The organism is Occultella gossypii, assembly GCF_019947135.1.
GTDB classification, from domain to species: Bacteria; Actinomycetota; Actinomycetes; order Actinomycetales; family Beutenbergiaceae; genus Occultella; species Occultella gossypii.
In genome coordinates this window covers 1-57,671 of the sequence record NZ_JAGSHT010000030.1, presented here as the reverse complement: position 1 = coordinate 57,671, position 57,671 = coordinate 1, and the positions used below count along the sequence as shown (strand labels likewise).

Here is a 57,671-nt window from a genome sequence, read left to right as displayed (position 1 = left end):
AGGCACAGCTCGGCGATCGTGAACAGGAACAGGATCAGCACCAGCCACAGCAGCGGGGTGCTGTTCGGGCCGCCACCCGCGAACGGGATGAACAGCAGGAACGCGATCCCCATCACGACCGTGCCGATGGCGAACTTCCAGGGCGAGGACGGCTGCCGTGGTCCCATCCGCTGCCACATCGCCGCGAACACACCCGCGAAGATGACGATGAAGATCGGGTTGATCGACTGGATCCAGCTCGGCGGCATCACCCAGCCGAAGACCTCGCGGTTCAGCCGCTCGTCGGAGTACACGGCCACCACGGTGAACTGCTGCTGGAACAGCGACCAGAACGCCGCGCTCGCGACGAACATCGGGATGAAGGAGATCACCCGGCTGCGTTCGACGTCGCTGAGCCGCGACGAGCCCAGGATGATGACGAACAGCGCGATCGTGGCGGTCAGCGTCACCACGACCACGATCGTGGACAGGTTGCCAGCCGTGATCGCACCGACCAGGGCGAGGATCGCGATGACGACGACCGCACCGATCGCGATGCCGAGGTACCGGATCCGGCCCCCGGCGGTCCAGCGGGTTCGTCACCTCCTTGCCCGCATCACCGATCGTGGACCGGCGCAGCAGCAGGTACTGGATCAGCCCGGCCGCCATGCCGAGGGCGGCGAGCCCGAAGCCCCAGTGGAAGCCCTTCGCGCCCCAGACCAGCCCGGTCAGCAGCGGCCCGACCAGCGCGCCCAGGTTCACGCCCATGTAGTAGATGGAGAACCCGGCGTCGCGGCGCGGGTCGTCCTTGGCGTACATGTCGCCGAGCACCGAGCTGGTGGTCGCCTTCAGCGTGCCGGAGCCGAGGGCGATGCAGACCAGGCCGATGCCGACGCCCGCGAAGCTCGGCACCACCGCCAGCGCGATGTGCCCGCACATGATCAGCACGGCGGCGCTGAGCAGAGTGCGTTCGGCGCCGAGGAGCCGGTCCGCGACCCACGCGCCGAGGATCGAGGAGAGGTAGACCAGGCCGCCGTACGCACCCACGATCGAGGTCGCCTCGGCCTTGGTGAGCCCGAGGCCGCCCTCGGTCGCCGAGTAGTACAGGTAGTAGACGAGGATGCCCTGCATCCCGTAGAAGCTGAAGCGCTCCCACATCTCGACGCCGGCCGGGTTCGCCAGCCCCCAAGGGTGTCCGAAGAACGTGCGCGTCGGTGCGATTGCCGGCTCCGTGGCGGTGTCCCCGTCGGTCATCCGACGAGCGTGGCACCGATGCAGAAGGGTCGCACTCCGGGAAATCTCCATCGAAGGGCTGAGGCCACGGACCTGCCTTTGCCCGATGTGGCTGCGGCGGGCGGGCGCCACGATGCTGCCCATGTCCCTCTCCCTGTTCGGCCCGCTCGCGGTCCTCGCGCTGATCGACTCCACGAGTTTCGGCACCCTGCTCATCCCGATCTGGCTGATGCTCGCGCCCGGCCGGCTGCGTGCGCAGCGGGTGCTCGTGTTCCTCGCGACGGTCGCGGTGTTCTACTTCGGCGTCGGCCTGGCGCTGCTCGCCGGCGCGACCGGACTCGCCTCGATCATGGAGTCGGACTCGCCGGTGCTGCTGTGGGTGCAGCTGGCCGTTGGCGTCGCACTGTTCGCGGGCTCGTTCTTCGTGGGGCGCAAGAAGAAGGCGCCCGACGGCGGAGGGTCGGCTCGGGCGGGCGACGTAGCCGTGGGCGGTCGGTCGGCTGGAGCAGGCGCCGCCGGGGGCGGCGCCGGTGCGAGCGGGTTCGATGGGGGTGCTGCTGCCGATAGCGCGGAAGCCGGCTCGGACGGCAGCGCCTGGGCCGCCGCTGCCGCCGGTGCGGCTCCGGGTGGCGGCGCCAACCAGTCGGCCCCGGCTCTGACCGGCCGGCTGGCCCGCTGGCGCGAACGCACCGTGGCCACCGAGGGCCGCGGCGGTTACCTGGCCCTGATCGGGCTCGCGCTCGGCGCCGCGGTGCTCGAGGTCGCGACGATGCTGCCCTACCTCGGCGCCATCGGCCTGATCACCGGGGCCGACCTGGCCGGACCCGAGCGGGTCCTGGTGCTCGCGGGCTACTGCCTCGTGATGATCGTGCCGGCCCTGGTGCTCCTCGCCGGGCGGGTCCTGGCCCGGCGCGCGGTCGAGCCGGTGCTGCAGCGGATCTCGGACTGGATGGCGCGGTCGGCGGGGGAGACCATGGCGTGGATCATGGGCATCCTTGGCTTCCTGATCGCCCGGGACGCCGCCTTCCAGCTCGGCCTGTTCGACCTGTTCCGCTGATGGCCGCCGGACATCCCCGGGCGCCGGAGATGCCCGCCCTCCGTCGCGCGGCGGAGTCGCTCCTGGACGACGTCGAGCCTGCACCGTAGTCCAGGAGCGGCCCTGCGGTCGGTCAGCGGAGCGCGGCGTATGTGTCGTGACCGGACGGGTTCGGCCGGGGCCCGTCGGACTGCCCGGCGGCCTGCCGGGCAAGCTGCGTAAGGACCCGGACGCGTTCGCTGCGACGGAACGGAACCAGGCGTCCCCGACGGTGCGCCACCAGCAGGAAGACCGCTGTCGCCAGGGCGCAGAAGATCAGGGTGAAGATGCTGCCCTCCGGGCCGAACTTTCCCCCTGTGATCAGTTCGGGGCCGAACGTGGCGGAGTCCAGGAGCCCCGGCCGGGACGTGTTGCCGCCGACGTCGGTGCTGAAGATGCCACCCAGGGCGAAGTTCCAGCTGAAGTGCAGCCCGATCGACAGCCAGAGGTTGCGGGTCGCGATGAACGCGGAGGTGACCAACGGGCCGCCGGTGAGCGCGATGAGGAGGGCGCCCCACAGGGTGGCGTGCGGGTTGATGAGGTGCACGGCGCCGAACAGGAGGCTGGTCCCCGCGATCGAGATCCAGGTGCCGGTCCATTCCTCGACCTTGCGGAACAGCACGCCGCGGAACAACAGGTCCTCGGTCGTGGCTGCCACGGCCATGACGCCGGCCAGCCCCACTGCGCCGGTCCAGGAGTCGAACCCGCCGATCCGGTAGTACCCGAGCGCAGCGATGGCTGCGATGACAACGCCGCACAGTCCGAAGCCGATCAGGGAACCGAGAGCCAGTCGGCGCCCGACCTTCACGCCGCCCAGTTCCGTGACGGACCGGTGCTCGGTCCGCCCCACCACGAATCGGTAGACCAGCACGGCGAGGGTGCACGCCACCATCCCGCCGACCAGTTCGAGCCACGGCATCCCTGCCGCCAGCGACATGATGCCCTGACATCCGATGAAGACGGCCACGAGGGCCAGTACCTGCCAAACGAACTTCATGCCAGACTCCTTCGCACTATGCGCGGCAGGCTTGCCGCGACCAGATATGACGCTATGGACCGCGGCCCGCCACGTCGTCACCCCCCGGAGCACACCTGTCTGTAGCCCTCCCGGGGGACTCCGACGTGCACACCCTGTCCGCATGGTGAGATGTCGACTAGCCTTGGGGTCGGCGTCGAGACGAGGGAGCGGGCGTGCCGGACGTAGCCACCTGGGAACTGCGGGCGGCGTTCGCGCGCAGCCTCTCCGACATGTACGGCCGCGAGGTTCCCGCCTACACAACCCTGCTCGACGTCGCCCACGAGGTGAACTCCGACGTGATGGCGGCCGATCCCGCCGCGGCGCAGCGCCTGGGCAGCATCGACCGGGTCACCGCGGAGCGGCACGGCGCGATCCGGCTCGGCACGCCGCAGGAACTGAGCCAGGTGGCGCGGGTGTTCGGCGCCATCGGGATGTATCCGGTCGGGTTCTACGACCTGCGCGATGCCGGCTCCAGCGCCATCCCGGTGGTGTCGACGGCATTCCGTCCCGTCGCCGCCGACGAGCTCGCCCGCAACCCTTTCCGGGTGTTCACCTCCGTGCTGACCCCGGGCGACCGGCGGTTCTTCTCGGCCGACCTGCAGGCCCGGCTCGAGGAGTTCCTGGGCCGCCGGCGCATCTTCTCGCCGGAACTGCTCGCGCTCTCCGGCCGCGCCGAGGCCGACGGCGGACTCGGCTCCGCGGACGCCGAGCAGTTCCTGAGCCTGGCCACGGCGACGTTCGAGCTCTCGCCCGAACCGGTGGACCGGGCCTGGTACACCGAGCTGGAACGGGTCTCGGCCGTCGCCGCGGACATCGGTGGCGTCGCCAGCACCCACATCAACCATCTCACCCCGCGGGTGCTCGACATCGACGCCCTGTACGAGCGGATGTCCGCCCGCGGCATCACGATGATCGAAGACATCCAGGGGCCGCCGCGGTGGGACGGCCCGGACGTGCTGCTGCGCCAGACCTCCTTCCGCGCGCTCGCGGAGCCGCGCGCCTTCCGCACGCCCGACGGCGAGATCGTCACCGACTCGCTGCGGGTCCGGTTCGGGGAGGTCGAGGCGCGCGGCATCGCGCTCACCCGCGCGGGGCGGGCGCGCTACGACGCCGCGATCGTCGAGGCCCGCGAACGGGCCGAGGCGAGCAATGAACCGGACGCGGTGGCCGGGGCGCCGAGCGGTGGCATGGCTGGTGCGGCGGGTGGCAGCCGTGACAGCACCGGTCGCCGGAGCGTCGCGGCGGGCGGCACCGGTGGCCGGTCCGCGGAGGCGGGCGGCCCAGTGGGGGCCGCCGGGAGCGCCGCGGCCGTCCGACGCCAGGAGATCCTCCGCGAGATCTGGGCGCGCGACTTCCCCCGCACCGAGGCCGAACTCGACGCCGAGGGCCTGGCCTACTTCAGCTACGACGCGTCCGACGCCCGCACCCCGATCGTCTACGAGGACTTCCTGCCCGCCTCGGCCGCGGGCATCTTCGCCTCCAACCTCACCGACCGGGGCGCGAAGGACAGCACCCAGGAGGCTGCGACACTCGACGCGGACTGGTTGGCCGGAGCGCTCGGCCGCGACCTCTTAGACCCGTTCGACCTGTACGCCGCACAGAGTGAGGCCTCCCGCGCCCGCCCCACCGAAGGACCACGATGACAACGAACGCCACCCCCGCCGTCGGGCCGCTCGAAGACGCCCGGCGCGCCCTGCCGGACCCGCGCGATCAGGCCCTCGAGGCGCTGCGCCGGCTCGGCGCGCAGCTGCCGTCGACGCCCGACGGCGCTGCCTCCTTCACGCCGACGTCACCGGTGTCCGGGCAGGCCCTGTTCCCTCTCCCGGTGACGTCCCCCGCGCAGGTGGACGCCGCCGTCGAGGTCGCGCACGAGGCGTTCACGACCTGGCGGATGGTGCCCGCCCCGGCCCGCGGTGCGCTGGTGCGCCGCTTCGGTGACCTGCTCCGCGAGCACAAGGCGGATCTCGCCACGCTCGTCACGCTCGAGGCGGGCAAGATCACCGCCGAGGCGCTCGGCGAGGTGCAGGAGATGATCGATATCTGCGACCTCGCCGTCGGGCTGTCCCGGCAGCTCGAGGGCCGCACCATGCCGTCCGAGCGGCCCGGGCACCGGCTCATGGAGACCTGGCACCCGCTCGGCGTGGTCGGCATCATCAGCGCGTTCAACTTCCCGGCGGCCGTGTGGGCGTGGAACACGGCCGTGGCACTCGTGTGCGGGGACCCGGTGGTGTGGAAGCCGTCCGAGACCGCGCCGCTGACCGCGCTCGGTGCGACCGCCCTGCTGCGCCGGGCCGCCGCCGAGCACGGCGCCCCGGAGGACCTCGCCACGGTGATCCTCGGCGGGCGCGAGACCGGTGCGGCGCTGGTCGCGCACCCGCGGGTGGCGCTGCTCTCGGCGACCGGGTCGGAGCGGATGGGCACCGAGGTGGCGCCGGTCGTCGCGGCCCGGATGGGACGCACGCTGCTGGAACTCGGCGGCAACAACGCGGCGATCGTGACGCCGTCGGCGGACCTGGACCTGACCGTGCGCGCGGTGGTGTTCTCCGCCGTCGGGACCGCGGGGCAGCGGTGCACGTCGCTGCGGCGGCTGATCGTGCACGAAAGCGTTGTGGACGAGGTGCTCGAGCGGCTCGCGAGCGCCTACCGCGGCCTGCCGATCGGGGACCCGCGCGAGAGCGGCACGCTCGTCGGGCCGCTGATCTCGGCGGCCGCGCGGGACCGCATGCTCGCGGCCCTGGAGCAGGCCCGGGCCGAGGGCGGCACCGTCGTCACCGGCGGCGACGCCCACGACGTCGCGTCCGCACCCGACGCCGCCTTCGCCACCCCGGCCCTGGTGCGGATGCCCGCTCAGTCGGCGATCGTGCACACCGAGACCTTCGCGCCGATCCTGTACGTGCTCACCTACACGGACCTGGACGAGGCCATCGCGATGCACAACGCGGTGCCGCAGGGGCTCTCGTCGTCGATCTTCACCCTGGATCAGCGCGAGGCCGAGCGGTTCCTCGGGCCCGACGGTTCGGACTGCGGCATCGCGAACGTCAACATCGGCACCTCCGGCGCGGAGATCGGTGGCGCCTTCGGCGGCGAGAAGAGCACCGGCGGCGGGCGTGAGTCCGGGTCCGACGCCTGGCGGGCCTACATGCGCCGCGCCACGAACACGATCAACTACTCCACCGAGCTGCCGCTCGCCCAGGGCATCGACTTCGGGTGACCGGGTCCGACGAACCGCGCGAACGCGTGGAGGTCATCGCGGTCGTCGCCGTGATCTCGATAATCGCCGTCCTCATCGCGGCCGTGCCGCTGCTCCTGCTCGACCCGCAGGCAGCCGACGGCGTCGGGCCGATCGGTGCGATCTTCGGCGTCCCGATGGTGGCGTCGGCCCTCATCATCGAGGTCGTGATGCGGGCGCATCAGCGCAGCCGGCCGCTGAACCGGCGGATGCTCTGGTGGGTGCTCGGCGTGATGCCGGTGGCCATCGTGGTCTGCGCCATCCCGGCGGTCCTGGACGATCCGGAGTACTTCGCCTGCCAGACTCCGCTGGGAGCGGTCGGGACGCTCGCCGGGATGCTCGTGCTGGCCTACGTCGGGATCCTCATGGGTGCCCTGCTGTGGTTCTTCGTGGTGTTCCCGTTCGCGCACCTCGTGATGGCCCTCATCGCCCGGGCACGCGGCGACAAGGAGGCTGGCAGGATCGGGGTCGGGTCCCTCTTCCTGCTGGCGTTGGCCGCGGTGATCATCATCGGGGCGCTCTCGTTGGACGGCCTGGCGGCCGGACGCGCGGCCTGGGGCCAGATCATCGCGGCCCTGCTCGGCATCCCGGGGTCGTACGAGGTGGTCTGGCCGGCGGGACTGTGGATCGTCCGGGGGATCGTCGTGTGGCTCGTCGCGATGTTCGGCGTGTGGCCGGCGATCATGCGGCGCGTGCGCAAGCCCCGCTAGCCACTCTTCGCCCGGCGCCTCCGGAGGTTCACGGGATGGTCAGGCGCCCACTCTTGGCGTCCTCGCTCCACACCCCGAACGCCTGCATCATGGTGCGGGCCATCGCGCGGTGGCCGTAGGCGTTCGGGTGGCAGCCGTGCCCGAGCCAGTGGTACCAGGTGTTCGCATCGGTGGCCTGCCACTGCGCGTAGTGGTCCACCACCGGCGCCTCCAGGTCCCGAGCGACGCCGCGGATCTCCGCGACGTAGGCGTCCAGGTGGGCCAGCACGTGCTCCGGCCCGGTGGGCAGGGTGCCGTTCGGGGTCTGCAGGACCACGACGGCGTCACTCGCCTCGCGGATCCGCGTCACCAGCTCGCGGTAGGTGCGTCCGAAGGCGTCGACGCCGTCGGCCAGGCCCTTGGTGTCGTTCAGCCCGACGCCGATCGTGACGACGTCGGGCCGGTAACGCAGGCAGATGGCGTCCAGGTTCTCGGCGAGGTCGGTGACCCGCCAGCCGGACACGGCCGTGTTCACCACGCCGTCCCTGGTGCGGCCGAGCTCGCGCAGACGCTCGTGGAAGAGCTCGACGAAGCCGCGCCCACCCCAGGTGTGCCAGCTCGCCGCCGTCACCGAGTCACCGATGAACGACCACACCTGGGGCGTGCTCGCCGCGAGCACCGGCGCCAGCACCCCGGCCGGCCCGGTCGGCACCGACTGCCCGGTCGGCACCGTCTGCCCGGTCGGCACCGTCTGCCCTGTCGGCACCGTCGGATCGGCCGGGCCCAGGCTCATCGCGGCTTGACCGGCTCGCCCGTGCGCATCGACGTGTAGGCGGCCTCGATGAACGCGACGGCCGCGCGCGCCTCGACGGAGGTGACCAGCGGCCGGGTGCCGGCCTGCACGGCCGTGACGAAGTCGTTCAGCTGACCGAGCTGCTGGTCGACCGCACCGAACTCCTCCGGCGCCGCCCCGGTACGGGACTCATAGTGCGTGAACTTCTCCGACAGCGTGACGGCACTGCCGCCGTCGCCCATGATCGCCACCCGCAGAGGGAGGTTGTCGTAGGCGGTGGTGGTGGCGAGGAAGGTGAGCAGGGCGCCGCTGGCGAACCGGGCCGTGATCGTGATCGTGTCCTCGACCTCGATGCGTTCGTGCGCGAGCAGCCCACCGTGGGCGTACACCTCCTCGACGTCACCGAGCAGCCACAGGATCAGGTCCACCAGGTGCACGCCCTGGTTCATCAGCGCGCCACCGCCGTCGAGTGTCCAGGTACCGCGCCAGGCGCCGGAGTCGTAGTACTCCTGCGTGCGCCAGAGCGCGATCTCGATGTTCGCGGCGGTGACCTTGCCCAGGTGCCCCGCGGCGATCGCATCCCGCAGGAACTGGTTCTCCGCCGCGAACCGGCGCTGGCTCACCACCGAGAGGGTCTTCCCGGAACGCTCCTCGGCCGCGATGATCCGGTCCGCGGCATCGACCGTGACGTCGATCGGCTTCTCGAGCAGCACATGCTTGCCGGCATCGAGGGCAGCGATGGTCGTGTCCGCGTGCAGACCGGACGGGATCGCGACGATCACGGCGTCCACGTCCGCCCGGGCGAGCAGGGACTCCAGCGTCTCCGCCGTCGTGCCGAACTCCTGCGCCGCGGCGGCGGCCGCCTCGGCCGAGACGTCCGCGAGGGCGACCAGCTCGCCCGGGGACTGCGCCGAACGGAGCCGCTTGAGGTGGGCACGGCCGATGGTGCCGACGCCGATGACGCCGAACCGCAGGGGCGTGGTCATGATTCGTCCTTTCCGAGGGGCAGGGCCTCGGCGATGGCGCTGAGCACCACCACCGGGCTGAGCAGGTGTTCGTCGGTAACGGGGGAGCGGCCGGTCTCGACCGCGTCGATGAACGCGGCCAGGGCGGGCGCGTTGTAGTCGCGGTCCAGCACCAGCTCGCGCGCCATGACGCCGTTGGTCCGCACGGCGGTGGCGTGGAACGGCACCCGGGTCGCATCGCCGGGAACCACGAACGTGAACGTCACCTCGGTCTCGCCGAGGCGTACGACGGCGGTGGTCGTGTCGCCGTGCCGGCGCACCACGGGAGTGACCTCGCCGGGCACGAGGACCGGGTTGCCGAGGATCTCCAGTGCGGCCTCCACGTGGTGGATCCCGTAGAAGGCCAGGCCCGAGTACGGGCTGTCGGGATCGGCCGGACCCACCACGTGCAGGTGACGCAACGGCCCGAGCTCGGCTCCGCCGTCGCGCAGTTCCGAGATCTGCGGCACGAACCGCAGCGCGGAACCGGAGAACACCGGCGCCCCGCCCGCGTGGGCTGCGGCCAGGATGGCAGCGGCGTCGGGGACGGTGGTGGCGAGCGGCTTGTCCACCAGCACCGGGATGCCGGCCGCCAGGAGCGGCTCCGCCTGCCGGCGGTGCAGTGCGCCGTCGCGGCTGGAGATGATCGCGGCGTCGACCTGCCCGATCAGGTCCTCCGGTGCCTCGACGACGAGGTCGATCCCGCCGCTCGCGGCCAGCGCGGAGTTGCGGTCGTTCGCTCCGCCGACCAGCGCTGCTGCGCGATGGCCGGGGTGGCGTTCCTCGGCGTTGAGGAAGCGGATGAAGTGGTCGGTGTGGGAGTTCTCGGTGCCTATGAATCCGATTCTTTTCACGCGACGCATCCTGGCGTGCAATCGGTTGCAAGTCAAGGGTTCGACACCGTAGGGTGGCGGGACACTCTCCGTCGTGGAAGGGACCCAGGTGAGCTCGCCCGAACTCGGTATCGGCATCATCGGGCTGGGCGCGATCGGGGTCACGCACGCGCGGGCCCTGCGTGCGCTGCCCGGCGTGAATCTGGTGGCGTTCAGTGGCGGAAGTCCTCGGCTGGCGGCCGAGAGCGGCTGGCCGGGGGCGGTCCGGCTCGACCCGGACGCGGTGATCGCGCACCCGGAGGTGGCTGCCGTCGCGGTCTGCACTCCCACCCAGTGGCACGCACCGCTGGCCATCGCCGCCGCGGAGGCGGGCCGGCACGTCCTTGTGGAGAAGCCCATGGCCACCTCGGTCGCCGACGCGGAGCGGCTCGCCGCGCTGCAGGCCGAGCGGGGCGTGGTGATCGCCATGGTCGCGCAGCGGCGGTTCGAGGCCGAGTTCGCCTACGTCAGGACCCTGCTCGACGACGGCCGCCTCGGCCGGGTGCGCCTGGCCACCACCCACGTGCACTGGCACCGCGACGACGACTACTACGCGGCCGCCGGATGGCGCTCCTCGATGGCCGCCGGTGGCGGTTCGCTGATGAACCAGGGCGTGCACAACGTGGACCTGTTGCGCTGGCTGTGCGGCCCGGTGGCCGACGTGACCGCGCAGTACGGCACGCTCGGGCACGAGATGGACGCCGAGGACACCACGGTGGCCACGCTGCGGTTCGCCTCGGGTGCGCTCGGCATGATCAGCACCTCCACGGCCACCCCGCCCGGCTCGCCCGCGACGCTCACCCTGCACACGTCCCGGGGCGTCGTCGAGCTGGGCCAGGGTGAGGTGATCCGCTGGGACGTGCCCGGTGTGCCGCCGCCGCCCGCGGACGACTCGGTGATCAGTGGGGCATCGGATCCGGCGGCGATCGGGATCGCGGGGCACGTCGCGATGTGGCGGGAGGTCCTGGCGGCGATCGCAGGCGGACGCCGGTCCGCGGCCGATGCCACCGACGCCGTGGGGACCGTCCGGCTGCTCTGCGGGATCTACGAGGCGGCCCGGACCGGGCGCCAGGTGCGACTGGAGGACCTCTCATGACCCGCGTGGCCATCCTCGGTGCGGCGCACCCGCACGTGAGTTACGCCCTGGACGAGGTTGCCCAGCGGCCCTCGTGCGAGCTGGTCGCGATCGCGGAGCCGGATCCCGCGATGCGCGCCGCCCACCTTGCCGGTGCGCCGGACGTGCCGACCTACGCCGACCCCGGCGAGCTGCTCGCCGCGCACGACGTGGACGTGGCCCTCGTGGCCGGTGTGTACGGCGAGCGGGCGTCGGCCGTGCTCGCCGCTCTCGAGGCAGGTGCGCACGTGCTCGCGGACAAGCCACTGTGCACGTCGCTGACCCAGCTCGACGAGATCGAGCATGCGGCCGAGCGGGCGGACCGGCACGTCTCGGTGGTGTTCGAGAAGCGGTTCTACCCGCCCACGCTGGCCGTCCGCCGGCTGCTCGCCGACGGCGTGCTGGGGGACCTCGCCCTGGTCGCGAGCACCGGCCCGCACAAGCTCAACCTGCCCACCCGGCCGGCCTGGTTCCTGAGCCGCGCCGGCTACGGCGGGATCGCTGCGGATCTGCCGATCCACGATATCGACCTCGTGCTGACCCTGACCGGCGCGACCTCGGGCTCGGTGAGCGCCCTGACCGGGAACGCGCGGGCCGCCGACCACCCGGAGTTCGACGACCATGTGGCAGTGCTGCTCCGGGCCGGGCCGGTGACCGCGACGATCGAGGCGAACTGGCTCTCCCCCCAGGCCGCGGACGTGCACGGGCACTACCGGATGCGCCTGACCGGTTCGGAGGGCACGGCCGAGCTGGACTGGGCGTACAACACGCTCACGGTCGCCACCCACGACCGCGCCCCATGGGTCGAGACGCTGCCGCCGCCACGGCGCCCGGCCGCGTACTTCTTCGACGCGGTCGACGCCGGCCGGGAACCCGAGATCACCACGGCCGCCAGCCTGCTCGCGACTCGTGTCGCGCTGCTCGCGCAGGAGAGCGCGGACGGCGACGGCGGTGCCCGGAGCTTCGCGGTCTGACGAGGGTCTGCGGCTCGAGGAGGTTGCGGTCTGACGAGGGCTTGCGGCCCGACGAGTTCTGGCTCTCGCGCGGTTCCCGGCCCGGCGAGCTTCGCGACGGACACAGTGACGCCGCCCGGGCTGGACCCGGGGCGGCGTCACCGCTCGACTACCGAGGCGGGCTCACCGCCTCGGCATCACCCCGCCTCAGAGGTCGGCGCACTGACCCGACCGGGATCCGGACACCGTGTTCGGCACACCGGCGTTGGTCGGCTCCGGGGTGTTGCCCGAGCACGCCAGCGGACCGACGATCTCGTTTCCGGCGATCGTCGTCTCCACGGTGGAGCCGGTGATCATGACCGGCCCGGTGATCGAGGAGTCGGTGATCGCGATGGTCGCCGCCGAGGTGCCGGCGACCGGGCCGACGAGGGTGGCATCTCGCACCACCAGACTCCCGCCGGCCCCCACGGTGACCGGCCCGTCGACGGTGGCGCCGAGGACGCAGGTGACGCCGTCGGTGACCGTCAGCGGACCGGTGTGCTGGCCGTCGATGGTGGCGGTGCACGCGGGTACGGTCCCCTCGAGGTCGATCCGGTACAGGTTCGTCGCGCCGACTGCGTAGAGCTGACCCGACGTGGTGATGGTCAACCGCTTGAAGCCGGGCTCGGTCAGGATCCGGAACTCCTGGGTGGCCGGGTCGAACACGAAGACCGACTCACCCGCGATGCCGTACAGCAGGCCGTCGACCGGATTGGCCTGGAGGGTGCTGCCCAGGCCCCATGGTGAGGCCGAGCGGCCGGTGCCCAGATCCGTCGTCGACGTGACCGTGCGACTGGCGGTGTCGAAGCCGAAGACCATTCCCGTGTTCGTCAGGCCCCACACGGTCTCCCCTCGGACGGCGAGTGCGGCCACCACGTCGTTGCCCGGTACCGGCACGCCGGCGAACTCCTGAGTGCCTGTAGCCGGGTCGACCACCACCAGATGTGCATCCAGTGGGCTGTTCGGGCTGGACAGTCCGCCGCGGATCGAGGTGCCGGCGTAGACGAGGCCGTCCGCACCGAACGCCACCGATGTGACGCTCTGGTTCGGGACCGGATCCCGGTAGACGTCGATGGTGCCGTTCATGTCGGTGATCGTCAGCGCACCACCGCGCACCCCGTAGTCGGACACCGTGCCGAGGGCGACGAGTGCGCCGTCGGTCGCCATCGAGATGACCCGGTCCTGGGCGTCCCCGATGAGTTGGAACGCGTGGGCCGGGTTGGTGCCCCAGTCCCACGGCTGCGCCGGGTCGCCGCGGTGCACGATGGCGTTCGGATAGCTCCCGACCAGGACCTCGTCACCGTAGGTGAGCCATGAGTCCGCTTGACCTGGGCCGTTGAGCTGTGTGATCTGCTCGGTCGCGGGGTCGTAGCGGCTGATCGTGCCCGGCCCGAGGTAGGTGCTCACGTAGATCTGGTCGTCCGGGCCGCTGGTGACGGTGTGGGCAGTCAGCGGAGCGCCCAGCACCTCGCTCTCGAACTCCGCGTGCTCACCCGTGCTCGGGTTGAACCGCCACATGGAGCCGTCATTGTTGACGCCGACCAGCCACGGCTCGGCGGCGTCTGCCTCGCCGACCATGACGAGGTCGAGCACCCGGTGGGAACCGGAGAGCCCGAGATCGGCCCAACCGGTGGCCGCCGTCGAGCAGTCGGAAGAGTCGAACGACCAGATCTCGCCCCCCGACTTGTAGTACATGACGCCGTCGGGCGTGGCTTGGGTGTACGGGCCGTTCAGCTGCAAGAACGTGCCGATGGCGCCCTCGCACGCCCACTCCTGGTTGACGGTGTCCCAGAACGCGGTGTTCGTGCCGCCCGGGAGACCGGGTGAGAACGCCATCGCCACCAGGTCCCCGACCTGCTGGAAGCGGTAGAAGTAGGTCAGCGCCTCGTCGTACTCCGGCGGCAGTGCCAGCTCGGCGATCTCGCGGGTCGCGGTATCGACCGTCATCACGTGCCCCTCGCCGATGCCGGTGCCGATGTACATCGTGCCGTTCACCTCTTCCAGTCCCCACCCATAGGCGTCACCGGTGGTCACGGACCCGAAGTCCACCACCTCGCCGGTCTGCGGGTCGTAGGTGAACGCCTTGGCGCGCGGATAGGTGGTTCCGTAGACCAGGCCGTTCTCGCCCACCACCAGGCTCCGGGTGACGGAGTCGCCGGTGGGGCTCTCGATCAGGAACTCGACGTCGTTGGTGAGCGGGTCGTAGTGATAGACGAGCGTGCTCCTGCCGTCTCGGACCCCGAAGTAGGCGGAGCCGTCGGGGGCGACCGCGGGGTAGCCGCCGATCGACTTCGGCGGCAGCGGGAACGACGAGATGAGCGCGCCGGTCTCGACGTTGATCACGTTGAAGGAGACCGGGTTGCCGTCGGAGAGCACATACGCCACCGGGGTCCCGTCAGGGAACACCGCGGTCACCCCGGTGCGGACGTTGACCTGCGTCGCGGCGACGCCCAGGTCGACGACTGTCGCGGACACGGCGAGGGCGCCCTCGGCGGTCGGGACCTCCGGCTCGGCGCCGGCGGGCGTCGCAACCAGGAGCGCTGCTGCGACGGCGAGCGCCGCCCCGGCCGGAACCAGGCGATGCAGCCGTCTGCGATATCGGAAGCGGGCAGGGTGACTCCTCATTCTGAACCTCCAAGTGGGCACGCGGATGACGCGATCGAGGCCAGGTGCGAGGGATCGCCCCGCCTGGGGAATCGCGCAGCTCGTTCGGTCTTCACGGGCAACTCTTGCAACCGGTTGTAGACCGCGGGGTGTGGTGAACGTAGGGCTGGCTCGGGTGTGCTGTCAAGGGTCTCCGGCGAGCGTGGCCGGCCACGGTGAGCGAGGTCGGCCGGACGAAACGAACGCGTGACACCGCACCACTTGACCTGGTCCGCACGGAGTGGCTATGTTGACTTGCAATCGGTTGCAACGTGAGTCCAGTCACAGCGGTGTGACGCGCAACCCGGCCGAACGGAGAGTTCAGATGAACGGTGGGATCACAGTCAGTCGACGCTTGTTCCTCGGCGGCGGAATCGGGGTGACCGGCCTGACCCTCGCAGGCTGCGGCTTCGAGGGACAGGACGAGCCCGAGCCGACCGGGGCCGATGGCGCGGAGGGCCCCTCGGGCACGATGAGGCTGGCCATCTCCAGCGGGTCGATCGACTCGCTCGACCCGCACTACGTCAACAACGTGATGCTGGTGGTCCCGGCCGGGCTGCTGGAAGGCCTGGTGCTCTCCAACGACGAGGGCAACGATGTGGTCCCGGCCGCCGCCGAGAGCTGGGAGGTGTCCGAGGACGCGAGCACCTACACCTTCACGATGCGGGCGGGGGCGACCTGGTCCAACGGCGACCCGGTCACGGCCGGCGACGCCGAGTGGAGCTTCAAGCGTCTGCTCACGCCCACCGGCGCCGGCACGAACTACGCCGCCGGCGCGTCCAGCTACCTCAGCGGTCTTGGCATCAAGGGCGCCACCGAGCACCTCTCCGGCGCCGACACCGACTGGGCCAACGTGGGCATCAGCGCGTCCGACGACGCGACCCTCGTCGTCGAGCTCGAGGCACCCAACTCCGACTTCCTGCTGCTGATGTCGCACTACTCGATGGTGCTGCTGCACCCGGCCAGCCTCGAGGCGATGCCGCAGGACTGGATGCAGCCCGAGAACTGGGTTGGCAACGGCGCCTATGTGCCACAGACGTGGTCCCCGACGTCGTCGCTGAAGATGGTCGCGAACGAGTCGTACTGGGACTTCGCCTCGGTCCGCGTCGCCACCATCGACATGGTGCTGGGCATGGACGCCACGGCCACCCTGACCTCGTTCAACTCCGGCGACCTGGACATCGTCTCGGCCAACGCCACCGTGGTGCAGCAGGACCCGGAACTGCAGGAGAAGATCGTCGAGGTGCCGGGCTACGGCATCACGTATCTGCAGCGGATGTGGGGCGGGCACGAGGCGATCAACGACGAGCGGGTCCGCCGAGCCCTGTCCATGGCGATCGACCGGGACGCGCTCGCCGCGGTGACCGGTGGTTCGGAAGGAGGCACCACCCTGATCCCGGGCAACACGGTCCCCGGCTGGGACTCCGGCCTGGCCGTCGCCTACGACGTGGACGGCGCCCTCGCGCTGCTGGACGAGGCCGGTTTCGGAGACGGGCTGCCCGACGCGCGCCTGCAGTTCACGTTCGAGTCGCCCTGGCTCGAGGCGCTCGCCGAGCAGTGGCACGAGGCGCTCGGGATCACGCTGCACATCGAGCTCCTCGAGGGCGGTGTGCACACCGAGACTCGGTGGGCGCCGTTCGAGGACACCTCCCTGATGAGCTTCTACGGCGGTACCTTCTCCGGCCTGACCACGATGAGCAACTGGGTGAACAACATCTTCGGCCCGGACTACGTGCGTCAGTTCAGTCTCAGCACCGAGGACTGGCTCGCCCACCAGGTGATCCAGGCCGACGAGAGCCTCGACGGCGCCGCGAAGGCCGCCGCCCTCGAGGAGTCGCTGGCCACCAACTCCGACCCGCGGGCCCAGGAGTTCGCCGAACTCGCCGTGCAGGCCCGCGGCACCGTGGACGAGGCGGAACGCACCCAGACGTTCCTCCAGGCCGCGGCACTGCGCGAGGAGATGGCGTTCACCATCCCGCTGATGTGGAACTCCCGTCTGTTCGCGGTGGCCGACGACGTCGAGGGCTTCGCGCCCCGCGCAGCGCCGGAGACCTGCTACTACAAGTACCTCAGCCGCAGCGAAGGATGAGCAGCGCAGCCCCCGAGGGGCCCTGGCGGGCCCCGGCACCGCGTCAGAAGGGCAGGCCAAGGTGAAGCTCGCGATGTACATCGGCCGCCGGCTGCTCCGGGTGGTCCTCTGCCTGATCGCCGTCTCGATGCTGACGTTCACGCTGCTCCAGCTGGCGCCCGGCGACTTCGCCAGCATCCAGGCGTCCGGCGGGGGCACCGTCGGCCTGGCCCAGGAGGCCACCTCGGAGCAGCAGGCCGGGCTGGCGGCTCGCTACGGCGAGGACATCCCGGTGTGGCAGCAGTACCTGAAGTTCATGGCCGGTGCCGTCACCGGGGACATGGGCCCCAGCTACAAGTACCAGCACCTCGACGTGGAGGAGATCATCGCCGGCGCGTTCCCGATCTCCGCCAGTCTCGCCGTCGGGGCGATCCTGATCTCGGTGCTGGTCGCGGTGCCGCTCGGGATCCTGGCCGCGGTGCGCCGCAAGTCCGTCTGGGACTGGGGCACCATGTTCGCCGCGACCCTGGGGCATGGGCTGCCCAACTACCTGGCCGGCCTGGTCCTGGTGATCGTCTTCTCCGGGATGCTCAGCCTGCTGCCACCGTTCGGATGGGACGGGCCGGCGAACATGATCCTGCCCGTGCTCGCACTCTCGATCGCGCCGATCGGCGTGCTGGCCCGCTACGTGCGCAACTCCGTGCTGGAGAACCTGCGCGAGGAGTACGTGGTGGCCGCCAAGTCCAAGGGTGGCCGGTCCCGCACCATCATGGTCCGCCACGTGCTCCGCAACTCGATGATGCCGCTCGTGACGGTGCTCGGGCCGATGTTCGCCGGGTTGGCGACCGGCACGATCTTCGTGGAGTCGATCTTCGGGGTGCCCGGCCTCGGCCGGTACTTCACCGAGGCGGCCGTGGGCCGGGACATGCCCCTGCTGATGGGGACCACCCTGTTCTTCGCGGCACTGCTGATGGTGATGAACCTGGTGGTCGACCTCATCTACGCCCTGCTCGACCCCCGGGTGCGGGCCGATCTCGGCCTGACCCGCACCGGTGAGGAGTCCGCTCGGCGCGCTCGTGACGCCGGCTCCGGGCGCCGTCGGCCCGTCGCGGTAGGGGGAGCGTCATGACCGCCACCGTCAAGGCGCCGGCGGCCGGCCCCGGTCCGATCACCATCAGCCTTCCGCCTCCGCGCAGCGAGTGGTCCCGCCGCGCGGCGCGGTTCCGGCGCAACCGGCTGGCCGTGCTCGGGCTCGCACTCGTCGCGCTGGCCTGCCTGACGGCGTTGGCCGCACCGCTGATCGCCCCGCACCACTACGCCACCATCAACCCGGGGCAGGAGTTCCTGCCGTCCTTCTCACCGGGCCACCTGATGGGCACCGACCTGCTCGGCCGCGACGTCCTCAGCCGCCTGCTGTTCAGCCTCCGGACGGCTCTGTTCGTGGGCATCATGGCCGAGCTGCTGTCCCTGATCATCGCGTTCGCCGTCGGCCTGCTCGCCGGATACAAGGGCGGCAAGATCGATCAGTGGCTGATGGCGCTGACCGACGTGATGTTCGCCTTCCCCGGCTACCTGTTCGCGGTGCTGCTCGTCGCGGTGCTCGGGCGCAGCACCTGGGCCGTCATCCTGGCCCTGACCATCGCCAGCTGGGTGGGTCAGTCCCGGCTCCTGCGGGCTCAGATCATGCGGATGAAGACGCTCGAGTTCGTCGAGGCCGGGCGGGCCATGGGAGCCGGACCGTGGACCCTGGTGATGCGGTACATGGTGCCGGGAGCGCTCGGTCCGGTGCTGGTGACCACCAGCTTCGGCATCCCGGCCAACATGCTCGCCGAAGCGGGTCTGGCGATCCTCGGCCTCGGCGTCGCACCACCGACACCCTCACTGGGCACGATGATCAACGAGGGGTACCGGTTCGTCCAGACCAATCCCGAGCTCATCGCCTGGCCGGTCGGTGTGTTCGTGCTCATCATGCTGGCCTTCACCTGGGTGGGAGACGGAGTTCGTGATGCTTTCGACGTCGATGAGAGCTGAGCCGTCGGACGGCCCCCGCGCAGCCGGGTCCGCCGCGTCGCGCAAGCCCGTCCTGGAGGTCTCCGGCCTCACCGTGGGCTTCGCCCTGCCCGACGGCGTCAAGACGGTGGTCCACGACCTCTCGTTCTCGCTGCCGCACCACGGCTCCCTGGCGCTCGTCGGGGAGTCGGGCAGCGGGAAGAGCGTGTCGATGCGCGCCATCCTCGGCCTGCTGCCGGGCAACGCGCGGGTGCAGGGGTCGGCCGTGCTCACCGCCGAAGGCTCACCTGGCCTCGACCTGCTGACCGCGGGCGAGGCCAAGGTCCGGCGGGTCCGCGGGCGGCAGGTCGGCATGGTGTTCCAGAACGCCATGGAGGCATTGAACCCCTCGATCCCGCTGGAACGGCAGCTCACCGAGCACCTGATCTGGCACGGCTTGGCCAACAAGAGCGACGCCCGCCGGCGGGCCGTCGAGGCCCTCGGTGACGTGGGCATCCCGGAACCCGAGCGGCGGATCCGGATGTACCCGTTCCAGCTCTCCGGGGGCATGCGACAGCGCGCCATGATCGCGATGGCCACGATCGCCCGGCCGGACGTGGTCATCGCCGACGAGCCCACCACCGCCCTCGACGTCACCGTGCAGAAGCAGATCCTCGACCTGCTCGTGCACCTGCGTGACCAGGGCATGGCGATGGTGATGATCACGCACGATCTGGGTGTGGCCCGGTACGTCTGCGACGACGCCGTCGTGCTGCGCGACGGTGACGTCGTCGAGCGCGCGCCGATCGCACAACTGCTGCGCAGCCCCAAGGAGGCCTACAGCAGGTCGCTGATCGATGCGGCCCTCGACGTGGGCATGGACGTACCCGAGCGCGAGGTGGTGGCGATCACCGATACCGCGGGGACGCCGTCGGAGGCGTTGCTGCAGGTACGGGACCTCACGAAGGTGTTCGCCAGCCGTGGCGGGGATGTGGTGGCGGTGGACGAGGTCTCGCTGGACCTGCTGCCCGGGCGCACCCTCGGCGTGGTCGGGGAGTCCGGGTCCGGAAAGTCCACGCTCGCCCGGCTCGTGCTGCGCCTGATCGAGCCGACCTCGGGCCGGGTCACGTTCGATGGCGAGGACCTCGGCGCGTTGGCGCCCAAGGCGCTTCGGGCCCGGCGACGCGGGATGCAGATGGTGTTCCAGTCGCCGTACGGTTCCCTGCTGCCGACGCATACGGTCGCCGAGAACATCGCCGAGCCGCTGCGCATCAACAAGATCGGCACGCCGACCGAACGCCGCGACCGAGCGGTCGACCTGCTGCGGCTGGTGGAGCTCGGCCCGGCCTACCTCGACATGTACCCCCGCCAGCTCTCCGGCGGGCAGCAGCAACGCGTGGCGATCGCCCGCGCCCTGGCGCTGAAGCCGAAGTTCCTGGTGGGGGACGAGCCCACCTCCGCGCTGGACGCATCCGTCCAGATGCAGGTCCTCGACCTGTTGCGGGACCTGCAGTCCCGGCTGGGCTTCGCGCTGCTGCTCATCACGCACAACCTGGCCGTCGTGGAACGACTCGCCGATGACGTGATCGTGATGCGTCGCGGACAGGTTGTGGAACGAGCCCGCACCGCCGACCTGTTCGCGAATCCGCAGCACGAGTACACCCGGGCACTGCTGGAGGCGGTGCTGCCTGTGCGCGGCGCCGTCACGGACCCCGAGGCGACCGACCTCCCAGGAGTGGCATGGCAGAGACAATGAGAATCTTCGTCGCGATCGAACCCGCCGAGTTCGCCCGGCTCTACGACGACTCCACCCGGCGTGCGCTGGCCGACCTCGGGGAGATCGTCCACCCTGACGGCGCGGAGCCGCGCGTTCCGGTGCCCCCGGGGGTCGGGAGCGAGTTCGATGTACTCATCACCTCCTGGACCACGCAGCGGTTCGATCCGGCGATCCTGACCGGCCCTCGGTTGAAACTGGCCGTGCACAGTGCGGGATCGGTCCGAGGCCTCTATCCCGTCGAGATCCTCGGCGCCGGCCTCCGGCTGGCCCAGGGCGGCTCGGAGGCGATGGCCGTGGCCGTCGCGGAGATGTCCGTCACCATGACGATGGCGCTGCTGCGCAACCTGGTGCTGCACGATCGCCGGTTCCAGTCCTCCCGGGACTGGCGGACCGGCGGTGTCGGGATGCTCGGGCACAGCATCTCCGCACAACGGATCGGACTCGTCTCGCTCAGTCGCGTCGGTCGGCACTACGCCCGGATGGTGCAAGGGCTCGGCGCCAGCGCGTTGCGAGCCTACGACCCGTACGTCAGTGCCGAGGACGCGGCGCGGCTCGGTGTGACGCTGTGCGACCTCGACGAGCTGTGCGCTACCAGCGACGTGCTCTCCATCCACACTCCCGTGACCGCCGAGACGGCGGGCCTGATCGGTGCGGAGCAGCTGGCGCTGCTGCGTGACGGGGCGATGGTCATCAACACCGCCCGGGCCGCCGTCACCGACTCCGGGGCGCTGCTCGCCGAGGTGACCTCCGGGCGGCTGCGCGCCGGGCTGGACGTGTTCGCCGAGGAGCCGCTCGCCGCGGACAGCGCGTTCTTCGGGCTGGAGAACGTGATCCTGACCCCGCACGTGGCCGGCGGCACCGTGGAGGCACGGTTCGCGCAGGGGCGGACGGTCCAGGCGGAGATCGCCCGCTACCTCGCCGACGGCGAGCTGCGGTTCGAGGTGACGCCGGACAACTACCACCGGCTCGGTTGAGCAGCACACCGGACGTCCGCCCACGGTCGACGGACGTGGTGGTGCGCGAGGCGCACGCCACCTTCGACCGGGTGCGGCTCGACCCACCGTTCGTGATCAGTGGTCGTAGCCTGACGTCCTACACCCTCGCCGAGGTGGAGGTGGTGGTGTCCGACCGCGCGGGGCGAACCGCGACCGGGCGCGGGCACAGTGTGCTCTCGGTGCCGTGGGCCTGGCCGAGCGCCACCCTGGACCCGAACGTCCGGGACGCCGTCATGCGCTCGTGCGTGGCGGCGTTCGCGAGCCGTGCCGAAGGGCTGGGTCCCGCGGATCCGATCCAGATCTGGCGGCAGCTCGAGGCCGCGCGGACCGCGGTCGTGGCAGCGGTCGACGGCGCCGGCGAGCTGCCCGGGCTGGCCGCGGCACTGGCGCTCGGCGCCGTCGACAACGCGGTCCACGACGCGTGGTCGCGCGCCGCCGGCCGGCCGGCCTTCTCGATGTATCACGAGGAGTTCCTGGCCGAGGACCTGGGCTGGCTGGACCCCGCGCTGCGTGGGCGGTACCCGGGCGACTTCCACGGCGAGCCCCGCCGGCAGCTGCCCGTGCAGCACGTGGTGGGGGTCGGCGACCCGTTGGAGAGTGGTGATCGGTCGACCGCAGGTGACCCGTCGCGGGCCGGTGGTGAGCCATCGCTGCGGGACTGGCTGCGCGCCGAGGGGATCCGCCACCTGAAGGTGAAGGTCGGTGGCCTGGACCCGCTCGAGGATGCCGCCCGGATCGCGCGCGTCGCCGCAGTCGCCCAGAGCGAGGTGGGCGAGTACACGCTGGCGGTGGACCCGAACGAGGGCTACCCGGATGCGGCGACCACGGTGCTGCTCGCGGTCGAGCTGCGCCGGACCGCGCCATGGGCCGCTGCCCGGCTCGGGTACGTCGAGCAGCCGACGCCGCGCGCTCTGGTCCCCGGCCGGGACGCGTTCTCGGGTGTCGGCGTGCCGGTGGTCATCGACGAGGGCTACAGCGATCCGGGGCGGCTCGCCCGGCTGCGTGCCGACGGCTGGTCGGGCGTGGTGATCAAGGCTTCGAAGGGACAGTCCTCCGCACTGGTCACTCATGCCTACGCCCGCGCCCATGACCTGTTCGTGACCGTGCAGGACCTGACCTGCGTGGCCGGCGCCTTCGCCCACTCCGCCCGGTTGGTGACCGGCCTACCGCTGAGCTCGCCGCACCTGGAGTACAACAGCCGGCAGTACGCGCCGGCCGGGAACCGCGCTCTGGGCGCCAGCCATCCGGCTCTGACGCGCGTCGCGGCGGGCGCGGTGCGTCATCCGCTGCTGGACCGGCCGGGGCTGACCCAGGTCTGAGCCGGGTCTCAAGCCAGGAGTGGGCGCACCCCGCCGGTGCAGGCCGGCACCCACGCGGCAAGACGCGTGGCAACCTGGCGCCGCCGGCGGGCGTCGTGCGTCATGATGGGGTTCACTCGCCACCATTCCGACCCGGCGCGCCTGGAGCGTGTGGCCGCGGGAGTCGCCCGAGGACGGTCGTGGCGGGTGGGGCATCGGTCCGCGCGGCGCGGCCGAGGAACGGTCGGAGGGACTCGTGAAGGCAGCCACCATCTACTCGCTCGCGGCCGAGCTCGGCATCTCCGGCTCCACGGTCTCCCGCGCGTTCTCCCGACCCGACCTGGTCAAGGACGACGTCCGGGAACGGATCCTTGCCACCGCCGCGGCCCGGGGGTACGCCCCGAACCGGGCGGCTCGCGGGCTCGCCACCGGACGAACCGGACTGATCGGTCTCGTGGTCGTGGACATCACGAACCCGTTCTTCCCGCCGCTCGTGCGGTCCATCGAGCATGCCGCAGCGGGGATCGAGGCCTCCGTGCTGCTGGTGGACGCCGCGGTCGGCGGCCCAGCCGAGCCGGGCCTGGTGCAGCGGCTGAGCTCGCAGGTGGACGGCTTGATCGTCGCATCCTCCCGGCTACCCACCGCGGAGCTCAAGGCGGCGATCGGTGCGACCCCCGCCGTCCTGGTGAACCGGGCTGCGGCGGGCCTGGCTTCCGTCGTGTGTGACAACTCCGAGGCACTGCGGGGCGCGGCAGATCACCTCGTCGAACTGGGGCACCGGCGCCTGGTGGTGCTTCGCGGGCCGGCCGCGTCGTGGGCGGCGCAGCGGCGCACGGCGGCGATCCGGGCCTGGGCGAAGTCGGCTCCGTCCGACGTGCAGGTGATCGAGCTCGGACCGTTCGAGGCGGTGTTCGAGTCCGGGCGTGACGCGGTCCCGGACATCCTCGGGACGGGTGCGACGGGGATCCTCGCCTTCGACGACTTCATGGCGTGCGGCGTGATCGCCGGGCTCGCCGAGCGGGGGATCGGGGTCCCGGTCGATCGCAGCATCGTGGGGTGCGATGACGTCCTACTGGCTCGAACGCTCACCCCGCCGCTGACCACCGTCACGGCACCGTTCGAGGACCTCGGCCGACACGCCGTCGAACTCCTCGGTGAGGTGATCGCCGGCGGTCCCCGACCCGCGAACGTCAAGATCGCCGGATCGCTGACCGTACGGGGGACGACGGCGCCGGTGCGCTGAGCGACCTGGCAGACCTGCCCTTCACGGCAGCATCCGGGCCGCGGTCAGGCGGCCGTCACTGCGTCCGGGCACCGGTCGGGCCGCCGAAGGCCCGGCATACGAGCGCCGGCCGGGCCCGCCTGCCCGGACACGGGGCGCTCACCAGGCCGTCGCCGCGCGGACGGGGACAACGCCGACGGCCGCTGCGCCGTCGAGGATTGACCCTGACGGGTGTCCCCGGCTATTGTCAGTTGCAACCGATTGCAAGCGCTATAGGGGTGGGTGGTCATGACGCAGACCGGTGTGCATCAGTCCAGGATTCGGGTCTGGTCAACGGTGGATGAGGTAGCGACCGATGCCGCCCGGGTGGCGGCGGACGCGATCATCGCCGGGATCGAGGCACGCGGCACCGCCCACGTGCTCTTCGCGAGTGCGCCGTCGCAGGAGGCGATGCTCGCGCACCTGGCGCAGGATCCGCGCATCGACTGGTCCGCGGTCCGGTCCCTGCATATGGACGAATACGTCGGAATCCCACCCGACGCGCCGCAGTCGTTCGGCCGGTGGCTCCAGGACCGCCTGCCCGACGCCGCGCTCGCCGGCTTCTCCCGACTGCGCACCGACGGTGACGTGGAGGCGGAGGTAGCCAGGTATGTGGCGCTGATCGCCGAAGCCCGACTCGACGTCACGTGCCTCGGGGTCGGGGTCAACGGCCACGTCGCCTTCAACGAACCGGATGCCGCCGCGTTCGACGATCCGGACGCACTCCGCCTGGTGGAGCTGGACATCGCCTCGCGGCAACAGCAGGTCGACGAAGGGCTGTTCGCGGACCTTGCGGCGGTCCCTTCGTCCGCGGTGACGCTGACCGTTCCGGTACTGCTGAGCGCGCGCACGATGGTCTCGACCGTGCTCGGGCCGCACAAGGCCGCCGCCGTGGCCCAGGCCCTGCAGGGGCCGGTCAGTGTCGGCTGTCCGGCCAGCGCCATGCAGCTGCACCCGGACGCCCACTGGTTCCTTGACGGCCCGGCCGCGTCCCGGCTGTCCGACGCGCAGCCGATCGAGCGACCGGAGGTTGCCGGCGAGGCGTGAGCGGCGCCCGTGGGCGCCGCGATCGGCCTCAGCCGGCGTGGCGCTCCAGGTCGAAGTCGACCGTGAACGTGTACTGCCAGGGCAGCCGCGCGTCGCGCACGCGATAGCCCTCCAGGGCCCGGATCGTCTGCGCCCAGCGGTCCAGGTCGCGGGTGATCCTCCGCTGCACGGAGTCGAGCTCGGCAAGGGGAGGATCGGCGAGGCCCCGATCGGCCAGCTCGCGCTGGATCAGTGGGCGCAGCGTGGGCAGGTAGTGGCCGTCCTTGATGATCTTGTTCGCCAGGTAGCGCCCGCGGGCGGCCGCCGCGGCGGGCGAGGAGTCGATGACGGCGCTGATCCCGGCGGCCAACGTGGTGCCGAGGGTGTTGCCCGCCGTGTTCCAGCCGCCGTATGCGACGAGCCGCCCGAGTGCGCCGGCCGCATCGAGTGCGGCGACGAGCCCCGGGTCCGAGCCGTTCGCGTACCTGACGTCGGCGAGGGCCACCAGGTGGCCACGCGCCAGCTGGGCGAGCACCTCGGTCACCACGGCGGCGGTCTCCGCCTCGCTCGAGCGCGTCGGCGGGTTCGAGACCCAGTCCCCGGGCTCGTGCGCGGGGGCGTGCAGCACCAGCACCAGGTCCGCGTCGTCGGGCTCGTCGACCTGCACCGCGCCGACCGCCCGGATCTGCCGCGCCACCCCGAGAGCGATCGGACGGTCCTCGTACGGTGCGACGCGGTCGAGACCGTCCGGATCGGGGCAGCGCACCGCAACCCGCGGCCGAATCCCGGCGGCCCGTGCGGCCACCCGGGCCACGAGAACACTCGGCACCTCGTCCGCCCCCGGATAGAGCAGCACCTCCACCCCGAGCCGATCGATCCACTGACCGACGGCCCGGCGGTCTGCCGCGGGAAGGCCGCGCGGAGCCGTGTCGTCGGAGGTGATGACCAGGGTCTCGAGGGTTCCGTCCGCGGCCAGTTCGAGCGCCGCAAGGTTCACGACATGGTTGCGCAGCCGGCGGCCGACGACCTCCTGCGCGTACTCGACCGGGACCGCCTCCCGGGCGGCCGCGACCTCGACGTCCCCGACCTCGCCCAACGCGTGCGCGTCCCACCGGACGCCCAGTTCGTGGATCCGGCGGCCGTGCGTGGTCCAGAACTCCGGCTCCTGCCGGGACCGGCCGACGCTGTCGTAGTGGGGGAGTCGGGTGATCACCTGGTAGCCGGTGACCGGGACGTCCAGCTCGCGCAGCACGTCGAGCCGGGGCAGCACGTCGGTGATGCGGTCCGACGTCAGCCGGGACGGGATCAGGCCGCCGTGCACGAGCATGTCGAGGGAGACCACGGCGTGGTCGACCTCGCCGGCGACGTTGCGCAGCCAATCGGCCAGGCCGGCGGTGTCCGCGGGCTGCCGGAACCGTGGCATGAGCTCGGCCGGGGGGAGCACCACCTCGGCGCCAGTGCACTCGCCGATCCACACCGCGTAGCCGGCGGTGTTGGGGCGTTCGTCCGGGGGCAGCAGGGCGATCCGCATGGAGCTCCTCGAGGTGGGGGTCAGGCCAAATCTAGGCTGACGGACCGGGAACCTGCAATCGCTTGCAAAAGTGAGGACCCAGGGGTTGCGCGGATGTGACGTGGGCCACTACTCTCTCGTTCATCACTTGCAACCGATTGCAAGACCCGTGCGGCCAACGAAGGCTCCGCGGCGTCGCAACACAGTTCGACTGCTTGGGAGAGGCACCATGCGAGCCGTCCACCGTCCACTGATCGTGCTGTTGTCCGCCGCGCTCCTGCTCACGGCCGCCCCGGCAGGCGCAGCACCCGCCGCTGCCGAGCCCGCCGCGGCCGTGGCTGCGTTCGATCCCCAGACCGTCGTCGCGCAGGACCCGAACGTCTCCTACCTCGGCACTCCGGTGTCGAGCCGGATCATCACGAACATGGTGCTCGGGCAGGAGGGCGGCGTCTCCATGACGTACGGCGTCTACCGAGGAAGCAAGGACACCGACAGTCCGGCGACGTTCGTCGTGGCCGACACCCTCACCGGCGAGATCGTGCGCACGATCCCGCTCGTCGGGGCGGACCACGCCACCGAGATCCGCCGCTCGGTCGACGGCAAGATCTACATGACGACCACCGGGACCTACAGCCTGTGGGTCTACGACCCGCAGACCACCCAGGTCAGGCAGATCGGCTTGATCAACCCCGAGTCCCCCGCCGACGGGTACGGCTGGTCGATGGCCGCCGCCGAGAACGGCAGGATGTACATCGGCAGCTACCCCAAGGGCCTGCTGTACCTGTACGACCCAGCGGATGACTCGATCACGAACCTCGGGCGCATCGATGAGACCCAGTCCTACATCCGGGCACTCGCCTACGACATGGAGCGCGGCAACCTCTATGTCGGCGCCGGCGGCAGCAGCGCGCAGATCTGGAAGGTGGAGCCGGACGGCACGAAGACCCCGCTGCTCAACGACGTGGACACCCCGGGAGCGACCGACCACTCGTTCATCTCCACGTTCACGTTTGTCGACGACCGGCTCTTCGCCCGGGGCGGACTGAGCGAGCTTCTCGTGATCGGCGCGGACGACCAGGTCGAGTACTGGCGGGGAGACGGCAAGGAGGCGTTCGGGTACCAGGTCACGCCCCGCCCGGACGCGCCCGGGCGCTACATCTTCACGTTCCAGGAGACGTTCTGGGAGTACGACTCCGAGACGGCTACCACCCGGGATCTCGGCATCCCTAACAACGGCTACCTCAACGACGCGTACTGGGTCGAGCTGGACGACCCGCAGTGGCCGGGCTGGACGATGATCGCCGCCACGAACGACGGCGTGGTCAAGCTCAACCTCGAGACCGGAACGTCCGAGGCCCACCCGATCGACTACCGCAACCCCACCACGATCCAGAAGATCCTCACCGGCCCGGACTCGTTGTACGCCTCCGGCTACATGATCGGTCTCGCTCCGTTCGACTCCGCCACCGGTGCGGCCGGCGAGACGCTCCAGTCCGGCCAGTTCGAGTCCTCGGCGGTGCGGGACGGTCGGATGCTGCTCGGCACCTACGGGCACGGCCGGTTGATGGAGTACGACCCCGCCACGGGGGCGGCGCCGCGGCAGGTCTTCTCCTTGCAGGCACAGGAGCAGGACCGTCCGTTCGGGCTGGGCTACGACCCGGTCACGGACCGCGCGTTCATGGTCACGGTGCCCTATTACGGGCACAACCAGGGTGCGCTCGCCGTGCACGACTTCACCACCGGGACCACCGCCGTCTACAAGGACGAGATCGTGACCGAGCAGTCGATGATCGACGTGCTCCACCACGACGGGCTGGTCTACATCGGGACCACCATCGACGGTGGTCTGGGTGCCGTTCCGTCAGGTCAGACGGACGCGCACTTCATCGTGTTCGACCCGGACACCGGTCAGGTGGTGCAGGACATCATCCCGGTGGCCGGCGACGAGGGGGTGACCGGCCTGATGGTCGGTCCGGACGGGCTGATCTGGGGGGTGTCGGAGGACACCGTCTTCAAGTACGACCCTGCCACCGAGCAGATCGTCTACTCCGAGCAGCTGCTGGGGAACCGGTACGGATCTTCGACGGTCTGGGCGTGGGCGTACCTGAACATCGGCGCGGACGGCAACGTCTACGGCACGAACCGCAACTCCCTGTTCCGCATCGATGCCGAGACGATGGAGTACACCCGGCTGGTGGACCGAGCCGGCAACTACGCCAACGTGGACTCGAACGGCGACGTCTTCTTCTCCCACGGCGTCCACCTGTTCAGGTACGACGTCCCCGAGCTGCAACCGGTGACGCCGCTGGAGGTCGTGTTCACGGACCGGCCGGGTCCGGTACACGACACCTACACCATCCCCGAGGTCGAGGGTTTGGACTACCTCGTCGCCGGTGAGGTCGTGGCTGCGGGCGTGTATCCCGGCCGCGGTGGGGTGTCCGTGACGGCGGTGGCCACCGAGGGCTTCGTGATCGCCGACGGCGCCACGAGCGAGTGGAGCCACACGTTCCGGTGGGGACCGCCGCTCGGTGATGGCCCGGGCCAGGATCCGTTCGCCGACGAGGAGGACTGAGCGATGCGAGGTCACGGAATGAGCCGGCGAACCACGACTCGAGGTATCGCCACACTGGCGGCTGCGGCGTTGGCCCTGCCCCTCGCGGCAGTGGCCGCAGGCGCCGCACCGACGGCTCCGAGCGTCGGGGCCCAAGCCACCGGCGACGTCGCGCTGGTGAACGCCGGGTTCGAGGACGACCTTGCTGCCGACGGGTCGATCCCAGGCTGGAGCCTGTGGGGCGTCGCCCGGCCGGACACGGTGTTCGCGGTTTCGCCGGACCGGGCCAACTCCGGTGCACGGAGCCTGCTTCTCGATGACAACCACGCGACCTACGGGCTGGGCATCGAGAGCGACCCGTTCGCCGTCGAGGTCGGTTCGACCTACACGGCCGAGGCCATGCTCGACGTCGAGCGGGACGCCGTCAGTGTGTGGATCAGGTTCTACGACGCCGCCGGCGCACTGGTGGGCAGCGAGTGGACCGGCTCCGGCGTCACCGACGGTCGGTGGGTGGCGACCACCGCCACGGCCACAGGCCCGGCAGGTGCGGTGACCGGGACGGTACTGCTGTACTCGGGCGGCGCAAGCACCGGACGCGGGTACGTGGACGACGTGCGCGTGGACGTGACCCGACCGGTCGCCGAGCTCCCGCTGACCAACGGCGGTTTCGAGGATGGAGCCATCGACCCGGTCACCGGCTGGGCCATCGACGGCACCGTCTGGGAGAACCAGTCGATCGGGCTCACCGACGCGCTGGCGCACGGCGGCTCCCGGAGCCTGCGCATCGAGGACAACAACTCCGTTCGCGGGGTGAGCCTGCAGAGCGAACCGTTCCGGGTGCAGCCCGGCATCGTCTACCAGGCCTCCGCATGGATGAACCTCGAGCGCGGACCGCTCGGGCTCTACGTGCGTTACTTCGACTCCGGCGGCAACCGGCTCGTGAACCAGGCGGTCTGGGCCGACGCGAACGGCGACGATTGGCAGGAGGTGACGTTCGCCGTCGCCGCGCCCGCCGGTGCGGTCACCGGCACGGTGCTGCTGAACTCCTCCACCGCCGGCCTCGGGTCCGGCTACGTCGACGACGTCGCCATGGTCGCCACCGACCAGGAGCCGCCGGTACCGCCGCTGCCGCCGCGTCCCACGCCCGAACAGATCGTCGCCCAGAACCCGAACCTCACCCACCTCGGCGCCCCGGTGTCGAGCCGGATCATCACGAACATGGTGCTCGGCGAGGAGGACGGGGTCTCGATGACCTACGGCGTCTACCGGGGCAACGCCGCATCCGGGAGCCCGGCCACGCTGGTGGTCGCGGACACCGCGACCGGTGCCATCGTCCGGACGATCCCGCTGGCCGGCACCGATCATGCCACCGAGATCCGCAGGTCCACCGATGGCCGGATCTACATGGTCACGAGCAACCTCACCCTGTGGACGTACGACCCGGCGACCCACGAGGCTCGCAACATCGGCCTGATCAACCCGGCGTCGCCGTCGGACGGGTACGGCTGGTCCCTGGCCGACGGTCCGGACGGGACGATGTACATCGGCACCTACCCGCAGGGGCTGCTGTTCCGGTACGACCCGGCCGACGACTCGATCACGAACCTCGGGCGCGTCGACGAGACCCAGGCCTACATCCGGGCGCTCGCCTACGACCACGAGCGAGGCAACCTGTACGTGGGTGTGGGGGGCAGCAGCGCCCAGATCTACAAGATCGGAGCGGACGGCACGAAGACCGCGCTGCTCACTGAGGAGAACGCGCCAGGCGCGGGGGACGAGTCCTTCATCACCTCGTTCACGTTCGTGGGCGACCGGCTGTTCGCCCGGCTAAACCCGAGCCGGCTGACCGTCATCACCGCGGCGGACGAGGTTGAGTTCATCGGGGCGGACCGCTCGATGTTCGGCTACAACGTGGCTCAGCGCCCGGACGACCCGAACACGTACATCTTCACCACCAGCACGTTCTGGGAGTACAACGCGCTGACCCAGGAGGTCCGGAACACCGGCGTGCCCAGCAACGGCTTCCTGAACGACTCCCGCTGGGTGGAGCGCGACGATCCGCAATGGCCGGGCTGGACCCTCCAGGCGGCGACCGGCAACGGCGTGGCCGCCTACAACCCGGACACCGGCCAGGTGACCTCCGCCGCGATCGGCTACACGAATCCGGTGACCGTCCAGAAGCTCTTCCTCGGCCCGGACTCGATGTACGCATCCGGGTACATGGTCGGTCTGGCACCGTTCGACTCCGTGACGGGTGAGCACGGGACCACCGTGCAGGCCGGGCAGTACGAGTCCTCGGCGGTGCGCAACGGCCGGCTCCTGCTCGGCGCGTACGGGAACGGCCGGCTGATGGAGTACGACCCCGTCACCGGGGCCAACCCACGTCAGATCTTCTCGCTCGAGGCGGAGGATCAGGACCGCCCGTTCGGCCTGGACTACGACCCGGTCGGCGACCGGATCTTCATGGGAACCGTCGCGCACTACGGGCACAACCAGGGTGCGCTCACGGTGTACGACTTCGCCACCGACACCAAGACCGTCTACACCGACGAGATCGTCACCGAACAGTCCGTGATCGACGTGCTCTACCACGACGGCCTGGTCTACGTCGGGACCACGATCGACGGTGGACTGGGGGCGGCCCCGTCGGGTCAGACCGACGCGCACTTCATCGTGTTCGATCCGGACACCGGGCAGGTCGTGCGAGACCTCATCCCGGTCGCCGGGGACGAGGGTGTGACCGGTCTGCTGCTCGGGCCGGACGGACTGATCTGGGGTGTTTCGGAGGACACGGTCTTCAAGTACGACCCGGCCACCGGTGAGATCGTCTACTCGGAGAAGATGCTCGCCGCTCGCTACGGGACGGCCACGGTGTGGGCGCACGCCTACCTGACGGTCGGCGCGGACGGGAACGTGTACGGCTCGAACCGGTTCACCTTCTTCCGGATCGATCCGCAGACGATGGAGCACACCACGATCGTCAACGGGGTCGGCTCCTACGCCGTCGCCGACGAGGCTGGAGACGTCCTGTTCTCCACCGGCGCGCAGGTGTTCAGGTACGACGTTCCGGAACCGGTGACCCCGCAGGACGTGGTCTTCACCGACCTGGCCGGTCCGGCGCGTGACCGGTACACGATCCCCGACGTCGAGGGCGTGGAGTATCTCGTCGCGGGTGAGGTCGCGCCCGCGGGTGTTCATGCCGCCAGCGGGGAGGTGTCCGTGACGGCGATGGCGACCGAGGGACACGTGATCGCCGCCGGTGCCACGACCGGGTGGAGCCACTCGTTCCAGTGGCGGCGAGTTCCCGAGGTTCCGGCGAACTCGAGCTGAGCTCCGTGCCGGTCGGGGTGCTGGACACCCCGGCCGGCGCTCGGACGGGAGGCCGGCGGCGGTTCTAGGTCGCCGGCCCTTCGCCCAGACGGTCGGCGAGCCAGGTGGTGCACGCGATCAGCACGTGGTGCGGGACCGGGTGGCCGCCGTTGTGCATCAGAGTGTCCAGGCCCTGGCCGCCGGGCCAGCTGGTCCGAGCCTGCTCGACCAGAGCCAGGTTGTGGGTGCCGTCGCTCGCGCCGCCGCCGGCGAGCAGGAACGGCCGCGGGGCGACCTGAGCGAGCAGGTCGTCCTGGTCACGATCGACCGGACGGCGGTCGCCGAGGTACCAGGGGGCGTCCCAGTTGGAGTGGGCGAAGCCGAGGCCGGGCTCGTGGGCCACCCCGGCCACCACCCGGTCATCGAGCGCGGTCAGGTGGAGCGCGAGCTTCCCGCCCAGCGAGTGGCCGAACACCGCGATCCGCGATCGGCCCAGCTCCTCGCGCAGCGCCGTGACCGCGAGCATGAGATCGCCCACACTGCGGCCGAGCGCCGTCATCGGGAGCGAGCGGAGGTGCTCCGCGGCCGCCGGTCCGTAGCGGTCGTCCAGGCCGACCGCGGCGGCAGTCCGGCGATCACCGGCGGCCACCTGCTCGAACCACCACGGCACGGCGAGGACGGCGAGCCCGGCCCGGGCCAGATGGACCGCGAACGCCGCCGAGGCAGGCGGTCTGCCGATCCGTTCGGTCCGGGGGGATGCCCGCCCGAACAGCGGCGGCGTGTCATAGAACGGCACCACGACCACCGCGCCGGGGACCGTCTCGACGGCCGGCCGGTGGTAGACGGCCGTCAGGGCGGCACCGAAGGTGTGCAGCGTCAGGTCCCGGGTCGTGCCACCGAGTGCGTCGTCGGCGAGCTCGGGACCGAGATCCCAGGTCCCGGCGGGGTCCGGCTCCGCCCCGAGCCACCCGCGCCACCAGTCCTGGCCGGTCGGATCGATGTTCACGACTCCCATCCAAGCAGCCCTACGGCCGGAGTGCAACCGCTTGCAGGCGCATCTGACTGCCGGATGTCGAACGATGCTTGACAGTGCCGCCGGCGGCTCATAGGTTGCTTGCAACCGATTGCACGTAGAGATCGAATCGCCACCGAGTCGAGGGATGGCCAGGCCATGAAGAAACTCCGCCGCGCGCCGCATCGTGATGGCCGGTCGTGGTCGGCGCCAGGTCGATCCTTCCGATCATGAAGCAGGCGACGATCTACTCGATCGCACAGGCACTGGAGGTCTCGGCCTCGACGGTGTCCCGGGCGTTCTCACGCCCGGACCTGGTCAAGCCGGAGGTCCGCGAACGAGTCCTGGCCACCGCGCGGGAGCTCGGCTATGCACCCAACCGCGCGGCGCGCGGGCTGGCCACCGGGCGCACCGGCCTCTACGGGCTGCTCGTCCCGGACGTCACGAACCCCTTCTTCCCGCCGCTGATCCGTGCGATCCAGCAGGCGGCCGCGAGGGTCGACGCGGGCGTGCTCCTGGTCGACTCCGAGGGCAGCGGAGCCGCCGAGACGGCGTTGGTCAGCCGGATCAAGGCGCAGGTGGACGGGCTGCTCGTCGCGTCCCCACGCCTGGCGACGGCGAAGCTCAAGGAGGCGCTCGGCGCAGTGCCGAGCGTCATCATCAACCGTGCTGCCCAGGGTCTGGCCACGGTGGTCTGCGACAACACCGCCGCGCTGCGGGAAGCGGCCACCCACCTGCATGATCTCGGGCATCGTCGGTTCGCCTTGATGCGGGGACCGTCCGCCTCGTGGGCGGCCGGGCGGCGCGCCCATGCGATCCGGTCGTGGGCGCAGGAGGCCGGGGTGAGCCTCGCCGAGCTCGGCCATTACGAAGCGGTGTTCGTCGACGGTCGCCGCGCGGCAGCGCAGATCGTCGAGTCGGGGGCCACGGCGGTGTTCGCGTTCGATGACCTGATGGCTGCCGGTGTCATCGCCGGCCTCAGCGACCTGGGCGAGACCGTACCGCGGGACCGCAGCATCATCGGCTGTGACGATGTCCTGCTGGCGCGAACCATGACACCGGGACTGACCACCGTGACGGCGCCGCTGGAGGAGCTGGGCCGCCAGTCGGTGCTCGCGCTGCACGGGCTCCTGGAGCAGAGACCGGTGCCGAACGTACAGCTCCAGGGGACCCTCACGGTCCGCGGCACCACGGGACCGCCACCCTGATCAGGTGTCGAGCCGTCAGGACCGGCCCAGCTCGACGATCTGCATGAGATTCCGGGCGACGTGGTACGGGTCCTTGACGGGTAGGGCGACCACCTCGTCGAGCGGACGTCCGTTCCGATCTCGGATCTGGATCCACTCCTCGCCGTCCCCACGGCCCGGGAACGTTGTCAGCGTGTAGTCCCAGATCTGTTGGAACCACTGGGCCGAGGGGCCGTGGCCGTACCGTGTAGCCGCGATCGCCGTCGTGGCGGCAGCCTCGGAGTGCACCCACCACAGTTTCGTGGACCAGGTGCGGGCCACGAGATCCTCGTACGGCGTGCCGGACGTGGTGCCGGTGGGTGCCGCCGCTCCGCTCGAGTCCGTGAAGCGGAGCAGGCCGCCCAGCTCGCGATCCCAGCCGAGCGTGCACAGTGCGCCGATGGAGTCGAGAAGTGGGTTCCGGTCACGCTCGTCCGCGACCAGGGGCATTGCCTCGAGGGCCATCCAGATCCCTTCGATCGCGTGCCCGGGCACCCGATGCCGGCCGATCAGCGACTCGGGATCCGGTCCGGTCATCTCGGCGAACGTGCCGTCCGGCAGGCGGTGCTCCAGCATCGCGTCGAGTCCCTCGAGGAGCCAGGGGAACGTCGATCGGGATCGGTGCAGGGAGAGTTCGGCCTGGGCGAAGACCAGCAGCGTGTTCAGCAGGATCATCCGGGGTCCGAACGCCTGGTACCCGGCCGGCACGTCATAGGGAGGGGTCGGAGCGGTGCCGGCACGGATGTCGGTCCGGGCGCGCTCCACGATCGGCCTGGCTAGTTCGAGCCAGTGGGGCTCACCGGTGACGCGCCCGAGCTCGGCCAGGCCCATCGCGACGAAGCAGTCCGCATAGACGCTGCGGTCGGGGTGGCCAGGTGCCGCCGCGTGACCCGTCCGGACCAGGGCAAAACGTGAGGTGCCGTCCGCGCGCACGGCGAACGATTCCAGGAACCTTGCGCCGGTCGTGGCGAGGGCGAGGAGCCGATCACCGTCCACGTCGAGGCTTCCCCGGTGGCCCAGGTCTGCGGCCCGAGCCAGGAGCCACACGAACCGACCCTGGGACCAGGTGAACTTGTCGGTCGAGGTCCGGGTCCGCCCGCGGTTGTCAAAGCAGGTGTGGAATCCGCCGTCCCGCTCATCGACCCCGTGCTCCAGCCAGAACGGCAGCACGATCGACTCCAGTTGCTCGCGTGCCTGTCCCGGTGCGTTCGGCAGACTCATTCCCACTCCCGTCGTTCCGACGACCGTAGGGCACGGTAGTCCGACATTGCAAGCGGTTGCAGTCTGGGTTCCACACGTTGGGACACGCAGCATCTACCTCCGGAGGCCGGCCGCGGTGGCTGCGACCCCGAGCAGCTGGAACAGGCCGGCGAGACTGACAAGCCCGATGGCGGTGGCGCCGGTCGTGGAGAGCCCCGGCCCCCGGTCGGCGTTCGTCAGGAGACCGATCGCTGGTGTTGCTGGCGTCGGCGGATGAGCAACAGGGCGGCGCCGAGAAGCAGGATCGCCGCGGTGGCGGCCAGGGCCGGCAGCGTGTCAGATCCGGTGTCCGGCAAGCCCTGGCCCTGATCGACTGGCGGCGCAGCAGCTGTCGGGTCGGTGATGCTCGGCGGGTTCGTCGACCCAGAGGTGGGCGGCGCCGTCGGCTCGGTGGTGGGCGGAGTTGTTGGCTCAGTGGTGGGCGGAGTCGTCGGCTCGGTGGGCGCGGCCGCCACGCTGATGGTGAACTCCTTGGTGATGGGGTCACCCACGAACACGGTGAACGTCACGTCGCCGGCGGCCTCGGGAACGCCCGAGATCTCACCCGTCTCGGTGTCGAGCTCCAGCCCCGCCGGAAGGACGCCCTCGGACATGCCCCAGGTGTACGGACCGCCGTTGCCGCCGGTCGCCTCCAGCGTGACCGAGTACTCCACATCGACCTCTGCGTCCGGGAGCGAGTCCGTCACGATCACCAGCGGGGCGAGCACGGTCAGGGTGCCGTTGACGTACTCGAACGTGTAGAAGTCGTCTGCGCCACCGCTGCAGAACGTGGTGGCGGTGTCGATGTCGTAGCTGCAGGTGGGTAGCGTGTCCAGGTCGTCGACCGTGTCGTCGCCCACGAAGCCGGCGTACGCCGCCGTCACCTCAGGCTCGAAGGCGCCCTCGTAGGTGGTGGCGTCGCTCGCGGTCACGGTGATCAGACCGCCGGGGGTGCGTTCGACCGCACCGGCGTCGCAGGCGTCGCCCAGCAGCCGGGGGAAGCCCGGCCCGCGCTGGTCGACGGTGCCGGGGCACACATCGATCGAGTCCCCGCTCCAGCTGACGGCGGTGCCGGTGGGGACCAGGTCCACGGCCGGGCTCATCATGGAGGGCAGCGCGGTGTGCGTCGGGCCACCGTTGTCAGCCAACGCGTCCAGCAGCGGATCCCCCACCACGTTTGTCGCCGATGGCGCCCCGCAGGTCTCGTCGGAGAGCACGTTGGCCCCGCCATCGATCAGGCCGGCCGGCTCTCCGGTGCAGGCAGCCACGCCAGCCGGGGCCTGCACGATCGATCCGATCACGGTCATCGGGATGGTGTCAGTCAGGCTGAGCGCCCCCTCGCCGTTCTCTGCGACGGTGCTGCCAGCTACCAGCAGCGGCTGCTCGGGGTAGTCGTCCGAGACGCTGCCGAGGTTCGCGTCGATCCCGAGACCACCGTTCTCAGCGATGGTGCTCGCCACCACGGTGCCACCGGAGCTCTCCGCCAGCCACAGACCCCTGCCCGCGTTGCCTGAGACCTCGGTCCGCAACAGGTGGATCTCCCCAAGCCATTCGGCGCCGGCAGGGGTCACGAGGAACCCGTTGCCCGTGATCCCAGGCCCGAGGACGTCGTCCAGGGCGGTGCTCACGCCGTCGGTCACGGAACTGTCGGTGAGCGAGAGGGTGCCGCCAGACACGGAAGCGCCCAGGGCGTTGCCGGAGATCGTCAGGTCGTGACCGGTGACGACGGTGGAGAATCGCATGGCGATACCACCGAAGCCGAACCCCGCCCCAAGTGAGTCGGCTTCTAGTCCGTTCCCGGAGATCGTCGTGCCGGTCAGGTCCACGGTGGTCCGCTCCTCCGAGTGCGGCCGCTCGGCGGAGAACAGGCCGGCGAGCCCGTTGTCGGCGATGACACCACCGGTCACGGTGACCTCGGCAAACTCCGCATACATTCCCATCACGTTGCCGCTGATCTCCGTGTCGGTGACGACGGAGTCGACGCGCAGGAGGTACACGCCGGCCCCGGCGGCCAGAGCACCGCCGCCGTTGTCGATGTCGGCGACGTTGTCCGTCACGGCACTGTTCGTGAGTTCCAGGCTGGAACCCTCAGCCGAGGCGGTGAGCCAGAGTCCGGTGTAGTTGTCCGCGATCGTGCTGTCGATGATCTGAGTCTGGGCGTCCTCCAGGGCCAGGCCGACCCCGTTGGCCGATACCTGCGTTCCCGTGAGCTCGACGATGACCGGCTCACCGTCCGGACCCGGCCGGCCCCAGATGCCATTGCCCGCCTCCGCGCCGGCATTGTCGGTCACCGTGCTGTTCGTCAGCGTGACGGTGCCGCCCTCGGGGAGCATCACGCCGTTGTCGTTGCCTGAGATCGTGACGTCGTCGCCCAGGAACGTGCCGCCCTGGTAGAGCACCACGCCACCACGGAACGTCCCGCCCTCGGGCGCACCGCTGTCGGTGATCGCTGTCCCGGTCACATTGAAGACTGCAGCGCCGGTGTAGCCGAGGAGACCTGCACCCAGGCTGCCGGACACCGAGCCGCCGGTGATCGTCGCCTCGCCCGCCAGCAGTGCGACGCCCGCGCCCGTGGCGGCGATGGAGGACTCGCTGATCGACACGGTGGCCGGCACTGGGTCCCCAGGCTCTGTCAGGAGTCCGCCGGCCGTGACGCCGTAGAAGGTTCCGCTGATGGCTGCGTTCTCGATGGTGACCGTGCTGCCGCCCTCGGTCAGGACGCCGATGGTCCCGGCGCCCGGGCCCGTCGGCGCGCCACTGATGACGATGCCCGAGAGGGTCGCGGCCCGGTTCTCGGCGAGCTGGATCACTGGCCTGACGTCGTTGCTGACGCTCTCGTCGACGAAGCTCATGTCGGCGATCGTCACGGCGCCGTCAGCATCGATGAGCACCATTGCCGTGTCGTCAACGGAGGGGTTGGTCAGCACCACCTCGCCCGTGCTGGCACCCTGCAGCGTGACCGGGGTGGTGACCGTCAGCGCCTCCGCGTAACTGCCGGCCGCGATCGCCACGATGTCATCGGGCGTGACCTGCGCCAGCGCCGCGCCGATCGTGGCGCACGCATCCGCGCCAGCGGCCGCGCCACAGTCAGGCGCGTCGGCTCCGGCGGCCTGGTCGACGTACCAGGTGAGGCCTGCGGCGGCTGCCGGCAGCGCGCCACCCGACACCGACAGGGCCGTCGCGGCCACCACCGCCGAGCCGAACGCCACCAGGCGACGGCGTAGGTGTCGATGGTTGCCCATCTGGTCGTTGTGAATGGCGGTCCGGCCCTCGGCGGTGCGCATCGCTGTCCCCTGCTTGGAGTGTGTTTCAGGAATCGGTGAGAACTTGGCGTGAGTACGCCACCCCGGCGGGACTACTGCCCGTGCCGCCTGCGCACGCTGAACGCGCTCGCCGCCAGTCCGAGGAGCAGAACCAGGCCCGCCAGGCCGGCCAGCTGACCGATGGCGGTGCCGGTGGTGGGCAGTCCCGAGGCGCCGTCGCACTGCACGGCCCGCGACAGTTCCAGTGGGGTCGTGACCACGGCGTCCGCCGCGGTGGCGGACGTACCCGTGGCCACCACGCCGCCGCCGACCAGCAGCAGCCCGGTGAGGGCCGAGACGAACCGACGGGTCCGTCGTTGGACGGACGGTTTTTGGCGCGCGCGAGTCACGTGAGTCATCCCCTGCGTTGTGGTGTTTGATGCGGATGTTTTCACACCAGTACATGCAGGGTCCAGACACATTGTGCAATTCGCTTTGAATATATGCCTGTCCGGTCCATTTGCCAGATCTGCATACCACTTACCGAGGGTGACATCAGGGTGAACCGAGGGTGAATCTCCGCGTGCCCGACTCAGTCCTCGGCGGCCTCATCGGTGGAGTGGTAGATCCGGAACACGTTGCCGTCCGGGTCCTTGAATGCCGCATACCGGATCGGCGGCAGGTCCATCGGCTCCACGAGGAAGTCCACGGAGTCCTTCTTCGCCTCGAAGTACGTGTCCACATCGGCGACCTCATAGAAGCCGGACTGGCCATGCGGGTCATCGGTGGCGATGTCGAGCATCAGCTCGATCCCGGAGCCCGGGATCCGGAACGCGGCGGTGGTGTCGCCCATGCGCCACGCCTCGTCCCACCCGAGGGTGTCCCGGTAGAAGGTGACTGCGCGATCCAGGTCGGTCACGGGCTGATAGATCATCGTGAGTTTCAGTGCCATGGTGAGAACCGTAAATTGATTACGGTCTGCCGTCAATGGCTTATGGTGTCGGGATGACGGACTGGATCCCGCTCCCGGGGAGTGCGAAGGCGCGACTGCTGGACGCGGCGATCGATCACCTCCAACGCCAGGGATATGAGGCGCTGAGTGTCCAAGCGGTCGCGCACGCCGCGGGCGTGACCACCGGCTCGCTCTATCACCACTTCGGCAACAAGCTCGGCCTGTTCACGATGGTCCGCGACGAGATGGACAAGCGCATGGTCGAGCGCATCGAGGGTGCTCTCGACGCCCTGGCGGTGGCCGGTGGCTCAGCAGGCAAGGACCCCGACGGCGATGGCTCGGCCGACGGGGACAATGCGCCCGACGGCGGTGGCTCGGCGGGTGTGAACGGCGGTGCCTCGGCGGGCGCACGTGGTGCGGCCGTGCTGGTGGACCGGTCCGCGCTCGCGACCGCTCTCGAGGTCGCGTTCGACGCGGCGGTGCGGTTCGGCGTCACCCGAGTACTGGCGGAGCCACGACCCGACGGCGGCGCCGACGTCATCGCCGCGGCGCTCGTTCGAGCGGTGCCCGGGCGGGCGGGCGCGACGGCCGCGATCCTCACGGCGGCGTGGCGGCAGGCGCTGCGGTCGGTCGCCGACGGTGCTGATCCGGACGAGGTGCGGGTCGGTCTGCGGTGGCTCGTCGCAGCCTGATCGGCTATCTGCCGCGCATCCGCCGTGCGGTGGAGATCCCGATCTCACCGCCAGGGTGATGCTCCGCAAGGCGGAGGACCGAGGGCTCGGCTGACCGGCCGACACTGCCGGATCCGGTGAGCGGATTAGGTTCCGCCAGCCCGGCTGAATACGCTTCGGAGCATGTCTGTCGACCCAACGGTGCCCGCGTCCGACCAGAGCCGCACGGAAGGTGACGAAGCGGCATCCACCACGGCCGAGTCAGTCACGGACGGGTCGAGTCAGTCGCCGCGAACCGACGATCTCGACGGCTCCGCGACTGACTCGACGGTGGCCGGCGCCGAGGAGGGAGCCGGGGCCGAGGAGGGGGCCGGGGCCGGGGCCGAGGAGGGGGCAGCCGAGGAGCGGGCCGCCGAGGAGGTGGCCGGGGCCGACGAGGAGCCGGTCGTCGAGCCGGACGCCTGGCCGATCGGTCTGACCGGCATGGGCTTCGGCGGTGACTACAACCCGGAGCAGTGGCCGATGGCCACCCGTCTCGAGGACATCCAGCTGATGCGGGAGGCCGGGGTGAACATCGTCAGCCTGGCGATCTTCTCCTGGGCCACCATCGAGCCACGAGAGGGCAAGTACGACTGGGCCTGGTTGGACAACATGATGGACCGTCTCTCGGCCGCCGGGATCCGGGTCGCGCTGGCGACCGCGACCGCGTCGCCGCCGCCGTGGCTGACCGTCGCACACCCCGAGATCCTGCCAGTCCTCGCCGACGGCACCGTCCTGGGCCAGGGCGGGCGGCAGTCCTACGCGATCTCCTCGAAGGTCTACCGCGACTACGCGGTGAAGATGGCGTCCGCCGTCGCCGAGCGCTACGCGGGTCACCCGGCGCTGGCGCTGTGGCACGTCGACAACGAGATCGGCTGCCACGTCCCGCACGACTACTCCGAGGCGGCCGAGAAGTCGTTCCGGGCCTGGCTCATCAAGCGCTACAAGTCGATCAACTCCTTGAACGACGCCTGGGGCACCGCGTTCTGGTCGCAGAAGTACAACTCCTTCAAGGACATCCAGCCGCCGCGGTCCGCGCCCACCTACGCGAACCCGACCCAGCAGCTGGACTTCGCTCGGTACTCCTCGGACACGCTGCTCAGCTACTACACGCTGCTCCGGGACGCGGTCCGCAAGATCACCCCGGGCGTCCCGATCACCACGAACTTCATGGTGGGGCCGGGCACCAAGTGGATGGACTACTACCGCTGGGGCGACGAGGTCGACGTGGTCGCGACCGACCACTACACCGTCTCCGCCGACGCCGAGCGGGAGGTCGAGCTCGCGCTCGCCGCGGACATGACGCGCGGAACCGCCAAGGGCAAGCCGTGGATCCTGATGGAGCACTCCAGCGGGGCCGTGAACTGGCAGCCGCGCAACCGGGCCAAGGGTCCGGGGGAGATGCTGCGGAACTCGCTCGCGCACGTCGCCCGCGGGGCGGACTCGGTCATGTTCTTCCAGTGGCGCCAGTCCAAGGCCGGCGCGGAGAAGTTCCACTCCTCGCTGGTGCCGCACGCGGGCCGGGACTCTCAGATCTGGTCCGACTCCGTGCGCCTCGGCGAGACGCTGCGGGCCATCGCGCCGGTGCGCGGCGCACGGGTGCAGGCGCGCGCCGCGATCGTGTTCGACTACGTCAACTGGTGGGCCGTCGAGCTCGACTCGCACCCGAGCGAGGACGTCACGGCGTTCGACCGGCTGCGCGCCCTCTACCGCGAGCTCTGGCGCCGCGGCGTGACCGTGGACGTGGTGAACCCGACTGCCGACCTGTCCGGCTACGACCTCGTCCTGGTGCCGACGCTCTACCTGGTCACCGACGAGGGCGCCGCGAACATCGCCGCTGCCGCCGAACGTGGCGCCAGCGTGCTGATCACCTACTTCTCCGGGATCGTCAACGAGAACGACCACATCCGCCTCGGCGGCTACCCCGGCGCCTTCCGGGACCTGCTCGGCGTGAAGACCGACGAGTTCTTCCCGTTGCTCGCGGGCGAGCGCGTCGCGCTCGACGACGGCACGACGGCGGACGTGTGGACCGAGCGCGTCCGCGTCGGTTCCGCGGAGGTACTCCGGTCGTTCGTGGACGGGCCGCTGCCGGGTGGGCCCGCGGTCACTCGCAACGTCGTCGGCGAGGGGGCGGCCTGGTACGCCGCGACGCGTCAGGACGAGGCCGGCGTGGCCTGGCTCGTGGGCGAACTCCTGGCCGAGTCCGGTGTGGTGGCGGCGGCGTCGGCCGAACCTGGAGTCGAGGTGGTGCGGCGGGTCGGTGAGGACGGTGCGTCCTACCTGTTCGTGCTCAACCACACCGACAGCGAGGTGCGCGTCCCGGCGAACGGGACCGACCTCGTCACCGGCGCCGCGCACTCCGGTGACGTGACCGTGCCCGGCTGGGGCTACGCCGTCGTGCGGGAGGCCTGAGCAGCGGGTACTGAGCGCGCGGCGCATCTCCGTCGGGTGTGGCGACCCCACGTCGCTATGGACGAACGCGAATGATCGTCTTTCCCGTGATCCGCTCGGTCGGGTTGAACGCGGCAACAGCGAGGTCGAGGGTCGCGGTGCTGCCGATATTTGTCCGAAGCCGGCCGTCCCGAACTCGCTGGACGACCTCACCCAGTTGCGCGCGGTCGGCCTCGACGACGAAATCCACCGCCAGCCCGCCCGCAGGGCCTGCCTCGGGTGGGCCGGCAATGGTCACCAGCGTTCCTCCGGATCGAACCAGCCGCGCGGACCGCCTTCCGACGTCGCCGCCGATGACGTCGAAGACCAGGTCGACTCCGCCGACGTCCTCCAGCGAGTCGTTGTCGAGGTCGACGTACTCCTGCGCGCCGAAGTCGAACGCCGCGAGCCGGTCGGCGGCACGCCCGGTGCCGATCACGTAGGCACCGGCCTCTCGGGCGAGTTGCGTCACCATCGAGCCGACACCGCCGGCTGCGCCGTGGACGAGGACGCTCTGCCCCACCTGAAGGCGGCCGTGCACGAACAGTCCCTGCCATGCGGTCAGGCCCGAGATCGGCAGGCTCGCACCGGCTATGAAGTCCACATCGCCCGGTAGTGGTGCGAGGTTACGTGCCTCGACCGCCACGTACTCCGCCAGGGTGCCGTCGCGGGTCCAGTCGGCGAGCCCGAACACCCGCTGGCCCACGGTCAGCCCTCTCGTGCCGTAGCCGAGCGCACTGACCACGCCGGCCAACTCGTGACCGGGGATCGACGGTGTTCGGTCCCGGCCGAGGCGGTCGGTCCACGTGCCAGGCCACGTCAGCTCACCGGGCGTGAATCCCGAGGCATGAACCTCCACGACGACGTCGTTGCTCGCCGCCTCGGGGTCGGGCCGCTCCGCCAGCGTCATTCCGGCCGTTCCCGCGGCCTGATCCGTCACCACGATCGCCTTCATCACGCACCTCCGTGTTCTGTCAACATCGCCACCGTAGTTCCACACGGTCAGCGGCGCCGAGATCCGATCTGCCACCACGAAGGATCGAGTTCGCAGAGCCCGGGACCAAAACGACGCGCTGCGTTGTTCTGATCAGTGACGCCGCAGCCAGCGACGTCAGAAGAGGAGAGATCGTGCCACACGACTACCGCAAGACCCCCGAGGCGCTGAGCCGCTTGACCCGCAGCCAGTTCAAGGTGACGCAGAAGAACGGCACCGAACCCGCGTTCCGCAATGCGTACTGGAACAACCACGAGCCCGGAATCTATGTGGACGTGGTCTCCGGCGAACCCCTGTTCTCGTCGACCGACAAGTTCGACAGCGGCACCGGATGGCCGAGCTTCACGAAGCCGATCGGGACGGACGCGGTTCGCTCCGAGACCGACGCCACGTTCGGAATGATCCGTACCGAGGTGCGGTCGGCACACGCCGACAGCCACCTCGGGCACCTGTTCGATGACGGGCCGACGGCCGCCGGCGGGCAGCGGTACTGCATGAACTCGGCCGCCCTGAGGTTCGTCCCGGCCGCCGAACTCGACGCGCAGGGTTACGGCGAGTACCGCTCGCTGTTCGACCCAGCCGACCCCGACAGCACACAGGAGCGTGCATCATGACCAGCGGAATCAATGACACCGGACAGATCACCCGCGAGCCGGGTGCGGAGACGGCCGTCCTCGCCGGCGGTTGTTTCTGGGGCATGGAGGACCTCATCCGACGACAGCCCGGAGTCCTGGGCACCCGCGTCGGATACACCGGCGGAGAGAACGACCACGCCACGTACCGCAATCACCCCGGACACGCGGAAGCGGTCGAGATCGTCTTCGACCCGGCGCAGACCACCTAACGGGACATCCTGGCGTTCTTCTTCCAGATCCACGACCCGTCGACCCTGAACCGCCAGGGCAACGACATCGGCGCGAGCTACCGTTCGGCGATCTTCCCGGTCACCCCCGAACAGGACAGGGTCGCTCGCGACACGATCGCGGACGTCGATGCGTCACGCTTGTGGCCGGGCAAGGCCGTGACCACGATCGAGCCCGCGGGGCCCTTCTGGGAGGCCGAGCCGGAGCATCAGGACTACCTGATCGCCTTCCCGAACGGCTACACCTGCCACTTCCCGCGTGCGGGCTGGGTGCTTCCCAAGCGCACCGCCACGACCGCCTGACCCCGCACTGACGTGGGCGCGTCCGACGCTTCAGGCGTGGGCGCGCCCACACCGCGCCAACGCGCCGGGACCGAGAGTCGGACCAACCCGCCGCCAATCGCTCCCGGATGACGGCGGCGCGGTCGTCCGGCAGCCGGGGTGGGCCTCGACCTGGGTGGCGTCGCCGAGCGGGCCGCACGTCGTGCAGGTGAGCTGGGGGGCGACCGTCCCGCCGCACCCGGTGTGGTGGTAGACGATCGGCGGGCCGTCCGGGGCCGCCCAGCGGTCGCCCCAGGCGGTCAGGGCGAGGGTCCACACCGGCTGATCGGAGATGTCACCGCTGATCTCCTCCTGCGCCACTCACCGCACGGGCTTCACGACGGAACTGTCGAGGGGCTACGCCGGTCAGTCGTTTGAAGGCGCGACCGAAGTTGGAGAGGTCCCTGAATCCGCTCGCTCGGCTGATCTCGGAGACCGTGCGTTCGGTCGTCTGGAGCAGTCCAGCGGCATAGCGAATCCGTAGCCGGATCACGTACTCGCTGAACGACATGCCCACTACCTGCGAGAAGCGGGTCGAGAAGTAGGTGCGCTCGAGATGCGCACGCTCGGCCAACGACCCGAGGGAGTGCTGCTCGAGGTAGTGCTGGTCGAGCCAGGCACGAACCGCACCGATCCGTGCGTCGGTCGCGTTGCGGGGTGGGTCCCCGGGGAGTAGCCCACGCTCCACCACGGCATGGGCGCACGTTGCCAGCAACGCGGTCCTGAGCGCCTCGATCAGCTCGACGTTGCGCGGCTGCGCTGTCTCGGCGACGAGCAGGTCGAGCAGCGGGGCGAAGCGGTCGTCGTCGCGTAGCTCGACCTGGGCGAACCGGGTGGGCGACAGAGCCGGCGCAGATGGCAGCGGGATCAGGGCGGCGAGCGCCAGGTCCAGCGGTGGGCTGAGCGTCGGGAGCGGCCGCACAAGCGGATCGATGAAGACGTTGACGACATCGACGCCGTCAGCATCACTGACCACGCTGTGGGGCTCGCCCGCCATGGTCACCGCCACGCTCGGCGCGAGGATCTCGTGCACCGCCTCGCCCATCACGTGCTGACCGCGGCCCGCGCGCACGAACGTCATCAGGACCACGTCCAGATGGTGCGGCTCGATGGCGGTCTTGACGTACTTCGGGTAACTCTCCGCTGCGATGCCGACCTGACGAAGGGTCGCGAACCGTTCCCGTATCTGAACGTGTGTCACAAAATCGGCGGCCATTGTCCAAGATTAGTCCTAGTAATCAGCGAATAGCGCGCTTCATGATGAATTTCTGGCATTGAGGCCACCGAGAGAGCTGGATGTGGAGAACACATGACCGACTGCCCCTTCCACTCTCCGGCTGCGCTGCCAGGAGACTCGACACCGACCTCGCCGTCGCCTCGGTTCGCACAGTGGCGCGAGGCCGGCGCGGCCGCGCCCCTGCGCTACGAGGACGGCCACGAGGGGTTTGTCATCACCCGTCACGAGGAGGCACGGTCCGTTCTCTCCGACCCGCGGTTCACGGTCGCGCACCACCGGAGCCCGCTCCGTGAGTCCGCATTGGTCGATGGGGTGGCTCCGGGGCCTTTGGACGACCGGGGCCGGCAGGCCGTCGCCTCGACCTCGCTGCTCTCGATGGACGGCCCCCAGCACCTGCGGCTGCGCCGGGCCATCACGCGCCGGCTCTCGGTCAAGGCTGTCCGCACGCGGACCGCCGAGATCGAGGACGTCGTCGACTCCGTACTCGACGAGATGCTCGCGCACGGCGCCCCGGCGAACCTGACCGCGCACCTGGCTCAGCCCATCTCGGTGCGCGTGCACGGGCTCGCGCTCGGCGTGCCACCGCACCTGATGGCGGAGTTCACCCGCTGCTTCGTGCAGGGCGCGCCGGCTCAGGACCGTCACGACCTGCTGCGGCTCGCGCTGGAGCACCGCCGGCAGGAGCCCGGGGATGACGTCTTCTCGGACCTCGTCGCCAACCCCGGCCTCGACCGGATCGAGGTCGAGGGCCTCGCGTTCGTGCTGAGCACATCGGGGCGCGACACCGTGGCCTATGTCATCGCGACCGCCGTCGTCGCTCTCCTGACCGATCGGGCCCAGTATGAGGCTCTGGTAGCGGACCCAGATCTGGTGCCGACAGCTGTCGAGGAGTTGCTCCGCTTCACGCCGATGTTCTTGACGTTGTTCCCGCGCACGTCGCTGCAGGACGTTCAGGTCGGTGACCAGCTCGTTGCCGAGGGAACAACGGTCTCCGTCTCGCCGGTGGGCGCGAATCGCGACCCGCGCCGCTGGGACGACCCCGACGCCCTGGACGTGAGTCGCTCGGCTCGTGGCCACCTGAGCTTCGGCGACGGTCCCCACATGTGTGCCGGGCAGCAGTTGGCTCGCGTGGAGATCGCCGCCACTGTGCGCACCCTGGTCACGCGGCTCCCCGGGCTCCGCCTCGTCGACGCCGAGCAGCTGAGGCCGGGTCCATTGGCCAACCCCGTGGCCACCTACGAGTCCGGCGTCGTGACGGTCGCGTGGTGAGTAGCTCAGGACGGAGCCGACTCCCTGACCACGAGTGCTGGCTCGAGGATGCTCACGGCGTGCTGGTGCTCCGCCCCGTGGTTCACGTCGGCGACGAGCAGCTCGAGGGCCAGCCGCCCCAGCTCGGCCACCGGCTGCGAGATGGTCGTCAACGGCACCTGCGCCAGGCTGGCGAGCTCGAGGTCCCCGTACCCGACGACCCGCACCTGTCCCGGCACCTCGATTCCCGCGGCCAGCAGTGCCTGTACGGCGCCCGCGGCCAGGAAGTCGTTGGTGCAGAAGAGTGCGTCGGGAAGGTCCGCGAGCAGCGAGGTCGCCGCCGCTGCACCCTGCTCGACCGTCATGGCCGAGACCTCGACCTGACGCACGCGAACCGAGGCATCCTTGCCGGCTGCACCGACCGCACCCTGGAACCGATCAGCGCACTGTTTGATGGACCACGCCCCGTTGATCACGGCGATGTCGCGGGCGCCGCCGGCGACCAGGTGTTCGACCGCGATCCGGCCTCCTCGCACATCATCGACTCCGACGCTGCAGCCCGTGCTGGTTGCCGAGGCCCGGTCTGCCACGACGACCTGGATGCCCCTCCGGATGAGTCGCTGCAGCCTCTCGTGATCGGCAGAGAGCGGAACGACGACGGCCCCGAGCGCGCGCCGTTCCGACAGCTGGTCGAACAGTGCGATCTCCCGGGCGGGGTCATCACCGCTGTCGCACAGCACGACCGACAGGCCTCGCTCCAGGGCGACATCGGTGACCCCACGCACGATCGAGGCGTAGAAGTAGTTCGTCACGTCGGGTATGACGACCCCGATGAGGCCTCGACGCGCACCACGGAGCTCAGCCGCCCCCGAGTGCGGCTGGTAGTCGAAGGCTTCGATCGCCTGGCGAATGCGCTCGGCCGTATCGGGCTTCAGTCGCCCGGGTCGATGCAGGTAGTTCGAGACCGTCGAGGTCGACACGCCCGCAGCATCCGCCACGTCCTGCATCCGCACCTGGCGCATCAGCTCTCGTCCTCCTTCGCCACCTGGACCGGCCGGCGGTCAGAGAAGTCTAGCCTTACCGCGGCGCGAGTTCCGGTGTTGGAACGTAGCAATCAGCGATCCACTTGTGGTGAAATTACAACGGAGTCACTAGTTGCAACGTTCCAATCCGCTGCTAACGTGTCCCACGAGCGAAGGAGCAGGCAACGATGCCGACCGATCAGATGACGCACGTCACCCGCCCTGGTGCGCGCGCGGCGCGGGCACCACGCGTCGCGCTCGTCAGTGGTGGTCTCGGGGCCTACTGGCCCCAGTTTCCCGATCTGCTTCCGCTGCTGAGGGCGGGCGCCGCCCGCGTGGCGGAGCGGCTGACGGGCCTCGGGGCGGATGTCCTCGACGCAGGTTTCATCTCCGACGCCGTCGAGGGCGCCGCGGTCGCCGAACGGGTGCGTGCGGCCTCGTGCGATCTCGTCGTCATCTACGTCCCGACCTACCTGACGTCGTCGATGGTCGCGCCGCTGGCGCAGCGAGCCGGCGCCCCGATCCTCGTCCTGAACCTGCAACCAGCGCCGTCGATGGACCACCCCCAGGTCAGCACCGGCGACTGGCTCACCTCGTGCGGTGGCTGCGCGGTCCCGGAGCTCGCGAACACGTTCGAACGGCTCGGGGTCCCGTTCCGCTCGGTCTCAGGCCATCTGGAGGAAGAGCGCGCCTGGCGCCGGGTGGGGCGGTGGGTCCGAGCGGCTGGCGTCGCGACGGCCCTGCGCGGCGCGCGGTTCGGGCTCCTCGGCCACCTCTACCCGGGAATGCTTGACGTCTCGACCGACCTCACGATGCTCACCAGCCATCTCGGATCACACGTCGAGGTGTTGGAGACCGACGATCTGCAGGCACGCGTCCAGCAGGTCACGGAGAGCCAGACCCGCGACCGGGTTGCCCTGACCCGCGATCGCTTCGATCTGGACGGCTCCGTCAAGGCGGATGACCTGGAGTGGGCGTCGCGAGTCTCCGTCGGCATGGACGCACTGGTCGACGACTTCGCCTTGAACGCCCTCGCGTACTACCACCGCGGTCTGGACGGGAACGCCTCGGAGCGCCTCGGCGCCGGACTGATCCTCGGCGCCTCCCTGCTCACCGAGCGTGGTGTGCCCGCGGTCGGTGAGTACGAGCTGCGAACGTCGGCGGCGATGCTGATCCTCGACCACCTCGGGGCCGGGGGATCGTTCACCGAGATCCAAGCTCTGAACTTCGTGGACGGCGTGGTCGAGATGGGGCACGACGGGCCGGCACACCCCGGCATCGGTGCCGCACGACCGCGGCTGCGCGGCCTTGGCCTCTATCACGGCAAGCGCGGCTGGGGGGTCTCGGTCGAGGTCACCATCAAGCCGGGCCCGGTCACGCTTCTCGGGTTGAACCAGACGCGCGACGGCCGCCTCCGGTTGGTCACGGCGCAGGGACGCGCCGTGCACGGCCCGATGCTTCAGATCGGCAACACGACCACGCGGGTGGACTTCGACTGCCATCCCGGCGACTGGGTCGATGCGTGGGCAGCCGGTGGCTCTGCGCACCACTGGGGACTCGGTGTCGGTCACCACCGCGGCGACCTGCGCGCCCTCGCCGAGCTGCTGTCCATGGAACTGGTCGAGGTGGAGGTGGCCGATGAGGATGACTGAGTCGATGACGACCGCGGGGCCGACACTCACGCGAGGGCAGGTTCCCATGGCCGCCCCGGCGCCCGAGAGCGCACCCTTGCGCCGCCCCCGGACGGTGCGGCAGCGGCTGTGGCGGTACAAGTTCCTCTACCTGTTGTTCCTGCCGGTCTTCGCCTACTACACGATCTTCCAGTACTGGCCGATACTGCTGTCCTTCATCGTGTCCTTCAAGGACCTCAAGCTCGGTGCCGGGATCTGGGGAAGCGACTGGGTGGGCTTCCAGAACTTCGCCGAGATCTTCAGTGATCCGGCGCTGATGAACGTCTTCAGCAACACGGTGGAGATCAGTCTGCTGCGGCTGCTGTTCGGCTTCCTCCCGCCGATCATCCTGGCGATCCTCTTCCACGACGTCAGCTCGCGAGTCTTCAAGAGGATCACCCAGACGATCGTCTACATCCCGCACTTCTTCTCCTGGATCATCGTCTACGGCATCGTCTTCGCGATGGTCGCGACCGGTCCGGGCCTGATCAACAACGCGCTCGAGTGGTTCGGTGGCGAACGCATCGAGTTCCTGCTGTCGGAGGAGTGGTTCCGCCCGATCCTCATCGCCTCAGGTGTGTGGAAGGAGGTCGGCTGGAGCACGATCATCTACCTCGCCGCGCTGGCTACCATCGACTCCGAGCTGTACGACGCCGCCGCGCTCGATGGCGCAGGACCGTTGCGACGAATCTGGTACGTGACGTTGCCGGCGATCCTGCCTGTGATCTCGTTCGTCCTGACGATCAACCTCGGCTTCATCCTCTACGCCGGCGGCGAGCAGATCCTCGCGTTCTACAACTCGGCCGTCTACGACACCGCGGACGTCATCGACACCTGGGTCTATCGCGAGGGCCTCGGGCGCCTGCAGTTCAGCATCGGCACCGCGATGGGGCTGTTGCAGTCCGCGGTCGGTCTGGTGCTCGTGATGCTGTCGAACACGATCGCACGCCGCCTGACCGGAAGGGGAATCTGGTGATCAAGCGTTTCCGAGGTAGCCCGGCCGAGGCCAGTTATCAGGTGGTGGTCCACTTCACCATCGCGGTGGTGGCGCTGTCCGCACTGTTGCCACTGGTGTACGTCGTCGGGATGTCGCTGACCTCACAAGGTGAGCTGATTGCACGGAACTACTTCGTGATCATCCCGAACGAACCGACGATCGAGGCGTACCGGCGCCTGCTGTCCTCGAAGGTCCTGTGGAACTCGGTGTTCATCTCGGTGTTCCGCACCGTCGTCGGGCCGCTCGTGACGATTGCGTTCACGGTCGCAGGCGCGTACGTGCTGGCGAAGAAGGACCTGCCCGGGCGCCGCATCCTGCTGACGATGGTGCTGGTCACGATCCTCTTCCGTGGCGGCCTCATCCCGAGCTATCTGGTCATGCAGCAGACCGGACTGCTCAACACCGTCTGGGCTCTGATCCTGCCGCTCGCCGTGGACAGCTTCGGCCTGCTCGTCATCAAGATGTTCATCGAGAACATCCCGACCGAGCTGACCGACGCCGCCCAGATCGACGGTGTCAACGAGTGGCAGATGATGACGCGGCTCATCGTCCCGCTCGCCGCGCCGGCGATCGCTGCGATCGCAATGTTCAACATCGTGACGCATTGGATCTCGTGGTTCGACGCGCTCGTCTATCTCCAGGACCAGAGCCTGTACCCGCTGCAGCTCGTGCTACGCAACATGCTCAGCTCGGAGGCAGGCTCGCTGAACGACCAGATGCTCCAATCGCTCGCCGACAGCCAGCGGATCGGCCCGGAGAGCCTGAAGATGGCGACGGTCGTCGTCTCCATCATCCCGATCCTGATGGTCTACCCGTTCCTGCAGAAGCACTTCATCCGCGGCGTCTACATGGGCGCCGTCAAGTAAACACCCCGCACGTCTCACTTGCTGCGAGCGCAGCAGCCTTCCGACGACGAAAGGTACGACCATGTCCCGCACCACCATCCCCACGACCGTGACGCGTCGCCTCCTCCTCCAGGGTGTTGCCCTCTCCGGAGCCTTCTCGGCCATTGCTCTGACGGCCTGCTCGCCCGAGAGCGACGCAGGCGAGCAAGGCGCCTTCGGTGACCGCCCTGCGCCGCCCGACTCCTTCGCCGACGCCTACCCCGACGTTCCCGCACCGGTCGCCGAGAGCAGCTATGACTACGACGACCTCGAGACGGCTCAGCAGATCTCGCTGATGGCGGCCGGGCCGTTCAACCAGCCCCGGCCGTCCGATCCGATCCAGGACTACATCGAGGAGCAGCTCAATGTGAGCCTCTCCTTCACATCGATCTCGGCTGCCGACATGCGCAACCAGCTCGCCCTGGCCTTCACCGGGGGCGATGCGCCGGACTTCATCGCGATTCCGTCCGGCCTGCGCGATGTCGCCGTCACGCTCTTCGAACAGGGCCAGCTGCTCCCGGTGAACGACATCCTGGGGCTCATGCCTCAGGCTGCGGGCTACGTCACCGACGCAGGGCAAGCCTGGGCGAGTGTGGACGGCGAGATGATCGGGATCCCCACCTACGACGTCTTCGGGAACGTTCAGAACGTGTACGCCAGGAACGACTTCCTCGGCGCGAGCGGGATGGATCTGCCCGAGACCACCGACCAGCTCCTTGAGTACGCGCGCGCGCTCAAGGAGAACGACCCCACGCCCGGCGAGGACGGGCCGTGGTTCATGGCCACCGGTGCCGGGGGGAACGGCTGGGGCATGCTCGACTTCGTGCGCTCCTACTTCGGCCACCCGAGTTACAACGTGGTCGACGGCCGCATCAACCACCCGATGCTCGATGGCACCACCCGAGCCTTCCTGGAGTTCGTCAGGACGCTCGAGACGGAGGGCTTGCTTCCACCGGACTGGTACACGACCGAGTGGGAGCCGCTGAAGTCTCGTACCTTCAACGACCAGCTCGGCGCGGTGACGTATCCCGGGTGGAATCTGGCGACCGAGACCTACGCGGCCACCGGTGAGGACTTCGCGGCCGTCGAGGCCTGGCAGCCGCTGGGGGCACTGACCGGCCCTGGTGGCGGTGGCGGCAAGCTCCCACCGGGCGACAACCCGGGCCAGCTCTACGTGTTCAATGCCCGACTCGCCGACGACGAGGGCAAGCTGCGCAGGATCGCGCACATGATCGACACCTTCGTCTACCCCAACGTCAACTACTGGGCAGTGGCTCAGGGAGGCGGTCCCGAGATCTGGCCCGATGACGTCACCGCCGAGTTCGACCCTGAGACCGGGCTGAACATTTTCACGATCCCAGCGGACGCGCCCTTCTTCGCCGACACCGATCTCGTCGGCCTGGCCGACTGGCAGGCCTTCGGATACACCCTGCGGTGGCAGACCTACACGGACGACGTCGGTGTGCACGGCTTCGAGTGGAACCAGTACACCCAGTCGCTCGAGCGGTGGGAGAACTTCGACACCCGGCTCACGCTCGATCCACGACCGGTGCAGGACATCCTCACCTTCACCGAGACGAACGAGATCCAGTTCGTGCTCGGTGGCCGTTCGTTCGACGAGTGGGACGCCTACGTGGAGTCGTGGAAGCAGAACGGTGGTCAGGAGCTGCTCGACCAGGCGGCGGAGCAGCTCGGCGTCGAGGGAGCCTGACCTGATGACTCACGACGCTCGCCCGCTCGCCCGAGTGTCTGCGGGCGAGCGCCGGGGCCGCTGGGTGTGGACCGGTGAGCACGATGTCGCCCCGACAAACCGCTTCACCTGGTTCCGCACGGTGCTCCACCTGGACGCGATTCCCGAGGATCCGCACGTGCTGTTCGCCGCTGACAGCACGGCCCAGCTCTGGGTCAACGGAACGCTCGTGCGGCGCAAGGTCACCCGCTTCCACGAGCCCCAGGTGCGCGCCGACCTCGTCGACCTCGGTGCCCACCTGCGGCCCGGCGCGAACACGCTGCTGGTGCTGCACCACAGCTGGGGCCCGATCATCACGTTCCAGCGGACCGGTTCCGAGCATGCCGGCCTGTACCTCGACGCTCAGTGGGCGCAGGACGAGCCGGTCTGGCAGTGGCGCGTCGCTGAGGAGCTGGAGCAGCACCCGCACCAGTTCCTGGGCGTGCGGGACCGCACGCCCCGCGTGCGGTTCCCGGTCCGCTGGCGGCCCGACCCGGGCGAGCCATGGCAGATCGCGAGCAGGAAGACCGGCTGGCGACCCGCCGTCGTCGTCCCGCCGGACGCACGACCCTGGCCGGCCCACCCGGACCCGGTCGAGACACCGGGCCAGCGCGAGTCTCGCCAGCGCCCTGGCGGCGTCCTCGCTGCCGGGTACGCCACCCATGGCACCGACCTGCGCACAGCCGACCTGACGACGGCGGAACTCGCCCCGGACACCGCCCTCACCGCCGCGGTTGCCGGGCTCGTGGACGGCACAGCCGTCACGGTCGAGGTTCGAGCCGGCGAGGTGCTCTACCTCACGGTCGACATGCACCGACCCGTGCACGGCTACCCGTACCTCGACCTCGAGAGCGACGCCGCGCTCACGGTGCGGCTCGGCTACGGCGAGATCGCGTGGTCGATGTACGACGGCTCGGTCCACGTGCGACCCGATGGGTGGGTGGATGTGAACGGCGTCGTCGGCGACGGCTACTGCGACCTGATCGAGTTGCGCCCGGGCAGGTTCGCCGGCGAGATCCCGGACGAGAGGGTGGCACGATGGCTGACCGTGCACCTGGTGGCCGACGCCGATGCCGTCGTGACCCTGCACGGGCTCGGCCTCGTCAAGAGCCAGTACCCCGTGGTGCCACGGGGGTCCTTCGCCTGCGGCGACGAACGCATCGAGCAGATCGTCAAGCTCTCCCTCATCCATGCCGAAGTGACGATGAGCGATACCTACGTCGACACGCCTGGCCGCGAGGACGGGCAGTGGATCGAGGACGCCCGCCCACGTGCCCTGGTCTCCGAGCGCTGGTTCGGCGACACCGCGCTGCGTTCGCTGATGGTCCGCACGCTCGCTGAAGGGCAGGGCGAGGACGGCAACCTGCACCCCTTCTTCCCCAGCAACTATCCCGCCTACCCGGCGAACATCGACTGGTCGGTGCAGTGGGTGGCGATGCTCTGGGATGACTTCCGCTGGACCGGCAAGACCGATCTGGTCGCGCAGCACTGGACAGTGCTCGAACGGTACTGGACGTCCGTCCTGGCCGATGTCGATGACGACGGCGTGTGGCGCACCTCGCGGGTGTTCGCGGACATCAAGAGCAGCGACCGCGGGGGCCACCGCTCCTCGAGCTCGGTGGTGACGCCGTGGCTCATCGACCGGTTGCGCTGGAGCGTCGAGCTGGCCGGCGCGATGGGTCGGCCCGAGCGCGCCGCCGAGTGGTCGAGCGCTGCCGAGTCGATTGCGGAGGCGTTCCGGCGTATCCATGTGGTCCGCGACGACGCGCGCGTGCAGGCGCTCGTGCTGGACGTCGTCGACCCCGACGAGCCCGGCCGAGAACTGACGCCCGGTCAGGCGGCTCAGGTCGTGCCAGTGCTCGACGGCTTGCTCACGCCCGCGGAGGCGGACGCAGTCCTGGACTGGGCATTCCCCGACCCTGACGGCTCACCGCCGCCTGGCGTGCGGCGCTGGAACAACCCGACGTGGCTGTACCGCGCGCTCAGCGCACTGTCGGCACGCGGCCGGTCGCGACGCGCGGTCGCCCACCTGCTGGAGCGGTTCGCCCCGTATCTGCCGCAGCACCCGCGCAACCCCACCCCGCTCGCGTTGCAGGGCCCGTACGGCGGGCCGTTGCCGGAGTACTGGGTCAGCCACGAGGACCAAGGTCTGCCGCGGGACGCGATCAACGATCGACAGCCGATCGACCCCACCGGCTCGCACGGATGGGCCGCCGTCGCCCTGCTCTGGTTGCACGAGAGCCTGTTGGGCGTGCGTGTGGTGGCACCCGGCGGCGAACGGCTGGTGATCGCACCGGATGATGCGGGCCTGCCCTACGTCACCGGGACCACCCTCACGCCCCGGGGACCCGTCTTCGTCCACTGGGACCCGCAGCAAACGCTGCTCGAGATCGAACTCCCCGCTGACGTCACGGCGCAGGTGCACCTGCCGGCGGCGCTCGCCGAGCGCCTGGGCACGGCAACTGCGGTCGCTACCGGGCCACGCCGGCTCCGCTTCCCTTCGAGCCCATGAGCGCGAGCGCCCGCCCAGGTTGACGCCGAGGCTCTCTGCCCGTGCGCGCGGCGCCCGCGGTCGCCGTGAGGTCGGAGCGGCGGTGCCCTGACGGCATGGCGGCTAACCCGTCGCCAAGCGCTGGCGGATGACGGCGGCGCGCTCCTCCGGCATGCCCGGGCCGGGATGGGCCTCCACTTGGGTCGGGTCATCCATGAGACCGCAGGTCGTGCAGGTGAGGTGGTGACCGACCGCGTCGCCGCAGCCGGCGTGGCGGTAGAGGATCGGCGGCCCGTCCGGGGCCGCCCACCGGTCGCCCCAGGCCGTGAGCGCGACGAGCGCTGGGACGAGATCGCTCCCCTTGTCCGTGAGGACGTACTCGGGAACCGTGGGCTGCTCGGGGGAGGGCCGGCGCTCCATCAGGCCATGTTCGACGAAGCCGTCGAGGCGTGACTGCAGCACGTTCGTCGCGATCCCGAGGCTGCGGCGGAACTCGCCGAACCGGGTCATGCCCGCGAAGGCCGCGTTGCGGATGATCAGCAGGCTCCAGCGCTCCCCGACCATCTCTAGGGTCCGGGAGATCGAGCACACCTGGGATTCGTACGTCTTGCCGAGCATGGACGGGATTCTAGTGGCGCGGATTTGAAGTTGTTGGACGGTTGGCCTTCTTGAGGATCTCGTCTGCGGTCTTGGTCCACACGAATGGGTGGGCGCGTTTGTTCCAGCCCTCGATGTAGGCGCGGAGCTTGCCGTTGAGGTCCTTGACGGACTTGAACACGCCGCGGCGCACGGCTTGTCGTTCGACCAGGCCGAACCAGACCTCGACGAGGTTCATCCAGGAGGCGTGGGTGGGGGTGAAGTGGACCTTGAACCTTGGATGCGCTGCGAGCCAGGTCTTGACCTTGGCGTGCTTGTGGGCGGCGTAGTTGTCCATCACCAGGTGCAGTTCGACCTGCTCGCCGGTCTCGGGATCGACGGCA

The 57,671-nt window shown here is 70.1% G+C and carries 43 protein-coding genes and 2 pseudogenes (1 of these 45 running past the window's edge); 27 read left to right on the top strand and 18 right to left on the bottom strand.

Annotation, left to right across the window (positions count from 1 at the left end; all coding sequences use genetic code 11):
• On the bottom strand, positions 1-485 hold the 5' portion of the coding sequence (locus tag KCQ71_RS27960; RefSeq protein ID WP_372454127.1) for an oligopeptide:H+ symporter. It extends 244 nt beyond the left edge of the window; only the first 485 of its 729 coding nucleotides appear in the window; the start codon lies at positions 483-485; its stop codon lies off the left edge, out of view.
• A 175-nt stretch (positions 486-660) separates the two neighbouring features.
• Positions 661-1,137 (bottom strand): annotated as a pseudogene (locus tag KCQ71_RS27955) (oligopeptide:H+ symporter); the annotation flags it as partial.
• Between the two features lie 217 nt (positions 1,138-1,354).
• Here KCQ71_RS27955 and KCQ71_RS25770 point away from each other — a divergent pair.
• Positions 1,355-2,269: a GAP family protein gene (locus KCQ71_RS25770; protein ID WP_223411561.1), complete on the top strand. Its 915-nt coding sequence runs from the start codon at positions 1,355-1,357 to the stop codon at positions 2,267-2,269.
• A gap of 112 nt (positions 2,270-2,381) precedes the next feature.
• Here the strand turns inward: KCQ71_RS25770 and KCQ71_RS25765 are convergent, their stop codons facing one another.
• Complete coding sequence (locus KCQ71_RS25765; RefSeq protein ID WP_223411560.1) at positions 2,382-3,284, bottom strand: CPBP family intramembrane glutamic endopeptidase; 903 nt, start codon at positions 3,282-3,284, stop codon at positions 2,382-2,384.
• 194 nt (positions 3,285-3,478) lie between these two features.
• Here KCQ71_RS25765 and KCQ71_RS25760 point away from each other — a divergent pair, with 194 nt between their 5' ends.
• Genes KCQ71_RS25760 through KCQ71_RS25750 form a run of 3 tightly spaced genes read left to right on the top strand, consistent with a single transcriptional unit; the run spans position 3,479 to position 7,244 of the window.
• Positions 3,479-4,948: a 2-oxoadipate dioxygenase/decarboxylase family protein gene (locus KCQ71_RS25760; RefSeq protein ID WP_223411559.1), complete on the top strand. Its 1,470-nt coding sequence runs from the start codon at positions 3,479-3,481 to the stop codon at positions 4,946-4,948.
• Positions 4,945-6,516 (top strand): L-piperidine-6-carboxylate dehydrogenase, encoded by a 1,572-nt coding sequence (gene amaB, locus KCQ71_RS25755; protein ID WP_223411558.1) that lies wholly within the window; start codon positions 4,945-4,947, stop codon positions 6,514-6,516. Before KCQ71_RS25760 ends, amaB begins: the two co-directional genes overlap by 4 nt.
• On the top strand, positions 6,513-7,244 hold the full coding sequence (locus KCQ71_RS25750; protein WP_223411557.1) for a hypothetical protein: 732 nt from the start codon (positions 6,513-6,515) through the stop codon (positions 7,242-7,244). Before amaB ends, KCQ71_RS25750 begins: the two co-directional genes overlap by 4 nt.
• Positions 7,245-7,272: 28 nt before the next feature.
• Here KCQ71_RS25750 and KCQ71_RS25745 read toward each other — a convergent pair whose 3' ends face one another.
• From KCQ71_RS25745 to KCQ71_RS25735, 3 genes are read right to left on the bottom strand one after another with little or no spacing between them, the layout of a single operon-like run.
• Positions 7,273-8,016 (bottom strand): SGNH/GDSL hydrolase family protein, encoded by a 744-nt coding sequence (locus KCQ71_RS25745; protein ID WP_223411556.1) that lies wholly within the window; start codon positions 8,014-8,016, stop codon positions 7,273-7,275.
• Positions 8,013-9,002, bottom strand: a complete 990-nt coding sequence (locus tag KCQ71_RS25740; protein WP_223411555.1) for a Gfo/Idh/MocA family protein — start codon at positions 9,000-9,002, stop codon at positions 8,013-8,015. Before KCQ71_RS25740 ends, KCQ71_RS25745 begins: the two co-directional genes overlap by 4 nt.
• Entirely contained in the window at positions 8,999-9,874 is an 876-nt protein-coding gene (locus KCQ71_RS25735; protein WP_223411554.1) for a Gfo/Idh/MocA family oxidoreductase, read from the bottom strand. The genes KCQ71_RS25740 and KCQ71_RS25735 overlap by 4 nt, the downstream gene beginning before the upstream one ends.
• Positions 9,875-9,947: 73 nt before the next feature.
• On the opposite strand from KCQ71_RS25735, the gene KCQ71_RS27835 reads away from it, so the two are divergent.
• A complete protein-coding gene (locus KCQ71_RS27835; RefSeq protein WP_223411553.1) occupies positions 9,948-10,988 on the top strand; it encodes a Gfo/Idh/MocA family protein in 1,041 nt (346 codons plus the stop codon).
• Positions 10,985-11,980, top strand: a complete 996-nt coding sequence (locus KCQ71_RS25725) for a Gfo/Idh/MocA family protein (protein WP_223411552.1) — start codon at positions 10,985-10,987, stop codon at positions 11,978-11,980. The genes KCQ71_RS27835 and KCQ71_RS25725 overlap by 4 nt, the downstream gene beginning before the upstream one ends.
• Positions 11,981-12,166: 186 nt before the next feature.
• Here the strand turns inward: KCQ71_RS25725 and KCQ71_RS25720 are convergent, their stop codons facing one another.
• The gene (locus KCQ71_RS25720; RefSeq protein WP_223411551.1) at positions 12,167-14,623 is read right to left on the bottom strand and encodes an NHL repeat-containing protein; all 2,457 of its coding nucleotides are present in this window, start codon (positions 14,621-14,623) and stop codon (positions 12,167-12,169) included.
• A 343-nt stretch (positions 14,624-14,966) separates the two neighbouring features.
• On the opposite strand from KCQ71_RS25720, the gene KCQ71_RS25715 reads away from it, so the two are divergent.
• The 8 genes from KCQ71_RS25715 (at position 14,967) to KCQ71_RS25680 (ending at position 25,076) form a co-directional block, all read left to right on the top strand.
• Positions 14,967-16,730, top strand: a complete 1,764-nt coding sequence (locus tag KCQ71_RS25715; protein WP_223411550.1) for a peptide ABC transporter substrate-binding protein — start codon at positions 14,967-14,969, stop codon at positions 16,728-16,730.
• A gap of 61 nt (positions 16,731-16,791) precedes the next feature.
• The gene (locus KCQ71_RS25710) at positions 16,792-17,838 is read left to right on the top strand and encodes an ABC transporter permease (RefSeq protein WP_223411549.1); all 1,047 of its coding nucleotides are present in this window, start codon (positions 16,792-16,794) and stop codon (positions 17,836-17,838) included.
• Entirely contained in the window at positions 17,835-18,740 is a 906-nt protein-coding gene (locus KCQ71_RS25705) for an ABC transporter permease (protein ID WP_223411548.1), read from the top strand. Before KCQ71_RS25710 ends, KCQ71_RS25705 begins: the two co-directional genes overlap by 4 nt.
• A complete protein-coding gene (locus tag KCQ71_RS25700; protein ID WP_223411547.1) occupies positions 18,730-20,454 on the top strand; it encodes a dipeptide ABC transporter ATP-binding protein in 1,725 nt (574 codons plus the stop codon). The genes KCQ71_RS25705 and KCQ71_RS25700 overlap by 11 nt, the downstream gene beginning before the upstream one ends.
• Positions 20,439-21,449: a hydroxyacid dehydrogenase gene (locus KCQ71_RS25695; RefSeq protein WP_223411546.1), complete on the top strand. Its 1,011-nt coding sequence runs from the start codon at positions 20,439-20,441 to the stop codon at positions 21,447-21,449. The genes KCQ71_RS25700 and KCQ71_RS25695 overlap by 16 nt, the downstream gene beginning before the upstream one ends.
• On the top strand, positions 21,446-22,789 hold the full coding sequence (locus KCQ71_RS25690; protein ID WP_223411545.1) for an enolase C-terminal domain-like protein: 1,344 nt from the start codon (positions 21,446-21,448) through the stop codon (positions 22,787-22,789). Before KCQ71_RS25695 ends, KCQ71_RS25690 begins: the two co-directional genes overlap by 4 nt.
• 235 nt (positions 22,790-23,024) lie before the next feature.
• A complete protein-coding gene (locus tag KCQ71_RS25685; RefSeq protein WP_223411544.1) occupies positions 23,025-24,011 on the top strand; it encodes a LacI family DNA-binding transcriptional regulator in 987 nt (328 codons plus the stop codon).
• Between the two features lie 267 nt (positions 24,012-24,278).
• Positions 24,279-25,076, top strand: a complete 798-nt coding sequence (locus KCQ71_RS25680; RefSeq protein WP_223411543.1) for a 6-phosphogluconolactonase — start codon at positions 24,279-24,281, stop codon at positions 25,074-25,076.
• A 28-nt stretch (positions 25,077-25,104) separates the two neighbouring features.
• On the opposite strand, the gene KCQ71_RS25675 is transcribed toward KCQ71_RS25680, so the two are convergent.
• Positions 25,105-26,586, bottom strand: a complete 1,482-nt coding sequence (locus tag KCQ71_RS25675) for a DUF4127 family protein (protein ID WP_223411542.1) — start codon at positions 26,584-26,586, stop codon at positions 25,105-25,107.
• Between the two features lie 208 nt (positions 26,587-26,794).
• On the opposite strand from KCQ71_RS25675, the gene KCQ71_RS25670 reads away from it, so the two are divergent.
• On the top strand, positions 26,795-29,137 hold the full coding sequence (locus tag KCQ71_RS25670; protein WP_223411541.1) for a ligand-binding sensor domain-containing protein: 2,343 nt from the start codon (positions 26,795-26,797) through the stop codon (positions 29,135-29,137).
• Between the two features lie 18 nt (positions 29,138-29,155).
• Complete coding sequence (locus KCQ71_RS25665) at positions 29,156-32,446, top strand: carbohydrate binding domain-containing protein (RefSeq protein WP_223411540.1); 3,291 nt, start codon at positions 29,156-29,158, stop codon at positions 32,444-32,446.
• A gap of 64 nt (positions 32,447-32,510) precedes the next feature.
• Here KCQ71_RS25665 and KCQ71_RS25660 read toward each other — a convergent pair whose 3' ends face one another.
• Positions 32,511-33,431, bottom strand: a complete 921-nt coding sequence (locus KCQ71_RS25660) for an alpha/beta hydrolase family protein (RefSeq protein ID WP_223411539.1) — start codon at positions 33,429-33,431, stop codon at positions 32,511-32,513.
• Between the two features lie 236 nt (positions 33,432-33,667).
• Here KCQ71_RS25660 and KCQ71_RS25655 point away from each other — a divergent pair, with 236 nt between their 5' ends.
• Positions 33,668-34,645: a LacI family DNA-binding transcriptional regulator gene (locus KCQ71_RS25655; RefSeq protein ID WP_223411538.1), complete on the top strand. Its 978-nt coding sequence runs from the start codon at positions 33,668-33,670 to the stop codon at positions 34,643-34,645.
• 15 nt (positions 34,646-34,660) lie between these two features.
• Here the strand turns inward: KCQ71_RS25655 and KCQ71_RS25650 are convergent, their stop codons facing one another.
• From KCQ71_RS25650 to KCQ71_RS25635, 4 genes are all read right to left on the bottom strand, one after another.
• Entirely contained in the window at positions 34,661-35,884 is a 1,224-nt protein-coding gene (locus KCQ71_RS25650; RefSeq protein ID WP_223411537.1) for an AGE family epimerase/isomerase, read from the bottom strand.
• A 215-nt stretch (positions 35,885-36,099) separates the two neighbouring features.
• Entirely contained in the window at positions 36,100-39,186 is a 3,087-nt protein-coding gene (locus KCQ71_RS25645; RefSeq protein WP_223411536.1) for a choice-of-anchor Q domain-containing protein, read from the bottom strand.
• Positions 39,187-39,257: 71 nt separating this feature from the next.
• Complete coding sequence (locus KCQ71_RS25640; RefSeq protein WP_223411535.1) at positions 39,258-39,554, bottom strand: LPXTG cell wall anchor domain-containing protein; 297 nt, start codon at positions 39,552-39,554, stop codon at positions 39,258-39,260.
• A gap of 182 nt (positions 39,555-39,736) precedes the next feature.
• A complete protein-coding gene (locus KCQ71_RS25635) occupies positions 39,737-40,096 on the bottom strand; it encodes a VOC family protein (protein WP_223411534.1) in 360 nt (119 codons plus the stop codon).
• Positions 40,097-40,149: 53 nt separating this feature from the next.
• Between KCQ71_RS25635 and KCQ71_RS25630 the strand changes: the two genes are divergently transcribed.
• Positions 40,150-40,788 (top strand): TetR/AcrR family transcriptional regulator, encoded by a 639-nt coding sequence (locus KCQ71_RS25630; protein ID WP_223411533.1) that lies wholly within the window; start codon positions 40,150-40,152, stop codon positions 40,786-40,788.
• 462 nt (positions 40,789-41,250) lie between these two features.
• Positions 41,251-43,218, top strand: coding sequence for a beta-galactosidase (locus KCQ71_RS25625; protein ID WP_223411567.1), 1,968 nt, complete (start codon positions 41,251-41,253; stop codon positions 43,216-43,218).
• 55 nt (positions 43,219-43,273) lie between these two features.
• On the opposite strand, the gene KCQ71_RS25620 is transcribed toward KCQ71_RS25625, so the two are convergent.
• Positions 43,274-44,191, bottom strand: a complete 918-nt coding sequence (locus KCQ71_RS25620; protein ID WP_223411532.1) for an NADP-dependent oxidoreductase — start codon at positions 44,189-44,191, stop codon at positions 43,274-43,276.
• Positions 44,192-44,364: 173 nt separating this feature from the next.
• Between KCQ71_RS25620 and msrB the strand changes: the two genes are divergently transcribed.
• Together msrB and msrA are read left to right on the top strand one after the other, a co-directional pair.
• Positions 44,365-44,844: a peptide-methionine (R)-S-oxide reductase MsrB gene (gene msrB, locus KCQ71_RS25615; RefSeq protein ID WP_223411531.1), complete on the top strand. Its 480-nt coding sequence runs from the start codon at positions 44,365-44,367 to the stop codon at positions 44,842-44,844.
• Positions 44,841-45,395 (top strand): annotated as a pseudogene (gene msrA / locus KCQ71_RS25610) (peptide-methionine (S)-S-oxide reductase MsrA). Before msrB ends, msrA begins: the two are co-directional and overlap by 4 nt.
• Before the next feature lie 313 nt (positions 45,396-45,708).
• Here msrA and KCQ71_RS25605 read toward each other — a convergent pair.
• A complete protein-coding gene (locus tag KCQ71_RS25605; protein ID WP_223411530.1) occupies positions 45,709-46,629 on the bottom strand; it encodes an AraC family transcriptional regulator in 921 nt (306 codons plus the stop codon).
• 93 nt (positions 46,630-46,722) lie between these two features.
• On the opposite strand from KCQ71_RS25605, the gene KCQ71_RS25600 reads away from it, so the two are divergent.
• On the top strand, positions 46,723-47,919 hold the full coding sequence (locus KCQ71_RS25600; RefSeq protein WP_223411529.1) for a cytochrome P450: 1,197 nt from the start codon (positions 46,723-46,725) through the stop codon (positions 47,917-47,919).
• Positions 47,920-47,924: 5 nt separating this feature from the next.
• Here the strand turns inward: KCQ71_RS25600 and KCQ71_RS25595 are convergent, their stop codons facing one another.
• The gene (locus KCQ71_RS25595) at positions 47,925-48,920 is read right to left on the bottom strand and encodes a LacI family DNA-binding transcriptional regulator (protein ID WP_223411528.1); all 996 of its coding nucleotides are present in this window, start codon (positions 48,918-48,920) and stop codon (positions 47,925-47,927) included.
• Between the two features lie 188 nt (positions 48,921-49,108).
• Between KCQ71_RS25595 and KCQ71_RS25590 the strand changes: the two genes are divergently transcribed.
• The 5 genes from KCQ71_RS25590 (at position 49,109) to KCQ71_RS25570 (ending at position 56,712) form a co-directional block, all read left to right on the top strand.
• Positions 49,109-50,572 (top strand): L-fucose/L-arabinose isomerase family protein, encoded by a 1,464-nt coding sequence (locus tag KCQ71_RS25590; RefSeq protein WP_223411527.1) that lies wholly within the window; start codon positions 49,109-49,111, stop codon positions 50,570-50,572.
• Positions 50,559-51,566 carry an ABC transporter permease gene (locus tag KCQ71_RS25585; protein WP_223411526.1) on the top strand — a complete coding sequence of 336 codons (1,008 nt, stop codon included), beginning with the start codon at positions 50,559-50,561 and terminating at the stop codon, positions 51,564-51,566. Before KCQ71_RS25590 ends, KCQ71_RS25585 begins: the two co-directional genes overlap by 14 nt.
• Entirely contained in the window at positions 51,563-52,453 is an 891-nt protein-coding gene (locus tag KCQ71_RS27830; RefSeq protein ID WP_223411525.1) for a carbohydrate ABC transporter permease, read from the top strand. Before KCQ71_RS25585 ends, KCQ71_RS27830 begins: the two co-directional genes overlap by 4 nt.
• Before the next feature lie 61 nt (positions 52,454-52,514).
• Positions 52,515-54,182, top strand: a complete 1,668-nt coding sequence (locus KCQ71_RS25575; RefSeq protein WP_223411524.1) for an extracellular solute-binding protein — start codon at positions 52,515-52,517, stop codon at positions 54,180-54,182.
• Positions 54,183-54,186: 4 nt separating this feature from the next.
• Positions 54,187-56,712: an alpha-L-rhamnosidase-related protein gene (locus tag KCQ71_RS25570; protein ID WP_223411523.1), complete on the top strand. Its 2,526-nt coding sequence runs from the start codon at positions 54,187-54,189 to the stop codon at positions 56,710-56,712.
• 102 nt (positions 56,713-56,814) lie between these two features.
• On the opposite strand, the gene KCQ71_RS25565 is transcribed toward KCQ71_RS25570, so the two are convergent.
• Both KCQ71_RS25565 and KCQ71_RS25560 read right to left on the bottom strand, forming a co-directional pair.
• Positions 56,815-57,309 (bottom strand): winged helix-turn-helix transcriptional regulator, encoded by a 495-nt coding sequence (locus KCQ71_RS25565; protein WP_223411522.1) that lies wholly within the window; start codon positions 57,307-57,309, stop codon positions 56,815-56,817.
• Between the two features lie 10 nt (positions 57,310-57,319).
• A partial coding sequence (locus KCQ71_RS25560; RefSeq protein WP_223411521.1) for a transposase occupies positions 57,320-57,671 on the bottom strand: 352 nt, incomplete at its 5' end.

Excerpts from the sequence above, each read along its gene's own strand:
- KCQ71_RS25620 (WP_223411532.1), bottom strand. The coding sequence starts at position 44,191 with ATGAAGGCGATCGTGGTGACGGATCAGGCCGCGGGAACGGCCGGAATG.
- KCQ71_RS25625 (WP_223411567.1), top strand. The coding sequence starts at position 41,251 with ATGGGCTTCGGCGGTGACTACAACCCGGAGCAGTGGCCGATGGCCACC.
- KCQ71_RS25590 (WP_223411527.1), top strand. The coding sequence starts at position 49,109 with ATGCCGACCGATCAGATGACGCACGTCACCCGCCCTGGTGCGCGCGCG.
- KCQ71_RS25650 (WP_223411537.1), bottom strand. The coding sequence starts at position 35,884 with ATGAGTCTGCCGAACGCACCGGGACAGGCACGCGAGCAACTGGAGTCG.
- KCQ71_RS25700 (WP_223411547.1), top strand. The coding sequence starts at position 18,730 with ATGAGAGCTGAGCCGTCGGACGGCCCCCGCGCAGCCGGGTCCGCCGCG.
- KCQ71_RS25595 (WP_223411528.1), bottom strand. The coding sequence starts at position 48,920 with ATGCGCCAGGTGCGGATGCAGGACGTGGCGGATGCTGCGGGCGTGTCG.
- KCQ71_RS25635 (WP_223411534.1), bottom strand. The coding sequence starts at position 40,096 with ATGGCACTGAAACTCACGATGATCTATCAGCCCGTGACCGACCTGGAT.
- KCQ71_RS25670 (WP_223411541.1), top strand. The coding sequence starts at position 26,795 with ATGCGAGCCGTCCACCGTCCACTGATCGTGCTGTTGTCCGCCGCGCTC.
- KCQ71_RS25765 (WP_223411560.1), bottom strand. The coding sequence starts at position 3,284 with ATGAAGTTCGTTTGGCAGGTACTGGCCCTCGTGGCCGTCTTCATCGGA.
- KCQ71_RS25630 (WP_223411533.1), top strand. The coding sequence starts at position 40,150 with ATGACGGACTGGATCCCGCTCCCGGGGAGTGCGAAGGCGCGACTGCTG.
- KCQ71_RS25745 (WP_223411556.1), bottom strand. The coding sequence starts at position 8,016 with ATGAGCCTGGGCCCGGCCGATCCGACGGTGCCGACAGGGCAGACGGTG.
- KCQ71_RS25725 (WP_223411552.1), top strand. The coding sequence starts at position 10,985 with ATGACCCGCGTGGCCATCCTCGGTGCGGCGCACCCGCACGTGAGTTAC.
- KCQ71_RS25720 (WP_223411551.1), bottom strand. The coding sequence starts at position 14,623 with ATGAGGAGTCACCCTGCCCGCTTCCGATATCGCAGACGGCTGCATCGC.
- KCQ71_RS25740 (WP_223411555.1), bottom strand. The coding sequence starts at position 9,002 with ATGACCACGCCCCTGCGGTTCGGCGTCATCGGCGTCGGCACCATCGGC.
- KCQ71_RS25575 (WP_223411524.1), top strand. The coding sequence starts at position 52,515 with ATGTCCCGCACCACCATCCCCACGACCGTGACGCGTCGCCTCCTCCTC.
- KCQ71_RS25585 (WP_223411526.1), top strand. The coding sequence starts at position 50,559 with ATGAGGATGACTGAGTCGATGACGACCGCGGGGCCGACACTCACGCGA.
- KCQ71_RS25665 (WP_223411540.1), top strand. The coding sequence starts at position 29,156 with ATGAGCCGGCGAACCACGACTCGAGGTATCGCCACACTGGCGGCTGCG.
- KCQ71_RS25655 (WP_223411538.1), top strand. The coding sequence starts at position 33,668 with ATGAAGCAGGCGACGATCTACTCGATCGCACAGGCACTGGAGGTCTCG.
- KCQ71_RS25715 (WP_223411550.1), top strand. The coding sequence starts at position 14,967 with ATGAACGGTGGGATCACAGTCAGTCGACGCTTGTTCCTCGGCGGCGGA.
- KCQ71_RS25570 (WP_223411523.1), top strand. The coding sequence starts at position 54,187 with ATGACTCACGACGCTCGCCCGCTCGCCCGAGTGTCTGCGGGCGAGCGC.
- KCQ71_RS25695 (WP_223411546.1), top strand. The coding sequence starts at position 20,439 with ATGGCAGAGACAATGAGAATCTTCGTCGCGATCGAACCCGCCGAGTTC.
- KCQ71_RS25675 (WP_223411542.1), bottom strand. The coding sequence starts at position 26,586 with ATGCGGATCGCCCTGCTGCCCCCGGACGAACGCCCCAACACCGCCGGC.
- KCQ71_RS25565 (WP_223411522.1), bottom strand. The coding sequence starts at position 57,309 with ATGCTCGGCAAGACGTACGAATCCCAGGTGTGCTCGATCTCCCGGACC.
- amaB (WP_223411558.1), top strand. The coding sequence starts at position 4,945 with ATGACAACGAACGCCACCCCCGCCGTCGGGCCGCTCGAAGACGCCCGG.
- KCQ71_RS25600 (WP_223411529.1), top strand. The coding sequence starts at position 46,723 with ATGACCGACTGCCCCTTCCACTCTCCGGCTGCGCTGCCAGGAGACTCG.
- KCQ71_RS25645 (WP_223411536.1), bottom strand. The coding sequence starts at position 39,186 with ATGCGCACCGCCGAGGGCCGGACCGCCATTCACAACGACCAGATGGGC.
- KCQ71_RS25770 (WP_223411561.1), top strand. The coding sequence starts at position 1,355 with ATGTCCCTCTCCCTGTTCGGCCCGCTCGCGGTCCTCGCGCTGATCGAC.
- KCQ71_RS25680 (WP_223411543.1), top strand. The coding sequence starts at position 24,279 with ATGACGCAGACCGGTGTGCATCAGTCCAGGATTCGGGTCTGGTCAACG.
- KCQ71_RS25705 (WP_223411548.1), top strand. The coding sequence starts at position 17,835 with ATGACCGCCACCGTCAAGGCGCCGGCGGCCGGCCCCGGTCCGATCACC.
- KCQ71_RS25605 (WP_223411530.1), bottom strand. The coding sequence starts at position 46,629 with ATGGCCGCCGATTTTGTGACACACGTTCAGATACGGGAACGGTTCGCG.